The sequence below is a fragment of the Rhizobium sp. LARHSG275 genome (assembly GCF_052871115.1).
The window spans coordinates 1-57,671 of the sequence record NZ_JBIXJN010000011.1; the positions used below are offsets into that span (position 1 = coordinate 1).

The 57,671-nt window shown below is 58.3% G+C and carries 46 protein-coding genes and 1 pseudogene (1 of these 47 running past the window's edge); 21 read left to right on the top strand and 26 right to left on the bottom strand.

What is annotated here, in order from left to right; genetic code table 11:
• On the bottom strand, positions 1-3,445 hold a 3,445-nt coding region (locus ACIPSK_RS16160), incomplete at its 3' end, for a N,N-dimethylformamidase beta subunit family domain-containing protein (protein ID WP_446532948.1).
• Between the two features lie 637 nt (positions 3,446-4,082).
• On the opposite strand from ACIPSK_RS16160, the gene ACIPSK_RS16165 reads away from it, so the two are divergent.
• Entirely contained in the window at positions 4,083-5,390 is a 1,308-nt protein-coding gene (locus ACIPSK_RS16165; protein ID WP_017969285.1) for an exopolysaccharide biosynthesis protein, read from the top strand.
• Positions 5,391-5,469: 79 nt separating this feature from the next.
• Positions 5,470-6,978 carry an O-antigen translocase gene (locus ACIPSK_RS16170; RefSeq protein ID WP_162116580.1) on the top strand — a complete coding sequence of 503 codons (1,509 nt, stop codon included), beginning with the start codon at positions 5,470-5,472 and terminating at the stop codon, positions 6,976-6,978.
• Positions 6,979-7,051: 73 nt separating this feature from the next.
• On the opposite strand, the gene ACIPSK_RS16175 is transcribed toward ACIPSK_RS16170, so the two are convergent.
• Genes ACIPSK_RS16175 through ACIPSK_RS16200 form a run of 6 tightly spaced genes read right to left on the bottom strand, consistent with a single transcriptional unit; the run spans position 7,052 to position 12,583 of the window.
• Positions 7,052-8,269, bottom strand: coding sequence for a DegT/DnrJ/EryC1/StrS family aminotransferase (locus ACIPSK_RS16175; RefSeq protein ID WP_017969287.1), 1,218 nt, complete (start codon positions 8,267-8,269; stop codon positions 7,052-7,054).
• The gene (locus tag ACIPSK_RS16180) at positions 8,266-9,237 is read right to left on the bottom strand and encodes an NAD-dependent epimerase/dehydratase family protein (RefSeq protein ID WP_162116581.1); all 972 of its coding nucleotides are present in this window, start codon (positions 9,235-9,237) and stop codon (positions 8,266-8,268) included. Before ACIPSK_RS16180 ends, ACIPSK_RS16175 begins: the two co-directional genes overlap by 4 nt.
• On the bottom strand, positions 9,234-9,953 hold the full coding sequence (locus ACIPSK_RS16185) for an acyltransferase (RefSeq protein WP_162116582.1): 720 nt from the start codon (positions 9,951-9,953) through the stop codon (positions 9,234-9,236). The genes ACIPSK_RS16180 and ACIPSK_RS16185 overlap by 4 nt, the downstream gene beginning before the upstream one ends.
• A complete protein-coding gene (locus ACIPSK_RS16190; protein WP_162116583.1) occupies positions 9,943-11,046 on the bottom strand; it encodes a DegT/DnrJ/EryC1/StrS family aminotransferase in 1,104 nt (367 codons plus the stop codon). The genes ACIPSK_RS16185 and ACIPSK_RS16190 overlap by 11 nt, the downstream gene beginning before the upstream one ends.
• The gene (locus tag ACIPSK_RS16195) at positions 11,043-12,080 is read right to left on the bottom strand and encodes a Gfo/Idh/MocA family protein (RefSeq protein WP_162116584.1); all 1,038 of its coding nucleotides are present in this window, start codon (positions 12,078-12,080) and stop codon (positions 11,043-11,045) included. The genes ACIPSK_RS16190 and ACIPSK_RS16195 overlap by 4 nt, the downstream gene beginning before the upstream one ends.
• Complete coding sequence (locus tag ACIPSK_RS16200) at positions 12,077-12,583, bottom strand: acyltransferase (RefSeq protein WP_162116585.1); 507 nt, start codon at positions 12,581-12,583, stop codon at positions 12,077-12,079. Before ACIPSK_RS16200 ends, ACIPSK_RS16195 begins: the two co-directional genes overlap by 4 nt.
• Positions 12,584-13,119: 536 nt before the next feature.
• On the opposite strand from ACIPSK_RS16200, the gene ACIPSK_RS16205 reads away from it, so the two are divergent.
• Positions 13,120-13,875, top strand: coding sequence for a LuxR C-terminal-related transcriptional regulator (locus tag ACIPSK_RS16205; protein WP_017969293.1), 756 nt, complete (start codon positions 13,120-13,122; stop codon positions 13,873-13,875).
• A gap of 240 nt (positions 13,876-14,115) precedes the next feature.
• Here ACIPSK_RS16205 and ACIPSK_RS16210 read toward each other — a convergent pair whose 3' ends face one another.
• From ACIPSK_RS16210 to ACIPSK_RS16240, 7 genes are all read right to left on the bottom strand, one after another.
• Positions 14,116-15,105 carry a glycosyltransferase family 2 protein gene (locus ACIPSK_RS16210; RefSeq protein WP_162116586.1) on the bottom strand — a complete coding sequence of 330 codons (990 nt, stop codon included), beginning with the start codon at positions 15,103-15,105 and terminating at the stop codon, positions 14,116-14,118.
• A gap of 94 nt (positions 15,106-15,199) precedes the next feature.
• Positions 15,200-16,210: a glycosyltransferase family 8 protein gene (locus ACIPSK_RS16215; RefSeq protein ID WP_312858844.1), complete on the bottom strand. Its 1,011-nt coding sequence runs from the start codon at positions 16,208-16,210 to the stop codon at positions 15,200-15,202.
• A gap of 32 nt (positions 16,211-16,242) precedes the next feature.
• On the bottom strand, positions 16,243-17,295 hold the full coding sequence (locus tag ACIPSK_RS16220) for a UDP-glucuronic acid decarboxylase family protein (protein WP_162116588.1): 1,053 nt from the start codon (positions 17,293-17,295) through the stop codon (positions 16,243-16,245).
• A 45-nt stretch (positions 17,296-17,340) separates the two neighbouring features.
• Complete coding sequence (locus ACIPSK_RS16225) at positions 17,341-18,834, bottom strand: sugar transferase (protein WP_162116753.1); 1,494 nt, start codon at positions 18,832-18,834, stop codon at positions 17,341-17,343.
• A 7-nt stretch (positions 18,835-18,841) separates the two neighbouring features.
• A complete protein-coding gene (locus ACIPSK_RS16230) occupies positions 18,842-19,708 on the bottom strand; it encodes a WecB/TagA/CpsF family glycosyltransferase (RefSeq protein ID WP_162116589.1) in 867 nt (288 codons plus the stop codon).
• Between the two features lie 730 nt (positions 19,709-20,438).
• The gene (locus tag ACIPSK_RS16235) at positions 20,439-22,565 is read right to left on the bottom strand and encodes a right-handed parallel beta-helix repeat-containing protein (RefSeq protein ID WP_446532949.1); all 2,127 of its coding nucleotides are present in this window, start codon (positions 22,563-22,565) and stop codon (positions 20,439-20,441) included.
• On the bottom strand, positions 22,562-23,881 hold the full coding sequence (locus ACIPSK_RS16240; RefSeq protein WP_162116591.1) for an O-antigen ligase family protein: 1,320 nt from the start codon (positions 23,879-23,881) through the stop codon (positions 22,562-22,564). Before ACIPSK_RS16240 ends, ACIPSK_RS16235 begins: the two co-directional genes overlap by 4 nt.
• Positions 23,882-24,275: 394 nt before the next feature.
• Here ACIPSK_RS16240 and ACIPSK_RS16245 point away from each other — a divergent pair, with 394 nt between their 5' ends.
• From ACIPSK_RS16245 to fcl, 7 genes are all read left to right on the top strand, one after another.
• Positions 24,276-24,491, top strand: a complete 216-nt coding sequence (locus ACIPSK_RS16245; RefSeq protein ID WP_162116592.1) for a hypothetical protein — start codon at positions 24,276-24,278, stop codon at positions 24,489-24,491.
• Between the two features lie 9 nt (positions 24,492-24,500).
• Positions 24,501-25,451, top strand: a complete 951-nt coding sequence (locus tag ACIPSK_RS16250; RefSeq protein WP_162116593.1) for a glycosyltransferase family 2 protein — start codon at positions 24,501-24,503, stop codon at positions 25,449-25,451.
• Positions 25,448-26,548: a glycosyltransferase family 4 protein gene (locus ACIPSK_RS16255; RefSeq protein ID WP_162116594.1), complete on the top strand. Its 1,101-nt coding sequence runs from the start codon at positions 25,448-25,450 to the stop codon at positions 26,546-26,548. Before ACIPSK_RS16250 ends, ACIPSK_RS16255 begins: the two co-directional genes overlap by 4 nt.
• Positions 26,542-27,684 (top strand): glycosyltransferase family 4 protein, encoded by a 1,143-nt coding sequence (locus tag ACIPSK_RS16260; RefSeq protein ID WP_162116595.1) that lies wholly within the window; start codon positions 26,542-26,544, stop codon positions 27,682-27,684. The genes ACIPSK_RS16255 and ACIPSK_RS16260 overlap by 7 nt, the downstream gene beginning before the upstream one ends.
• Positions 27,681-29,882, top strand: coding sequence for a GumC family protein (locus tag ACIPSK_RS16265; protein ID WP_162116596.1), 2,202 nt, complete (start codon positions 27,681-27,683; stop codon positions 29,880-29,882). Before ACIPSK_RS16260 ends, ACIPSK_RS16265 begins: the two co-directional genes overlap by 4 nt.
• A 99-nt stretch (positions 29,883-29,981) precedes the next feature.
• Entirely contained in the window at positions 29,982-31,085 is a 1,104-nt protein-coding gene (gene gmd / locus ACIPSK_RS16270; protein WP_162116597.1) for a GDP-mannose 4,6-dehydratase, read from the top strand.
• Positions 31,078-32,169 (top strand): GDP-L-fucose synthase, encoded by a 1,092-nt coding sequence (gene fcl / locus ACIPSK_RS16275; protein WP_162116598.1) that lies wholly within the window; start codon positions 31,078-31,080, stop codon positions 32,167-32,169. The genes gmd and fcl overlap by 8 nt, the downstream gene beginning before the upstream one ends.
• 585 nt (positions 32,170-32,754) lie before the next feature.
• Here the strand turns inward: fcl and ACIPSK_RS16280 are convergent.
• The 6 genes from ACIPSK_RS16280 to ACIPSK_RS16305 all read right to left on the bottom strand — a co-directional run bounded on the left by ACIPSK_RS16280 (position 32,755) and on the right by ACIPSK_RS16305 (position 38,783).
• Positions 32,755-33,021 carry a DUF2277 domain-containing protein gene (locus ACIPSK_RS16280; protein WP_162116599.1) on the bottom strand — a complete coding sequence of 89 codons (267 nt, stop codon included), beginning with the start codon at positions 33,019-33,021 and terminating at the stop codon, positions 32,755-32,757.
• 208 nt (positions 33,022-33,229) lie between these two features.
• The gene (locus ACIPSK_RS16285) at positions 33,230-33,463 is read right to left on the bottom strand and encodes a hypothetical protein (protein WP_162116600.1); all 234 of its coding nucleotides are present in this window, start codon (positions 33,461-33,463) and stop codon (positions 33,230-33,232) included.
• A complete protein-coding gene (gene repC / locus ACIPSK_RS16290) occupies positions 33,460-34,677 on the bottom strand; it encodes a plasmid replication protein RepC (RefSeq protein WP_162116601.1) in 1,218 nt (405 codons plus the stop codon). Before repC ends, ACIPSK_RS16285 begins: the two co-directional genes overlap by 4 nt.
• Positions 34,678-34,884: 207 nt before the next feature.
• Positions 34,885-35,877 carry a plasmid partitioning protein RepB gene (gene repB / locus ACIPSK_RS16295; protein WP_162116602.1) on the bottom strand — a complete coding sequence of 331 codons (993 nt, stop codon included), beginning with the start codon at positions 35,875-35,877 and terminating at the stop codon, positions 34,885-34,887.
• A 355-nt stretch (positions 35,878-36,232) separates the two neighbouring features.
• Complete coding sequence (gene repA / locus ACIPSK_RS16300; protein ID WP_170278346.1) at positions 36,233-37,462, bottom strand: plasmid partitioning protein RepA; 1,230 nt, start codon at positions 37,460-37,462, stop codon at positions 36,233-36,235.
• Between the two features lie 880 nt (positions 37,463-38,342).
• The gene (locus ACIPSK_RS16305) at positions 38,343-38,783 is read right to left on the bottom strand and encodes an RbsD/FucU family protein (RefSeq protein ID WP_162116603.1); all 441 of its coding nucleotides are present in this window, start codon (positions 38,781-38,783) and stop codon (positions 38,343-38,345) included.
• Between the two features lie 198 nt (positions 38,784-38,981).
• On the opposite strand from ACIPSK_RS16305, the gene ACIPSK_RS16310 reads away from it, so the two are divergent.
• From ACIPSK_RS16310 to ACIPSK_RS16325, 4 genes are read left to right on the top strand one after another with little or no spacing between them, the layout of a single operon-like run.
• Positions 38,982-39,980: a LacI family DNA-binding transcriptional regulator gene (locus tag ACIPSK_RS16310; protein ID WP_162116604.1), complete on the top strand. Its 999-nt coding sequence runs from the start codon at positions 38,982-38,984 to the stop codon at positions 39,978-39,980.
• On the top strand, positions 39,977-41,494 hold the full coding sequence (locus tag ACIPSK_RS16315; protein WP_162116605.1) for a sugar ABC transporter ATP-binding protein: 1,518 nt from the start codon (positions 39,977-39,979) through the stop codon (positions 41,492-41,494). The genes ACIPSK_RS16310 and ACIPSK_RS16315 overlap by 4 nt, the downstream gene beginning before the upstream one ends.
• Positions 41,494-42,537 carry an ABC transporter permease gene (locus ACIPSK_RS16320; protein ID WP_130774252.1) on the top strand — a complete coding sequence of 348 codons (1,044 nt, stop codon included), beginning with the start codon at positions 41,494-41,496 and terminating at the stop codon, positions 42,535-42,537. Before ACIPSK_RS16315 ends, ACIPSK_RS16320 begins: the two co-directional genes overlap by 1 nt.
• A gap of 53 nt (positions 42,538-42,590) precedes the next feature.
• Positions 42,591-43,580 carry a substrate-binding domain-containing protein gene (locus tag ACIPSK_RS16325; RefSeq protein ID WP_162116755.1) on the top strand — a complete coding sequence of 330 codons (990 nt, stop codon included), beginning with the start codon at positions 42,591-42,593 and terminating at the stop codon, positions 43,578-43,580.
• A gap of 248 nt (positions 43,581-43,828) precedes the next feature.
• Here the strand turns inward: ACIPSK_RS16325 and ACIPSK_RS16330 are convergent, their stop codons facing one another.
• A complete protein-coding gene (locus tag ACIPSK_RS16330) occupies positions 43,829-45,298 on the bottom strand; it encodes a DHA2 family efflux MFS transporter permease subunit (RefSeq protein WP_162116606.1) in 1,470 nt (489 codons plus the stop codon).
• A gap of 382 nt (positions 45,299-45,680) precedes the next feature.
• On the opposite strand from ACIPSK_RS16330, the pseudogene ACIPSK_RS16335 reads away from it, so the two are divergent.
• The 3 genes and pseudogenes from ACIPSK_RS16335 to ACIPSK_RS16345 form a co-directional block, all read left to right on the top strand.
• Positions 45,681-46,034: pseudogene (locus ACIPSK_RS16335) on the top strand (LysR substrate-binding domain-containing protein); the annotation flags it as partial.
• 236 nt (positions 46,035-46,270) lie between these two features.
• Positions 46,271-46,837 carry a sugar transferase gene (locus tag ACIPSK_RS16340; RefSeq protein ID WP_162116607.1) on the top strand — a complete coding sequence of 189 codons (567 nt, stop codon included), beginning with the start codon at positions 46,271-46,273 and terminating at the stop codon, positions 46,835-46,837.
• Between the two features lie 121 nt (positions 46,838-46,958).
• Entirely contained in the window at positions 46,959-48,974 is a 2,016-nt protein-coding gene (locus ACIPSK_RS16345; RefSeq protein WP_162116608.1) for a polysaccharide biosynthesis protein, read from the top strand.
• 28 nt (positions 48,975-49,002) lie between these two features.
• Here ACIPSK_RS16345 and ACIPSK_RS16350 read toward each other — a convergent pair whose 3' ends face one another.
• The 3 genes from ACIPSK_RS16350 to ACIPSK_RS16360 all read right to left on the bottom strand — a co-directional run bounded on the left by ACIPSK_RS16350 (position 49,003) and on the right by ACIPSK_RS16360 (position 51,375).
• Positions 49,003-50,301 carry an O-antigen ligase family protein gene (locus tag ACIPSK_RS16350; protein ID WP_162116609.1) on the bottom strand — a complete coding sequence of 433 codons (1,299 nt, stop codon included), beginning with the start codon at positions 50,299-50,301 and terminating at the stop codon, positions 49,003-49,005.
• 367 nt (positions 50,302-50,668) lie between these two features.
• A complete protein-coding gene (locus ACIPSK_RS16355; RefSeq protein WP_026154694.1) occupies positions 50,669-50,920 on the bottom strand; it encodes a hypothetical protein in 252 nt (83 codons plus the stop codon).
• Between the two features lie 53 nt (positions 50,921-50,973).
• Positions 50,974-51,375 (bottom strand): DUF2934 domain-containing protein, encoded by a 402-nt coding sequence (locus ACIPSK_RS16360; RefSeq protein WP_162116610.1) that lies wholly within the window; start codon positions 51,373-51,375, stop codon positions 50,974-50,976.
• A 225-nt stretch (positions 51,376-51,600) separates the two neighbouring features.
• Between ACIPSK_RS16360 and ACIPSK_RS16365 the strand changes: the two genes are divergently transcribed.
• Positions 51,601-52,323 carry a GntR family transcriptional regulator gene (locus tag ACIPSK_RS16365; protein WP_162116611.1) on the top strand — a complete coding sequence of 241 codons (723 nt, stop codon included), beginning with the start codon at positions 51,601-51,603 and terminating at the stop codon, positions 52,321-52,323.
• 41 nt (positions 52,324-52,364) lie between these two features.
• Positions 52,365-53,552 carry a mannonate dehydratase gene (gene uxuA / locus ACIPSK_RS16370; protein ID WP_162116612.1) on the top strand — a complete coding sequence of 396 codons (1,188 nt, stop codon included), beginning with the start codon at positions 52,365-52,367 and terminating at the stop codon, positions 53,550-53,552.
• 68 nt (positions 53,553-53,620) lie between these two features.
• On the opposite strand, the gene ACIPSK_RS16375 is transcribed toward uxuA, so the two are convergent.
• Positions 53,621-54,268 carry a TetR/AcrR family transcriptional regulator gene (locus ACIPSK_RS16375; protein WP_162116613.1) on the bottom strand — a complete coding sequence of 216 codons (648 nt, stop codon included), beginning with the start codon at positions 54,266-54,268 and terminating at the stop codon, positions 53,621-53,623.
• A gap of 134 nt (positions 54,269-54,402) precedes the next feature.
• On the opposite strand from ACIPSK_RS16375, the gene ACIPSK_RS16380 reads away from it, so the two are divergent.
• Both ACIPSK_RS16380 and ACIPSK_RS16385 read left to right on the top strand, forming a co-directional pair.
• On the top strand, positions 54,403-55,587 hold the full coding sequence (locus ACIPSK_RS16380; RefSeq protein WP_162116614.1) for an HlyD family secretion protein: 1,185 nt from the start codon (positions 54,403-54,405) through the stop codon (positions 55,585-55,587).
• A gap of 24 nt (positions 55,588-55,611) precedes the next feature.
• Positions 55,612-57,201, top strand: a complete 1,590-nt coding sequence (locus ACIPSK_RS16385) for a DHA2 family efflux MFS transporter permease subunit (RefSeq protein WP_162116615.1) — start codon at positions 55,612-55,614, stop codon at positions 57,199-57,201.
• Between the two features lie 39 nt (positions 57,202-57,240).
• Here ACIPSK_RS16385 and ACIPSK_RS16390 read toward each other — a convergent pair whose 3' ends face one another.
• On the bottom strand, positions 57,241-57,671 hold the 3' portion of the coding sequence (locus ACIPSK_RS16390; protein WP_162116616.1) for an aldose 1-epimerase family protein. The gene runs 439 nt beyond the window's last position; only the last 431 of its 870 coding nucleotides appear in the window; its start codon lies off the right edge, out of view — the gene reads right to left on this strand; its stop codon occupies positions 57,241-57,243.

The window sequence follows — 57,671 nt, forward strand, 5'->3', positions numbered from 1 at the left end:
CACCGGCATCCGGATCGGTGTCGTTGGTCAGCACATTGCCGCTGGCAACCACGCCGCCCGAACCATTGGCAACCCCGCCCTTCTCCGTCGCATCCCCCGTATCGGCAACTGCCGTCGGCGTCGTGTTCGAGCTCGGCGTGGTAAACATCACATCGACCCAATAATTCGTCGACTGGTAGGTGCTTGTGGGGTACAGGCTGGCGCTCCCATAAGTGTACACGCCGTTGCCGCTGGCCGGCGCCGTGAGCGGGCCGCTCGTCACGTTCGAGGTGAAGTAGCTAGTGGTCGTGGAATAATGACCGCTACTCGTGTGATAAGACGCGGTGTAGGTTTGTCCAACGGTCAGCGATACCGGGCTGGTAAAATAGGCAGTCTGCCAGCCGCTGGCAGTCTCGTTCGTGAAGGTGAGGGTCGCAAGCTTCGTGCCGGTGCTCGACCATAAAGAACCCGTATGTGTACCCGTATCGAGGTCGCCCTTGTAGAAACGAATGCCGGTGATCGTGCCGGCCACGGAAGTCTGGAATTTGACGCCGAGTTCAACGGCTGAGGTATCGTTGGTGTTGACGACCGCTGGCGTCGCCGAACCGAAGAGAGAGGTGTAACTCGGCCCGCTGACGGTGACAGTGCGTCCCGCGGAGGGTGTTTCCAGATTGACGTTATCGTCGACTGCGCGTGACCGGATGGTGTATGTGCCCGCGGTCTGCGGCGACCAGGTATAAGTCCAGTTCTCATCGCCCGTCGCCGGATGCCAGCTCGCCCCGTTGTCGGTCGAGACTTCGACCGCGGCGATGACCCCGCCTCCCGTATCGGTAGCGGTGCCGGTAATCGTCACGGCGGATCCAACGGTCGCCGTGGCGGGTACCGTGATGACCGAGGTCGGTGCAGTATGGTCTGACGAAGCAGTCCCGGCAGTAAGCCCGGATTGCAATGTCCCCGGCTGAATGCCCATGTCGGCAAGCAGATTGACCATTGCCTGCTGCACGCGAGGATCGGTCGGAGTCGCCTGGTTGTCATGATTGTCGCTCAGGCCCCATGTCCAATAGACCGTACCGGCGCCGAACACCAGCGCACCGCTCGGCGCACGATAGAGCGTCAGATTGTGGGTCGCGGTCGCATCGCCGGTCGTATTTCCATAATCGAGCAAATAGGTGCTGACCGGAAGCGTCGTCGATGACAGCTTGACGAGACCAGCCGGATCGAAGCCATTATCGGACGCTTCGTCCCATTCGTAACCAAGATAGTTCTTGGTGAGCGTTGCCGTCTGGCCAGGCTGAAGATTGGCGACGCTCGTATTGCGCCAGAAGCGCAGATTGGCGTCGTCATATCCGACCGTGATCGCGCCGAGATTGCTGCCGACATCGTCGACCTTGAACAGCTGTCCGGTCAGTGAGTTTTCGGGGTTGCCGCCGCCGATAGCGGGTGGGCTGAAGCGTGGATCGCGGAAGGTGCCGGTCCATTCACTGGAAGGATCGATGCCGCTGTTGGCCCAGGTCTCCTTGTAGGTGATCAGGGTGCGATAGGGCGTGCCATCGGCGCTATACGCATTGCCCCAACGGGTACGCCAATAGACCTCGTTGCCGCTCCAGAACATGAGGTTGACGCCGGCATCGCGCGCGGCTTCCACATTGGTCCGCTGTTGACCGGACCAGTATTCGTCGTGCCCCGCATCGATATAGGTCTTGTGATTGAGCAACAGGCTGCCATAGCGGTCGGCGTCGACACCCGACATGTAGGAAACATCATAGCCGTTCTGTTCCAGCCAGGAGATGCCTGCATATTCGGCGCCGAACAGATAGTCCTGTGGGCCGGCATAGGTGCCGACCCCGCCGCGGGTCGCGATCGGTCTGTTGTAACTGACCGCATAGGCGCGACCGGCACCCTGCCCCGTCGCCGGGCCGTTGCCGCCATAGAGGTTTGCGCCACCCCAGCCGTTGTAAGCCTGCCAGGTCTCGTCTGCCGTCTGGAAAACGATGTCGCTATGGCTGGTGTCGTCGCGCACGATGAAGGGGATATGGTTTTCGCCGGAAGTGCCATCCTGGCGCACGAGCTTGGCGATATAGACGCCTGAGACGGCATCATCGGGTACGGTCCACGATGCGGAGACGGCCCAGTTGCCGGCATCGACCGTGCCGGTCGTGGCATTACGCAGCGGACTGGGCTGCGTCTGCAACCCAGTATGCTGCATGGTCGCGACCTTGCGGGCGCCCATGCCGCCATAATAGCCGAGCCGATAGATGTCGATCCGGTAGTTGGTGGAATTCGTGTTTATCTTGAAGCTGACCGTCTTGCCGTTGTCGACGCTGATGTCGGTCGCAAACCCTTCGATGTTGGTGCTGCCCGCACCGTCGATACCCCACTCGCTCTCCGGATTGCCCTGCTTCTGGTTTTCCAGCACGATCGCGTTGCTGGCCGTCACCGCGGCCGCCGCCAGATTTTGCGTTGTCAGCGAGCGCTGCGCGGAAGGTTGAGGCGGCGTCGTCACCGAGCCGGAAAGGATGCCGACACCCTTCGTGGTGGTGCCCTTTCCGGTCTCTCCGCCACCGGGCAACGATCCGTTCAAGATCGTCGAATCCGTCCACGTTGCGGTCCCGCGCCAGCCCGAGAGCGGGGACAAGTTCCGATCGAGAAGCGGATCGCTGACCGAGGCGCCGATGGCCTTCTTGATCGTCGCCACGTAGTCCGGCCCTTCGGTCAGCCTGGTTCCCGGCAACTGGCCATCTTGCTGAAGCAAGGCGCCACCATGGGCCCAATCGAGAATCCGCGTGGGGGACGTATAGTAGCCGCACCCGCACACACCAAAGGGCATGCCAAACGCCAGCGCATTTGCCCCAGCATGCTGCCCGGTCGACTGCGCCGACGGCGTCGACTCGAGAATGACGACCTTGCCGGAGTGCGCACGCTCGCCCGTCACCGCAGCAGAACTTTGCCCCGAACCTGTTGGTGCAGGGCTTTGCGGAATATACGGAGCCAAAGGATCATCGCCTATGAGGCTCATTCCAGCGTAGGTGCGATAAAGAGATGATTGGGCCCCGAATGCAACTCCGTTCGCGTTCCGCCCGAAACCTGCAAAACTAGGCGTGTGGGCGGGCAACACAGACGCGGCAGTATCACCGCTTCGCACGCCCATCTCGCGATTTGTTGCGACAGCGTCGGGCAAGGGCGGCGATTCGCGGGTGATATTGGCCCGACCGTCCGGGTCGTCGATCACGTTCACTCTATGTTGCGAGTCATGCTCGTTGAGCGCCGCGTTGTTGTGGGAATTGTCGACAAGGCTACCATTTTTGTTGCCATCCGCAGTTTGCACGGATGCCGCAAGTTGAGCACTGTCCTCGTGCCTTTCGGCAGGCTTGCGCGGCTTTCCCTTGCCGCCGACGGTCAGCCATGCGGGAATCAACGAATCAACCAGGAGTGAGCGCGAGGTCCACCGACGAGCGTTGCGATACATGGCAGGCACCTCCCGCGAGATTATCAAGATCGAATCTATGAGGACCGCTCGATAGGCGGCCCTGAAGTGTAGTCGAAAAATGAGAGAGTATATGCTACGCCTTTCGCTCTACAGGCGGCATCCTTTGGGCAACCGGCCGTGTTTGCGCTCACGTGATCGATGAAACACGCGAAGATTTGCCGCTTGCTGTGCAAGGCTTGAAGCCGCATAGTCCGTTGAGATGGCGGCGTCTTCGGTCGTCAATATCTGGCACGAGAACGCCCTTGTGCCGCACCGCTGGCGCTGCTTCGAGTTGTCGAACGGAAGGCGGCGACGCCGGTCAATATCGTCGTTCGGCAAAATTGGCGATGCGAGCCTAAAGGCTCTGCCGCGGGGGATTGCGGTACTTCGAGGCTAGCGCGCCCGAGGCGATGCCTCTGTGTCGCGCCGAAGATATGTGTTTCTGCTCGATTTAGGCTTAAGCATCCTCCCCACCTCATCAATTGTGATTAGGCAAAGTAAACGACCTCCACCTTCCTCAAGGCTTCTCCAGACTGCACACTAGCGATCTGGTTTCGGGCTTGGCGTCCGGCGTTCGAACAGCGCCTAAGGCATTGGACCAGCGTCCGTTGAAGGATGTTTGAAGGCGAGACATGTAATGAATCTATCGCATCGTGCCCCTCACCCGTACTTTCGCGCCACGCTTGCCATCAGCGCACTCGTCTTTCTTGCCGGAGCCGTGTCGCCGGCTCTTGCCGATAGCGCCCCTTTGGCTCCGCAAACGAAAATCCGCCTGACGGTCGTCCAATGGATGCCGTCCAAGGGCCAGTTTGAGCGATGGGATGCGATTGGCGGCGAATATACGGTTTCAGATGCAGGTGAAGTCTCCCTGCCCTTTCTGGGGCCGCAGCCGGTTGGACTGGACAATACGAGCCTCACCAACGAGATTGCCAAGCGCCTTCAGGCAAAGATGGGTTTGGCCCAGGCACCTGCTGTGACGATCGACGTTCTCGACTATCCGTCCATTTACGTCGTCGGAGACGTGACAGCGCCCGGACAATATAAATTTCACTCCGGCCTCAGCGTCCTGCAATCCCTGGCCATGAGCGGCGGCCCGTTGCGGGCTGCGGCACAGCAGCAATCGGAGACGATCAAGCTTGCCGGCGACCTGCGAGAAATCGACCATTCGCTGCTACGCAGTTCGGCAAAGCTCGCGCGGCTGCAAGCGGAGATGGCCGGCTCGAAGGAGATCGTCTTCGATCAGCCGCCCGCTACCGATCAGCAATATGCCGAGAGTATCTACCAGGAGGAGCGGGTCATTTTTCAGGCGCGTGCAAACGCGCTGGACAAGCAGTCGGTGGCCCTCGTCGAATTGCGCAATCTCTTGACGGCAGAAATCGACACGCTGGAAGAAAAGCTAAAAGGCTCGGATGACAATATCCAATCGGTCGAAGAGCAACTGACGAGCGTGAAGACGCTGGTCCAGAAGGGCCTCACGATCACCTCACGCCAGATGGATCTGGAACGATTGCTCACCACCTATCGCTCCGACCGGCTCGACCTGGTCACCGCCATCATGCGGGGCCGCCAGGCGATCAACGAGACGACGCGAAATCTCGAGGGACTTTCCGACACTCGCCGCAGCGAGGTGGCTTCAGAGGTGCAGGCGGAAAAGGCCACTCTCGATCAGCTCAAGTTGAAGCGCGACACCACGCAACAACTGCTTCTCGAAGAACTGTCGAACGGCGCTAGGGCGAATAACCGTGGTGAGGACCTGCCGCTGACGTTCATTGTGAGCCGGCGGGACAAGGGACAGGTCAATCAATTCCAGGCCGCCGAAACGACCGAGTTGGTGCCGGGCGACGTGGTCAGGGTAACGCGGGCTCGCAGCGCCGATGCGCTGTCCGAGGACGCCGCTGCGCTGCCTGTTCAGACAGAGGCGCATGTCAGTCAGGTAAGCCGGTGATCCGCAAAATGCATGTGCTGCAATCGAGCCCGCGGCGGGAGATTGAACGCTGGCCCGGGATAAACGGCCAGGGTTTCCGATGACTTTGAGGATGACCCCACCCAGCAGTTCGACCTACACCCAGATCCTCAAATCGACGATGTTGATGGGCGGGTCTTCGCTCGTCAACGTCGCACTCAGCATTGTCAGAAACAAAGCCATGGCTGTTCTGCTTGGGCCGGAAGGCGTGGGGCTGATGGGCCTTTACGGGTCGATCCTCGATATCGCGCAGGCGATTGCCGGGCTTGGTGTGGGCAGCAGTGGCGTGCGCCAGATTGCCGAAGCTGCTGGCACCGAGGACGCAGAAACGATCGCACGATCAGCAACAGTGCTGCGACGCATATCGGTGGTGCTCGGGTTGTTTGGTGCGCTCCTTCTCGCCGCGTTGGCATTCCCGGTCTCAAATTTCACTTTCGGCGGCTACCAGCATGCCGGTGCCATTGCATTGCTGTCGCTGGCAATCTTCTTTCGACTGGTCTCTGCAGGGCAGACTGCATTGATCCAGGGCCTGCGCGGCATTGCCGATCTTGCCCGTATCAACGTGCTTGCCGGGCTTATCGGCACGGCTGTCAGCATCCCGCTGATCTATCTGTTCGGCCTGCAGGCGATCGCACCGTCCCTCGTGGTGATTGCGGCTGCTTCAATCCTTCCGACCTGGTGGTACAGCCGGCGGATCTGCCCGCATCCCTCGCCAATGCCCACGCGCCAGTTCGGTCGGGAAGTGTCGGCACTGCTCAGGCTCGGCTTCGTCTTCATGGCAAGCGGGCTTCTGACCTTCGGCGCAGCTTATGCCATCCGCCTCATCGTGCTGAAGGAGGGCGGCGTCATGGCGGCTGGATTATACCAGGCGGCCTGGGGCCTTGGCGGTCTCTATGCCAGCTTCATCCTGCAGGCGATGGGGACGGATTTTTATCCGCGCCTGACTGCGGCAGCCGAGAACAATGCCGAATGCAATCGGCTGGTCAATGAACAGGCGGAAATCAGCATGCTGCTCGCTGGCCCCGGCCTGCTCGGCACCTTGACGCTTGCGCCGCTGATGATGAGCCTGTTCTATTCGGCGGAATTTCAAGGGGCAGTCGATCTTCTGCGCTGGATCTGCCTTGGAATGATGCTGCGGATTATTTCCTGGCCGATGGGTTTCATCGTCGTGGCGAAGCGTACCCAGGCGATTTTCTTCTGGACGGAGGTTGCGGCGGCAATCGTGCACGTGGGGCTTGCCTGGCTCTTCGTATCGCTGCTCGGTACGCAAGGAGCCGGCATGGCGTTTTTTGGCCTCTATGTCTGGCACAGCATCCTGATCTATGTGATCGTGCGGAAGCTGACCGGTTTTCGCTGGTCCGCCGCCAATCGCAGACACGCGCTGCTTTTCTTGCCCGCATCGGGACTGGTATTCCTGATGTTCTCGATTTTGCCGCTATGGCCGGCGACGGTGATTGGCTTCGTCGCCGTCGCTCTCTGCGGGCTCTATTCGCTGCGCATGCTGATCGACCTGCTTCCGCCAGACTCCGTGCCAGCAACCATCCGCGGATGGATCACCAAATCAGCATAACGAAACAATGCGCGCATCCCGCGATACGCGCATTGTTTTGCTATGCAAATTGCTACGTCAGGCAAATGCGGGTTCAGGCGACAGCTTCATCCATGGCACGTTGCACGCTGGCGGCTCCGACGGTCGCTTCCGCAAGGGCTGCGCGAAGGGCCTCCACGACCCGGTCCAGGTCAGACACGGTCATCTGGGCATAAAGCGGCAGGATTATCGTTTGCTGCTGCGCAGATACGCTTCGCATCAGGCTCGTGGCAGCGCGGTGGGAGCTCTCACCAGAATAGGCTTTCTCCAGATGAATGTTCATCACCCCGCGCCTGGTCGAGATCCCCTGATCGAGCAGGGCCTGCATGACGGCCCGCTGGTCGATCGTATCGGACAATCTCACACAGAAGCTCTGCCAGTTGCTGCGGGCCCAGCGCGGCTCAGCCGGCAGAGAAAGCCCGGCAATCGTCGACAGACGTTCGCAATATTGCTCGGCAAGCAGCCGGCGCTGGGCAACCAACTCCGGCAGCCGCCGCAACTGCTCGCGTCCGACGGCCGCCTGAAGATCGGTCATCCGGTAATTGTAACCCAACTCGTCATAGTCTTCGAAGATGACCTGTTTCGAGCCGTGACGAACGGCATCGGTGACGCTCATGCCATGCTGGCGCCAAAGCCGGAATTTCCGATCATATTCGGGATTGGCCGTCGTCAACATGCCGCCATCGCCTGTCGTGACGACCTTCCTGGGGTGGAAGGAGAAGCAGGCAATATCGCCATGCGCTTTGCCGATCTTTTCCCAACGGCCGTCCCAGAGGATTTCGCTTCCCGTCGCACAGGCTGCATCCTCGATGACCGGTATCTGGTGGCGCTTGCCGATCTCAACGATGGCGCGGAGATCGCAAGGCATGCCGAGTTGATGCACGCAAAGAATTGCCTTGGTGCGAGGCGTGATTGCCCTTTCGATCAGACTGGCTTCGATGTTGTAACCATCTTCTTCAATATCGACGAAAACAGGCACCGCATCGCAGTAGCGAACCGCGTTTGCGGTCGCGATGAAAGAATGGCTGACCGTGACGACTTCATCACCGGCGGATATGCCGACCGCCTTCAGGGCCAGATGCAACGCGGTCGTGCAATTGGACATGGCGCAAGCATGCGCGGCGCCCACAAAGGCGGCGAATTCACGCTCGAAAGCCGCGACTTCCGGCCCTTGCGTCACCCATCCCGACAGAATAACGCGGCGCGCAGCCTCCGCCTCCTCCTCCCCAAGGACGGGTTTGGCGACCGGAATTGTGGATTGAGATGAGCTCATGCAGCCGCCCCCCCTGCCTTGGTCTGCATTTGCCACCAGGCGACGAGATCACGAAGCCCTTGCTCCATGGAGATCTCCGCCTTGAAGCCGAGGAGCCGTTCGGCCTTGCTGATATCGGCAAGGCGACGGGTCACACCGTTGACCGTGCGGGCCTCTTTGTGCTGCGGTTCGAGTGAGGAACCCATAATGTCGCTCAGCATCTTCGCGAGTTCCAGCAGGCTTATTTCCTTGCCGCTCGCGACGTTGAACACTTCGTCCGTGACATCGCTTTTGGCCGCCAGAATGTTTGCGCGGGCGATGTCGCGTGCATCGACGAAGTCCATCGTCTGGCTACCGTCCCCATAGATGAGGGGCGGCATCCCGGCCATCAGGCGTTCCATCCAACGGATCAGAACTTCCGTATAGGCACCGTAAACGTCCATGCGCGGCCCATAGACGTTGAAATAACGCAGCGCGACGTAGCGCAGGCCGTACATCTCCGCAAAGCTACGCATCAGCCCCTCGTTGAATGTTTTCGCCGCGCCGTAGATCGTCCGGTTATTGTACGGATGATGCTCTTCGGTCGTTGGAAAATTCTCGGCAAGCCCCAGAACGGAGGCGGAAGAGGCAGCAACGACCTTCGATACGCCCGCCGTGACGGCGGCTTCGAGAACGTTGAACGTGCCCTCCGCAAGGACATCGAAAGCCAGCCGTGGCTCTTCGGCGCATTGCGTGATGCGGATCGCGGCCTGATGAAAGACGATGTCGACGCCTTCGAAGACTTTTGCCAGAAGCGCTCTGTCGCGGATATCTCCGTCGATGATCTTTAGAGGCGCGCTTGATATCGCCGAGCTGAGATTGTCCCGGCGCCCGCGCACGAAATTGTCGAGGACAATGATCTCGCGAGGTTTTTCCAATGCGACAAGATCGGCAATATGCGAGCCGATCAGACCGGCACCGCCGGTAATGAGCACCCGTTTGTCTCTCATGATCTTCCCTCACGCGACATGTTCGTCATCGGATCATTATCCGAACGCCAACGTATGAATTTCGCAGGGACACCTGCGGCGACCGAGAACGGCTCGACATCGGAAACGACAACTGCCCCCGCTCCAACGATCGCCCCCTTCCCGATGGTCACGCCGGGAAGAATGGTCGCATTCGTTCCGATATCGGCCTCTGCACAGATTCGTACCGGCTTGATTTCAAGATCCGTGCGAATGATCGGCACATCCAAGGGCAGTGCCGTGTGGGCCGAGCCAAGCAGCTTGGCGCCGGGTCCCCACCCGACAGAATCCTCGATCACCAGATCGCGAGCGTCGAAATAGGCCATTGGCCCGATCCAGACATTATCGCCGATCTTGCATCGGCCGTCGAAGCGACCCTGGATATAGGCCTGAGCCCCGATGAACACCCCATTGCCGATGTCGAACGTCTCGGGATGTTTGAAACCGGCACCGCCTGCAACCTGCAATCCTGTGCCACAACTCCGCGTGATGGCTTGCCAGATGGCTTTTCGCATCAGAGTATCGATGACACCGTCACCGGTCGCGAAACGACCGTAGAGCTCGATCAGGCCAGCGCGCCCGTATGACTGCCTGAGTTCTTCAGCCAGCCCGGCCTGGTAGGCAGGGTCCGCCGGCCTTTCATGACGGCCATGGACCGCTTGCACGATCCGGGCCTCGCCCGCACGATTAGCTGACATAGGTGTTCTCCAGCGCGGCGGCCACCTGGTCGACGTGCCACGCCGGCATCTCGGGATAGATCGGCAGCGAGAGGACCTCCCTTGCGGCAGCTTCCGATATTGGGAAATCGCCGGCCTTGTAACCAAGGTCGGCATGGGCCTTCTGCAGATGAACTGGGATCGGATAGTGCAGCCCGGACTGAATGCCCTCTTCGCTCAGTGCGCGCTGAAGCTGGTCGCGATCGCGGCTTCTGACGGCATAGACGTGATAGACGTGGCGGCGGTCGGCGATTTCGACAGGCGTCCTGAGATTCGCCGAACCGCCAAGCAGCAACGAGTAGCGGCGTCCATGGGCGCGCCGCGCTTCGGTCCAGGCTTCGAGATGCCGGAGCTTGATGCGCAGGATCGCACCCTGAATGGCATCCATGCGGTAGTTGAAGCCCTTCAGCAGATGGTGATAGCGCTGTTCCTGACCCCAGTCGCGCAGCATGCGCATCGTCTTGGCCTGATCGTCGCTGTTCGTGACCACGATACCCCCCTCGCCGCAGGCGCCGAGATTTTTGCCGGGGTAGAAGCTGAAGCAGCCGGATGTGCCGATGCTGCCGGCGCGCGCGCCTTTGTATTGCGCTCCGTGCGCCTGGCAGGCGTCCTCGATGACCGGTATCCTGTGGTGGTCAGCAATCGCTTTGATCGCGTCCATATCGGCCATCTGACCGTAGAGATGGACGGGAACAATGGCCTTGGTTCGCGGTGTAATCTTTGCCTCGAGCTGAGCCGGATCCATCGTGAGCGTCACGGGCTCGACATCGACGAATACCGGTCGTGCACCTGCGTAGCAGATCGCCGATACGGTCGCGACGAAGGTAAATGGCACGGTGATGACTTCATCGCCGGGGCCGACGCCTGCCGCGAGAAGCGACAGATGCAGGGCACTCGTCCCGGTGTTGACGGCTATCGCATGTTTGACGTTGCAATAGTCCGCGAATTCCTGCTCGAGGCGAGCGACTTCCTCGCCGAGTATGTATTGCCCCGAGGAGAGCACGCCAAGCACGGCGGCGTCGATTTCGCTCTTGATGGATTGATATTGTGCCTTGAGGTCCAGGAACGGGATCATGCAATGCGCCTCGCCTCTTCGAGCTCGATGATACGACCGCGCTGGGCGAGCGATCGGCTTGCGGCTTCAAGGATGCGAACGACCCGCAGCCCGGCTTGGCCATCCGTAATCGGCCGCAAGTTTTGCTCGATGCAATCGACGAACTGATCCAGTTCGCGTTTCAACGCCTCGGTCATATCGAGCTTGGGCGCCCACATGTCGCCGCTGCGGTAGCCCACCAGCATCTGATGCACCTTCTCGCCGTAGGCTTGAGAATTGGGGTTCATCGTGATGCCCTTGTCGTAGACCTTGATCTTTTCGCTGGGCTCCAGATCGTCATAGACGATCATCTTGTTGCTGCCGCCGATCAGCGTTCGGCGCACCTTGACCGGCGCCAGCCAATTGACGTGGATGTGGGCAATGAGCTTGCTCTCGAAGAAGAGCGTCAGATAGGCGATGTTCTCCGGCTCGCCGAGTACATGGCTCATGCCCGTCGCAGAAACAGCCACCGGCCTTTCCTGCAGGACATGGTCCAGGATGGAGAGGTCGTGCACGGCGAGATCCCAAATGACGCTGACATCGTGCTGGAAGAGCCCCAGATTGACCCGCACAGAGTCGTAATAATACATGTCGCCCAGGCCGCTTTCGACCAGTTCGCGCATCTTGCGGACGGCGCCGGTATGGACGAACGTATGATCCACGGCCAGCACGAGGCGTCGGCGCGCGGCTTCCTCGACCATCCGCGCGGCCTCCTCCGTCGTCGATGCCATCGGCTTTTCGACGAAGACATGCTTTCCGGCCATCATCGCCTGCATTGCGAGCTTGAAATGGGCCGAGACCGGCGTTGCGATGGCGATTGCATCTACTCTAGGATCGCGCAGGACTTCCTCGAATTTGTCGGTGATCGTTACCGCGGGATACCGGCTTTTAACAGCCGCCAACCGTTCGACATTCAGATCACAAACTGAAACGAGGTGCGCGCCGGCCGCTTCCGAGATGTTGCGAACCAGATTCGGACCCCAATACCCATACCCGACAACAGCGATTCCGATCATTTCATTCCTCCCAACGCATACATGTCGACTGGCCCGTCATTGACGCGACCGATCACCCTGGCTGGAACGCCCGCGACAATGGCGCCATCAGGCACGTCCTTTGTTACGACCGCTCCGGCGCCGACCTGGGCAGCCTCTCCGATGGTCACGCCAGGCAGAATGGTGGCGTTGCTGCCGATCGATGCGTGGCGCTTGACCAGTGTAGGGATGAGGATCCAGTCGGCTTCCGTCTGCAGGCTGCCATCCGGATTGACGGCGCGCGGGTACGTGTCGTTCGTAAACATGACCCCGTGGCCTATGAACACGCCATCTTCCAGCGTCACGCCCTCGCAGAGGAAGGAATGGCTGGAGATTTTACAGTCTTTTCCGACGATGACGTTCTTCTGAATCTCGACGAAGGTGCCGATGCGGGTTCCTGCTCCGATCGTGCAGCCGTAGAGATTCACAAGATCTCGATGGTGAATGACGCTGCCGTCACCCAGCTCGACGTTTGATGCAATCATCCCTGCAAACCCCTACTCATAACAGCCCGATTTTCAGTTAAACAAAGGTCGATTGCGTCCAAGGTTATCCAGGACAAATACTTCTCTCCGTTCCAAAGAGAATTGTTTTCTTCATCTGAGTAAAGAAACAAATCGTTTAAGCTTATCCGCCGAAAGGCGTATCTACTTATGACGACTTACGTCCTGGTTTATCGCCCTGTCCAACATTGGTGGCGGGGTACCTCTCGCACTCGTCGGCTGGCCTACGCCGGAGACAGCGATTGTTTCCATGCATTTAGGGGTTCATTGCCAAACGGCGGCGTAACAAGCGAGACTATCCCGCAATCGGCCCAGTAAGACCTAAGTCTATACTCAGGCTTATCTTCAATTTCTTATCCAATTATAGAAGTTGTGTAGTACTTAACCTATATTAGCTACTGCAACGCCCGTCGAATTGTGGTAATCGATTCCTACTTTAGAGTTTCATAAACCCCCGTATTGAGAGGGGTTGGTACTCGGGCCGTAGTGGCGTAACGTGTTAGAGGGAGGGTGAAGCTGTGAATTCAGCACTTATACCGAATCTAGACCGCAGGCAGGAAAACATCTCTCTTCCCCTTAAGATAGAAAATAACGCGCACCTGTCGGCAAGGCACACGCATTCGCTTGTCATTCTCGATAATCGTGAACTTGATAGGCAATGCTTGGCGCAATGCATGGCTGCTGAAAAGGCGGATTTGGAGATTCTGGCATTTGGATCAATTGAGGAGTGGAAGCAGAAGCGCGACGAACATCCTCCGCTTTCGGCAATCCTCTTGAACGTCGGCGGCAAAAAGATCGATGAACCGGCCGTTTCGGAGCAAATCCGCAAGCTTGCGTCAGAATTTACATCGACGCCACTCATCGTATTGGCTGATAGCGACGATTTCGGCCAAATCGTCAGAGCGCTTGAGTACGGAGCCAAAGGGTTCATACCCGCCTCAGTCAGCGTCAGTGTCTGTATGGAGCTGATCGCGCTGTCAGTGGCAGGAGGAATTTTTGTGCCTGCAAGCGCCCTGTTCGCCATGCGTCACTTGCTGGACTCGAGCAATTCGACCGCCCGCCCGCTCTCCGGCATATTCACGGATCGTCAGGTCGAAGTCGTGGAGGCGCTCCGACGCGGAAAGGCGAACAAAATTATCGCTTATGAGCTCAATCTGCGAGAAAGCACGGTAAAGGTGCATGTTCGCAATATCATGAAGAAGGTCAAAGCGACGAATAGGACGGAAGTCGTGTTCAAGCTCAACGACCTGTTCCAGACCAGTATTCCGGCATGAGCGTGAGTAAGGTGTTGTACTGATCGTTGTTGGGGTAAATCTTTTCGTATCTTGTAACCATGTCTTGCTCAAATCACCCGGTGGCGCGAATGCGTCACCGGGTCTTTTGATACCGGGGCCCCTCCATCGCGTCCCCCGCGATCTTGGCGCGATCTTGGCATGAGTAGCGATCGAGCGCTCAACCACCCGACTGTCGTTTGCGTACTTGCGGATGAACTAACCTGGGTCGGACCTACCTATTCATCCTGCAACTCGTCGCCCGATAGAATTCAAGGCGCACCAGTACTTTGGGCCGATTGTTTGCTTGCAGACCAACTTGATCCAGGGCAATGAATTTCGCACTTCGGGAGAAACCTCGAGAGCAAAACGCTGAATAGCCGCGGCTGTGGGAACATCGAAATTATTAAATGCCATGCCCGCCAGCCGAAGCGCCTCTTTGCCGAGATCCCTGGTAAGAAAACGTCTTAATTTCTCATCTTTCCTGAGGCTTTCAGCGCCTTGGCGAAATAGAATATCGAAAGCCTGTTTTCGTTGCCGGAGGTCGGGAAGGATACTTTGCCCATAGTATTGTAGCGACATGTTCGAAGCATGTCTGCGGTATACTGCCTGGTCTTCGTTGATGTAGCCCACTCCGGCATGTGATGCGAGCCGCAGCCACATCTCCATATCGCCGGCATGCGGCAGTTCCATATGATAGCCGCCGACCTGTTTTTGCAGTGTCGTTCTCACGACGGCCGTCGGTGTCGGAACCAGGTTGTTTGCTCCACTCAACCGTATGAATTGCGGACCGGACAAGACCTGCATAGGAGGCACACAATTGTCGCCGAGAGGATCGACGCGCTTACTGACGCCACCCGGTTCAGCTATGAGCGCGTTCCCGAACGTAAACCCCACATGCGGATGATTGCGCATCAGCTCGGAAGCGCGCCCCAGCGCGCCAGGCAAGAGATAATCATCCGCAGAGAGAAGCAGGAATAGGTCGCCGCCCGCCCACTCGATTCCCCCATTATAGGTGGCGATGTGGCCCTTGTTTGCCGCGTGCCGCCGATAGGTGACCCGTTTGTCCCTGGAGGCCAGGGCCATTCCGACTTCCGGCGTATTGTCTGGCGAGCAGTCATCCAGAATAAGCACGCGCACATCGACGCCTGCTTGTGAAAGAACACTAACGACGCATTCCTCAAGGAAATGAGCGTAGTTGTAGCAGGGAATGACGACATCAACGCGTTGCAACCTTGTTCCTCCGCAGGCAATCGTTTCGTTCGGAGCATTTCATGGAACCCGAACTCGGCTTCGTTTCGCTCTTAAGCGTTCTTCGCTCCGCGATTCACTGGCGCGGCGTCGATGCATGCGCATGCATAGCCGATTTCGCGCAGGACCATGCCGCTCTCAACAAGGCGGATCTGGCAAGCAGCCGCGAGCCTGCACGCTTCAGGCCACTCTGAACGCGCCCCCAACGGGTAAGCGCAAAACGGGTCCGGGACCGAAACGTATCGTAAAAGGCGACGTTCGGGCTCACGCTTCCTGATTTCCAGGGCTTCACGTTGGTCACGAAATGAACGATCGCGAGCTTCTGGTCGAGCGCGATGCGGGCGATCGCCTGCGTTGGTTCGAACTGAAAATTCCAGGCACGGTCCAGGATCTTCCACTTTCCGTCGCAGGCAAAGTTAAGAGCGTCCTGATCCGAATATTCCGTCGTCGGAAAGCGGTCGAGATAGTCCAGAGATCGTTCCGATACTCGCTCGTTTCGCCATTTTTCAAGGTCGATAAGAAGAATGCCGGCGTTGAAATAACGTTCGACCCGAGGGCCGCCGGTTGCACCTGGTCCGTTGCGCACGACATTGTCCAGCCAGTAATCCGGCACGGCGCCGATCACTGCCTCGCCGAGATCGATATTCCACAGCTGTTCAAGCGCGGTCAGGACCAGAATGTCGCCATCCAGATACAGAGCCCGATTGCAGGTCTGCGGAAGGAACTGCGGCAAAAGGAGTCTCGCGAAGGTCATCCTCGAAACGCCGGGGCGAGTGGAAAATCCGCTTGCGAAGGACAATGTGGCGATGGGATGCCACTGGATGACTGCAGAATTTGCGGGCAGAGAATCAAAGATCAGTCGCTTTGTTTCTTCGCCTATTCCCTCGTGAACGACATGGATGTTCAAGGGCCATGCGCTTCGGTTATTCTCGGCGACCGATCTAAGAGCGGTCGCCAAGGGAACGGCGTAGGCCGCATCGACCGCAAAGACGATAGGCCCCAACCGCTGTGTTGCACCCGCAAGGGCGGCTCCTGTTCGTATGCTATGCACATTCATGTTTCCCGGCACCATCCCATCGAAAGACATCAGCTTCGACTTGCAATGATCGACGTTGCAGTTCACGGCCCGATTGATACGGCTTCCTGAACGGGAAGGCCGACGGCCGGGCTAGGCAGATAGGTGTAGGCCGTTCGCGAGGACTGGACACCAAGCGTGCTCTTGACTCCGCCAGAAAGCTTCCACTCGAAATACGCGATCGTTTTCTCGAGCCCCTGTCGCAGGTTCACTGTCGGCTGCCAGCCCAGGTCCTGCTTCGCGCGGCTGATGTCGGGCTTGCGCTGCGTCGGATCGTCAATCGGCAGAGGCTTGTAAACGATGCTTGATTTCGATCCCGTCATCTCGATGACCATTTCGGCCAGTTCCCGGACCTGGAATTCTCCCGGGTTACCGAGATTGATCGGACCCGTAACGCCAGCCGGCGCCCCCATCAGGCGGATGAAGCCCTCAATCAGATCGTCTACATAGCAGAAGGAGCGCGTTTGGGTGCCGTTGCCGAAGATGGTGATCGGCTCGTTTTGAAGCGCCTGAACGATGAAATTGGAGACGACGCGGCCGTCATTGGTCTGCATGCGCGGCCCGTAAGTATTGAAGATGCGGGCTACGCGGATTTCCACGCCATATTGACGATGGTAATCGAAGAACAATGTTTCGGCACACCGCTTGCCTTCGTCATAACATGCCCGCGGCCCTATGGGATTGACGCTGCCTCGATATTCCTCGGGCTGAGGGTGGACTGCCGGATCGCCATAAACTTCGCTCGTGGATGCCTGGAAGATCTTCGCCCTGGTGCGTTTTGCCAAGCCGAGCATATTGATGGCCCCGTGCACATTGGTCTTCACGGTCTGTACGGGGTCGTGCTGATAGTGGACCGGAGACGCCGGACAGGCGAGGTTGTAGATCTCGTCGACCTCCACATAGAGCGGGAAGGTAATGTCATGGCGGAGCACCTCAAAGCGAGGATCGTCAAGAAGATGCAGCACATTGTCGCGCGAACCGGTGTAGTAATTGTCCACGCAGAGGACGTCATTGCCCTCTCGCAAAAGCCTTTCGCATAGGAATGATCCTAGAAAGCCGGTACCGCCGGTTACCATAATTCGCTTTTGTCCGTGCATTGGTGTGCTCCGTTGTTGACGGTTGCCTCGCGAAAGCGAGGATGGTCAGTAGGCTCCCCTGCGCTTGAAGACCGCAGGGATTGTGCTGAGGAGAATCTGGCAGTCAAACCACAGCGACCGGTTGTCGATGTAGAACTCGTCGAGTTGCTGCTGCAGCTCGATATCCGCATTGCTTCGTTCGGATATTTGCCAAAGGCCCGTGAGCCCCGGCGTGACGGAACGGCGCTTGTTTCGAAATTCGCCGTCCATAGCCAGGAGGTGATATTCCGGGAACGGACGCGGCCCGACGATGGCCATCTGGCCGGCAATGATGTTTGCCAATTGCGGGAGCTCGTCGATGCTCGAAGAGCGCAGCATATGTCCTATAACCGGAAGGATGCGCGGATCGTCCTTGAGCTTGAAGTGGCTCAACCACTCGGCGCGCATCGTAGGATTGTCTCGGAACAGTGCTTCAAGGCGCTGTTCTGCATCTTGGTACATCGTCCTCAATTTCAGGACGTGCACCGGCTTGCCGGATCGCCCTTCCCTAGTATGCCGGAAAAAGACGGGACCTGGATCGATGGCATAGATTGCGGCCGCTGCAAACGCGATAAATGGCGCGACCACGATCATTGCAGGGATGGCGATTGCGAGATCGAGGATTCGGCGAACCGGATCCGAATTGACCCAACTCCCACCGGTGGTGAGGCGAATACCGATCTCTCCGCCGACGTCCGCAGGTCGCAATCCGCTTACCTTGAGGCTCGGCGTGTCGGACAGCAAAATGACTTCGGCAAACTTCCGACGCAGCGCCGCCAAGTCGGGTACAAGCGAGCCTGTGTCACCCGCAATCACGGCAATGGATGGCACGCAATCGGGCAATGCCTCCAAAGTATCGGGGGAAAAGGGCTCCGGCCTGATGCCATACTGCCAGTGGTTCTTGAAATGGGCCACGAGAGCGGGAGTAAGGTGGCACCCCCCTATGACAACCGCACGCTCGCCCCACATTCCAAGTTTCCAGCACAGGCCTCGCGCCAACCAATGCACAAATGGCTGAACAATCAGCCCGAGAGCGAGGAACCCAATAACGGCAAGTAGCAGTCGTTCCCCCTCGGGCAGGATAATTGCTCCGAATGCCGCCAGGACAGCCACCTTGGCGGCAGCTATGGTGCGCCGCCGTAGGTGTTCGTGGTCATGTAACCGATATCCAGGATAGAGGCCGGCCGATGCGTAGAGAACGATCGCAGCAAGCGCTGCGATCGAGAAGGTGCGCTCCACTATCGCGCCGTCCGAACCATTGGGGAGAAAGGACAGGAGAGCAAAATAGGCAATCAAATAGCTTGCGATGTCGCCGCCGATCAGGAAGGACGAGGTTGCAAACCGAGGAAGCCCACGCCGTAGTGCGACGGGCATGTTCGGTCCTGCCCACACAAAGGGATCGGTGGGCTTAGCTGCTATGGGTGGCACGGAACCTGCCGGAATCGCCCGCGCCGCCATGTCATTCGATGTGGCTGCCTTCGACGGACCCGGTGTCATTGCTGGCGACGCAAATAAGGACATGATGGCTTTACACCTTTGCAGCTGCTGCTTTTGGCGCGCTTGATCCAAAAACCCCGTCTTCGATCGGAAACTTCCGAAGCCCCAGTCTCTGGAATGCCGTCAGTGAGATGAAGGTCGGCACGACGAGCGCATAGCGCCGCCACAGCCGTCGCGGCTCGCATAAAAGACGAAACGCCCATTCGAAGCCGCTTCTTTGAATGAACCTTGGAGCCTGCCGCTTGAGGCCGGCGTGGAAATCGAATGCGGCTCCGACTCCGATGAGCATCGATGCGTCCAGACTATCGCGCATGCGCGCCATCCAGAGTTCCTGCTTGGGACTGCTTAGCCCGACCCAGATGACATCGGCGCCCGACCGATTAAGCCGGTCAGCAATGTCCGTTTCCTCCTGCGTCGACAGTTTGCGAAAGGGCGGCGCATAGGAGCCGACGATCCGTGCTTGCGGAAATTTTGCCAGAAGGCGCGCCTGCAGTTGTTCGAGCGTTTCGGCCGTTGCGCCATAAAGGAAGTGGCATAAGCCCTTAGAACTGCCGGCATCGAAAACGGATAGCATGAGATCCGGTCCGTAGACCCTGTCGCTTTCGGCATGACCAGCACGCTTCAATGCCCAAACGAGCGGCATGCCGTCGGGAGTTACGAGGAAAGCCCGGTTATGTATCGACCGAAGCTCGGGATCATCTTGACAGCGGACGATGCCGTGTGCGTCGCGAACGCAAACATATTCCTTCCTGCCGTCTTCGATCGCCTTTTGAATAAATCCAGTCGCGCTTTTGAGATTGACTGCCGAAACGCGAACACCCAGGACATTCGTCCATTCAAAGGAACCCTTTGGATGAAGAACTGAAGTTTGGCTGCTGCCTGCTGGTTGCTTTCCCATGACCTACGCTTTCGCGATCGAAACTATCATCAGAATATCCCGGCAGGCCGATTGCCTCCATACTTGCAGCTCCAGCTATTGGACGTAGAAGAGATTTCATATTTACGTCTTATGCCATGATGACGTACAATATTCGAAGTAAGTCTATGTACCCTACAGCTTACCCTGTTGCTCTTTTTGATGACCGTTGCCGCGAAATGGCGCTTCGACCCGCGCAGGAGCCGCAGAAGCTATTCACTCTAGTGCGATCAAAGCTGATGAGGTTTGAGCGCGAACAAAGCCGGGGAGAGAGACATGGTCAACCCAATAAGCGAGATGAAGGCCCCGGCTGGCGAGCGTTCAGAGATGTCCGACAGAACCAACCAGCTGCGGAAAGATCTAAGTTCCAACGGCTATGTGTCGTATGGTCATCAGGGAATTCCTGACAGCTGAGCAAATGAAACGCTTGAGCTTGGCAGGATCTTCGAACGGATCTGGCCGCGACTTCGCCTGGCTCAAAGGGCCTTCACCTTGACGCAATCGATCATCCGACGGCTCGGCAGAAGCCTCGCGCAGGATGCGAGTTGGGCAAGGGTTGGAATTTCGCTTTGAAATCGGCGCCACTCAGATGTGGTCACCGTTCCTGCCTGCGGCAGTTAGCAACAGCGTGTGCACGCCATGATTGAAGGGATAAGTCGCCATAGCTGAGGACTTTATCGCAGCAGAACACCCGTCGTCGCCGCGCCTTTTGTTACTCGGGCGGCGTGACCACGCTTCCGGTGTCCTCCCCAGCCTGCTGAAGATCTCCTAGACTGCCAAATTCTCCCGGACGCATGATCTCCGGATGTACCCTGAAGCTCTTGTCGTTCAAGTTGCCGCTGTAGCGGTTGCGGGCGAATTGCACAAATCCAAGCCCAAGGTCGGGAGCGTTGACATACGCTACAACGCCGCTGTCACTGTCAACCGATACAACATTCTCCTCAATACGATTAGGGCGTGCCCATGGCGGACGCCAACCCCTGCCGGTACCGTCATCAACGCGAAAAGCCGCGCCCGATCCGTGTGTGATGACGTTTCCTGCCACCAGGTTGCTCCAACCGCCGTTGATACCGATCGCCGCGACATTGCCCGAGAGCGTATTTCCCTCGATACTCAGCCCGCTCGCCTTCCCATCCGTATAGATCGCCCAGCTGATAGGCGACGGCCATTCGCTGGTATTCTCATATCCGGGAGGCCAGAACGTCCCATCGACCCTGTTCATAAGATGACCGGTCCCGGTCACCAGATTGGAGCGGATGGTGCTGTTGAGAGGATCGGCCTGCTCGCCCATCATCTTGATGGCGCCGCCGTCTGCGGTCTGCCGATTGGCGTTACGGATCTCGTTATGCTCGATGACAGCGTTATAGACGGCGTCGTTAGAACCCCATAGCGAACCGCCGGCGATTCCGAACTGCGCCGTGTTTTCGATCAGGTTGTCGGCGATCCTGACATTGTCAGCCGCCTGGAACCATATTCCTGCGGTTTCGATGTAAACCTTTCCGATGTCATGGATATGGTTTGAAAGGATCCTGGAGCCGTTCGACTTGCCGAACGTGCCATAATTTGTGCCGACATAAATCCCATTGCCAGCCACATAAGCAATCACATTGCCGGCAATCAGCGCATCCTTGCTTTCCGTCACATGGACCCCGACGCCGACATTTTCGATGCTGTTGCCGAGAATCTTGACGCCATCAGCGTGTTCGATCCGTATGGCACCAAAGCCTCTGGTTTCCGTATAGAACTTGCCGCTGCCTTCAGGAGCTCCGTCTCTAAACTCGAGCCCTGATATGACCATCCCATCGGCCCCATCCAATTTGAAGAATGTCGGCAGAATGCCAGCAACGACGACGGAATTGGGCAACGACTGATCGACAGGGATATACTGAAGCTGGCCCGCGACAAGGTCATACCACCACTCTCCGGGAGCATCGAGCAAGGCCTTGGCTCCGGTTAGGAAATAGCGGCTGCCTTCTGCGGTAAAGAAATAGCCTGTGCCTTTCGTATGCACAGTCCGGCCTGCGCCATCGATGGATACAACTGGGAGCGTGTCATTGCCCCACTGGCTTCCCGGTTGAAACCCCCCGACGATGTCCACGACCAGCCCACTTGTATCAGCCATTGCCGGAAGATCGCCGGCATGGAAACAAAAGCGCGTGTTTCCTTCCCACAGGTCGATGGCAGGCTCGCACTTTGCGGCAAACAACCATCCCTTGCGTGGATCGCCATCAGCGGGAGCATTGGGATATCGTGCCCGAGTTTGGCGTTTCCCATTGACGAAAAGGTCACCGACCCCTTCATCCGGTGGCAATTTCAGCGGCGCCGTCCAGCGACCATCGGCCTGCTGCGCCCAGTTACGCACGCGCAGCCCCCCATGCAAAATCGGCGCTTCATTGCACCTTGCCGTGAGCATCAAGCCCGTATCGCGGGAGTCAAAGACGATCGGCTGAGTAAGGTAGTAATCGCCTTTACCCAGCGCGATTGTGTTGGTGCCGCCCTTCTCACGGGCAGCATCACGGGCTCTTTCAATGCTGGCGAAAGGGCCATCGCCGCCCTGCTGATTTGCTGTCGGAAGGAGGCCACTCCAGGTGTCTTTGCCATCGGGAGAAACGTAGAATATCGTCCGCGCCCCAGCGCTGCTGCTCAATATGTCGCTTAAAGAAGTCCCATTCAACTTGGCTGAGAAAGTCGCGGGAGCTTCCGCACAAGTCGCCTCCCTGACGAGCATCTGCAAGCGCTCAGGCGCATCTATCTCTGTCCCGACTGGAGCCGGATTGCCGGACTGCGGATAGAGCATGACAGGCAAAATGCTCAGGATCAGTCCAAAATGCCGCCTCATGATATCTGCAACCCGCTCGCAAGGCCACGCGAGGGCGCCTGCCAAGGTGGCGAACGGCTGAGCGAAACGACGGGCGTGTACAGCGAAAACATGATGATGGCTGCTGTAAACAGGATGAAGATGGCGTCATTCTGAACGAAAAAAATACTCTCGGTCAGATTCATCACCAGAATCATGATTGTAAGGACGTTAAGCCAGAGCCACCCGTACTGCGTATCGTGACAGTGAAGGACCGCACCCCGGCGGATTGCCTGGGGAAGCATCAGAACAAACGGAATCATTCCCATTATTCCAAAGCTTAACAAGATATCGCGATATCCATTATGCGCATGGGGCGCCGGCCATCCGAGCTTTAACCACATGTGCGTCGCTTCTGGGTTCGCGGTTGTCCAGAAAGCCTGGTAGCCATAACCAAGAAACCAACGATCGGATATTTCGCGATCGACCAGTTCCCACAATGGCACCCGACCGGTCAGAGTCGCGTCCTTGCCGAGCGCTTCAAGGGCCGGAACCAGGAATTCGTGAAGCGAAATCAGAATGCCGAGAGCTAGCTGAATAAAAAACAGGACGATGACGACGCGTCCAATGCTGCTGCTTCTTTGCAGGAGGGAATAAAAGCCGATCAGGCAATACGCCACTGACGTTGCAATGATCGCGGTCATTGATCCAGAGCTTGCAAGACAGACCATACCCGCGGCCAATACGATGAACGCGGTTCGCCGCAGGCCAAGCCTCCCGTCTATCAGCACGGCCGTCGCGACCAGGATCGTCAGAGCCGCATACCAGCCCAGGACGTTCTTGTGAATGAAGACGCCCCGCATAGCACCATCCGGCATACTGGCGAGGGCTGGTGACACCAAGGAGATAACCACACTGAGGACGCTGCAGGTTCCCAGAGTCACGAATAACAGGAACAGCAGCTGCCTTGGCGTGAACCGTATCGCCAGAACGTAGGAAAGAAGTACGCAAAACAAGAGGCCGATTGCGCGCCTCAAGGTCGTTTGAGGTGCTATTGACCACAGGGTAGACAAAAACGGCAAAACAAGGATCAGGGGAACAAGCAGATTTCGCCTGAGCGCCGTTAGAAATTGCGGAAAATTGCGTATCAGGATCACGATTGTAAATGCATACACAGGAAAGCAAGGAAGACGCAGTATGGATTTGGCAGATTCGCTGAGCGTTCCGTCCGCATCTGACAGGATGAGGGGCAGAAAGGCGCCTGCCTGAAAGAATAGGGATATGCCGGCGCCCCAGCATTCTATGGCCCGCCAACTGATAGTAGGTCCGCTGGCAGTTCCGAGGCTATATACTCTCATTATCCGTCCCGACTGACTTGAAAAGACGAGCGATTGTTGATCGCCGCAGATCAAAAAAACAGGTGTCGGCCTTCGTGCTGCACTGCTCTCAAGCAATCATCTAGCCACATCCGCAGTCAACCTGTCCTAGCGAAGGGCGGGCTACGCCTAATGCACCTTCGCTTCACCCAAAGACGGTGTTGTGCGTAAGCTTTCAGCCGGCATTTACCCAAAAGGCGGGTCTTCATGTCTGCCGATTGCCCATAAGAGCAGATGTTGCGCATGTCCGTTCACCGCTACCGTGGCGATGAGTGTCTTGTAAGCGTGGTGGGTAAGCCGCGGTTCCACTGGAATGAGGCAACAATTCTGACAGAGGCTCTCTCTGCAGTCGAAGCCTGGAAGGTTTAGGATTACTATGTTTCTGCGTCACGATCCTAGTTCTCTATGCAAGACGACGGGCGCTCTCCTCGTCGTGGCGATCTTATCGGCTCTGCGCGAGATGCTGTTCGGCCGACAAGGTCTTTTGGATATCACCGTCACCGAGGCTCCGAACCTCGATGGCTGCGTAGAGGTCGACGTCCTAAGCAACTTTGCGCTGCTGTACAGCGGTGCATCGCCGCAACTCGCCTGAGAGCGCGTCATGGAGCGGCCGGCCCTCAGTGTCCTCATCAATAATTACAACTACGCTCGCTTCGTTGGGCGGGCGATAGACAGCGTGTTGAGCCAAGACGCGCGCAACGTCGAGATAATCGTCGTCGATGACGGCTCCACCGACCAATCGCGGTCCGTTCTGGAAGCGTATGACAGCCGAGTGAAGGTGATCTTTCAGGAGAACGCAGGACAGGCGGCTGCGATCAATACCGCTGTGGGATCAAGCATGGGCGAGATCCTCTGTTTTCTGGATGCCGACGACTGGTGGGCGCCGGGCAAGCTGTCGGCGACGGCTGCAGCGTTCCGCGCAAACCCTCAAGCATCGCTCGTCTATCACCGACTGCAGCCGACGCTTGTCGATGGCACGCCGACGTCCAAGCCGATCCCTCGAAGCCTGTGTTCGGGCGCTTTGTCGCCGCTACTCACCAGATCGGCTGGTTGGTGGCCTTTTCCGATGACGTCAGCCATCGCGGTACGACGAAGCGCGTGGAATGCTGCGGGCAGCATTCCCGAACAATTCCGCATATCAGCCGACGCCTGGCTCGTGGGGATCTATCCGTTTCTGGGAGACGTCATTGCCATGCCGGATCCGCTTGGATTCTACCGCATCCACAATAACAACTGGTATCGCTCGACCGAGGATGCGACCACGCTAAGGAGGCGGATGACGCACTGGCAGCATACAGTTGAAGCAACGAACCTGTTTCTCTCAGCCCATGAACTGCCGGCAAGACTACATCTAACGGATCACTATCCCTATCGCATCGCGTCGGCAAAGCTGCAGGGAGCCGATGCACGCACCCGGTTCAAGCTTGCCCTCGAAGGCCTCTTCTTTGCCGGCGAACCGAACCTGCTCAGGCGGACGCGCGATAGTTTGCGCTCGGCGCGCGGCCTGTCACGGCTCGGTCTGGACGTCGGCTTGTCGGAGGTAGCGAAATGAAGGCGCTGCTGCTGGTTTCCGAACTGGAAGACTATACCATCTCATTTGCCAGCGGCGTTGCCCAACACCTGAACGTTGTGCTTGCCGTACCGCGCCGGCGTTATGCTCATCTTGCCTCTTCCATCGATCCGGCTGTCGATCTGCACCTTCTGGACTGGCCGAGACACCGTTCTCTCTCCAATCCCTGGTTTCTGTACCAGCTTACGCGCCTGATCCGGCGGGAACGGCCGAACCTCATTCATCTCCTCAGCAATTCTACACTTTGGCTGAACCTCGCCGTGCCGTTCTGGCGCCCGATCCCGCTTGTGACCACCATTCATGACGTGGAAATCCATCCCGGCGATTCCGATACGCGTACGCTGCCCGGCTGGGCTCCCGAATTGATGGTGAAGCAATCCGGACATCTTGTCGTCCATGGCGAGGGACTGAAGCGGCTGGTCCTTAATCGATATGCAAAATCGGCGGACTGTGTCCATGTCCTGCCGCATCCCTCCATCCTTCGCTATGCGGAGCTCGCCCGGCGACAGAAGATGACGCCGCGCGAAGCGGATGGAACTATACGCGTCCTGCTCTTCGGACGGATTTTTGCCTATAAGGGCCTCGAACATCTGGTCCGGGCCGAGGCGATGCTCAAGGACGTACTTCCCAACCTGCGCATCACGGTCGCAGGCCGTGGCGACGATCCGCTGATCTTCCAGCCGCTCATGGGGGATGCCGGCCGCTACGACATTCGCAATCGTTTTATCGAGGATGCAGAGGTCGCCCAGCTTTTCCTGGACACCGACATCGTCGTGCTTCCCTATACGGAAGCATCCCAAAGCGGTGTGCTCAACCTTGCCGCCGCATTTGGCAAACCGCTCATCGTTACGGATGTCGGCGAGTTGCGGGGCACCGTTCAGCCCAACGGGTTGGGAATGGTGGTCCCTCCCGGAGATGCCAACGAGCTCGCGGCAGCCATCAGGACGTTGGCAGACAACGGAGAGCTTAGAAACAATTTCGGTGCCAATGCGCTCGAATGGGCCAAAGGACCGAATTCGCCTGAACGGGTCGGCGCCCAGGCCGCGGCCGTTTATCGGGAGGTGGTCGGGTCATGCTGACGGAGGCCCTCACGGACAGAAGTCGAATGGCAGCACGGAGCGCGGCTAGCGTCCGCCACTATGTTCCGGGCGGCTGCGAGAACGGCGGCGGCATTGGCAGGCTGGTCGGCTATATAACAGAGACAGCGAAAGAGACCGGCACGAAACACTACGTCACCGATACCAGAGGGGCTCGATGGTCTAAGGTGACGTCACCCGCACGCCTGCTCGGCGCCATCCTGACGATGGCAAAGGACCGGATTGTCGCACCAGCCCGCATTCACCATTTCCATATCGCTGGCCGCGGCAGCACCTACCGAAAACTGATCCTGAGCGAGGCTGCCCGTTTGTTCGGGTGCTGCCACATATTGCACCTGCACGACTACGACTACGCCGGCGACTTTGCGAAACGCTCGCCGCGCCAACAACGGCTCATACGTCGGATGTTTCAGAATGCCGATCGCGTTGTGGCGCTCGGCCGGCGTGATTGCATGACGCTGACGACACTTTTGGGCGTAGACGAGCGCCGCACGGTCGTTGCCCATAATTGCGTCCCCGATCCTGGGGCGCACAATATTCGCGTCGGTCAGGCCCCGTTGATCGTATTCCTTGGCCGGTTGAGCGAACGCAAGGGGGTCACGGAGCTTCTGTTGGCCCTGAGCCACCCAGTCATGAAAGAACTCCGGTGGCGGGCCGTACTGGCAGGCGACGGACCTGTCGAGGATTATCGCCGTCAGGCTGACGCCATGGCGCTTTCAAATCTGGTAGAGATGCCCGGCTGGCTTGACGCCGGTGAGGCGCGAGCCCTGTGTGCGCGTGCAGATATCCTGGTCTTGCCTTCGCACGCCGAAGGTCTGGCAATGGCCGTGCTCGAAGGGCTGTCCCACGGCCTCGCCGTCGTCACCACGCGTGTCGGGGCCCATGACGAAGTCATTACCGATGGCGAAACCGGGCTCTTCGTCCCAGTCGGAGATCAGGATGCCTTGGCTGCAGCCCTGGCGAAGCTGGTGTCCGATCCAGAGATCTGCATCCGCCTTTCGGTCCAGGGGCGCGCACATTATCTAAACCACTTCAGCATGACGGCCTATATGCGGTCGCTCGAGAAACTTTACGAAGCCGTTTCCGCGAAACCTCAAGCAATGGTTGGCGCACGATGACGATTTCCACTGTTCCGCCGGACCGCAACCTTCCGATCTCACAGATGCGCTACGATCCTCGCTTTCAGGTGGAGACCAAGGCGGACAACTTCGATCTGGCAGCCGCCTTCCGTCTCATCCGGCGAAGAGCGATCATGATCATCGCGATAACCGCGCTTCTGATGGCGCCCACGGTGATTATTATCTCTGGGTTGAAGCCCGCCTATCAGGCCTGGGCCCGATTAATTATCCACCAGCCTCTCGCAACATCACTTGGTGCCGACGATAGCCACAGTGATCTACTTGACGCGAAATCGGAGACTGAGCGGCTTCTATCCAGAAGCATCGCAGAGCGGGTCGTCCACGAACTGCGGTTCAACCTGCGGCCGGAATTCAATCCAGCGCTGCGCGACATCTCGTTCATTGACAGGATCCGGGCAAAATTGCGCGGCCTGTTCGACACGGAAAAACCCACCTCGCCTGTACGCGACAACATCGACGCCATCATCCCGGAATATTTTAGGGCGCTCGGCGTCTGGCACGAAGAGAAGAGTGACGTGATCCAGATCAGCTTCACGTCGAATGATCCTGAACTCGCAGCCGCGGTCCCGAACCGGATCATCAGCATCTACCTTGATGAACGGAAGGGCAATCTCGGTGGCCGTCTGGATTCAGCGCAAAAATGGATCCGACAGCGCATCACCGAACAGCAGGCTCGCGCGGATATTGCTCGCGACGCTGCTCGCAACTACCAAGAATCGATGGACGTCGTCTCGAAAGAGGATGCTCAGGATGAACGGATCAAGTCAATCATAGAAGTCACTGGCCGTGAAGGGAAAATCGAAGAAAGTCGGCTCGAGGTCAAGGCGACGATATCCACGTTGGAAGCAACGGATAACGCTTCGGTCGCTGCGGAGAATATTGCCGTCCCCGACAACATTGCCACAAAGCAACGCGATCTTCGTGCACAGGAGCAAGATCTCGGCCGCCTTCTTCAGACATATGACGGCAATGCCGAGGCCGTGGTGGACTTACGTGGGAAGATCAAGGAATCCCGTGCCGATCTCAACCTTGCGACCAAGCAATATCTCCAAACGATGCGCGCCAAGCTCGCCGCACTTGATCACGAAGCTCAGTCAATACAATCCATCTTGGCTGAAGCTCATGAAAAACGCACACGCGATGCGGTGGTGCAGACGGAATTGACGCGACTGCAACATATCGCCGACAAGGAACAGACGGCACTCGACAAACTTGAGGATCAGCGCCGTGACCTTGCCGCGAAGGCCATGCTGCCGGGGGCGGAATTGGAAGTTTTATCGCCGGCTTCAGTACCGATCGCGTCGCAGGGACGTGGACGGCTTTTCTATCTGGTGGGTGCGCTCCTGGCTGCAATCTCGGGAGCCGTAACGGCTGCTTTCGTGATCGAAATGTCGGACCGGACGGTCCGGAGTTTCGACCAAATGGCTGCAATGGCGCGCACGATCCCGGCTGGACTTATCCCGCGTCTGGCGCGGTGGGAAAATTCGAAAACGATGTTCGAACATATGCCGGTCCCGATGTTTGACGAAGCAATCCGTACCGTGGTGCTTTCACTCAAACAGTCCAATGGCGGCAAATTACCGAACAGTATCGTCGTTACCTCGGCCCACAGCGGGGAAGGCAAGTCGCTTGTCGCGAGATCGCTGGCTATCGAACTTGCCGCCGCCGCAATTCCGGTGCTGCTGGTCGATGGCGATCTTCGGCGGGGAAGACTCAATTCGTTTTTCAGGTCGGGGTTAATATACGGACTGAACGAATTCCTGAATGGTCACGCCGATCTCCGCGACATCGTCTACCGCCATCCAAGCGGTATCGACTTCATTCCATCTGGAAAATTCAGTCTCCAGCGGCGCACCCGTTCGAACGGCCTGGCAGAAATCATTGAGATGGCGAGCGCGGGCGGCCAGATTGTCATCTTCGACAGCGCGCCGGTGCTCGCCTCGACGGATACCGTACATTTGACCGCCCTGGCGGAAAGAACACTGGCAGTTGTCAGGTGGGGAAAGACGAGCCGCCGCGCGGTCGAGTTCAGCCTGCAGCAAATGAAAAGCTCGCGAAATTCGGAGATTGTTGTCGCGATCAACAATGTAAATCCGGAAAGGCATGCGTTGTATAATTTCAGTGACTCGGAGCTGTTTTCGAAATCCCTGATGAAATACTACAAGTTAAAATCATAAATACTTCCTATATAAACCATAATAGCTCACATTTACGAAAATATACGCAATAAACATGAAAATATGCTTCTGCATTGGTATTCGAGTTAGAGGGCAATCATGGATGCGGGAATGACAAAGAACCGAAAAGTCGCGCTAATTACGGGTATAACTGGTCAGGACGGTGCGTATTTGGCCGAATTGCTCCTGGAGAAAGGCTATATTGTTCACGGCCTCAAGCGACGCTCATCATCCTTCAACACCAGCCGCATCGAACATCTATACGAGGATCCCCATGTCGAGAATCCTCGCTTTATTTTGCATTTCGGGGACATGACAGATTCGACGAATCTCATCCGTGTCGTTCAAGAAACGCAGCCGGACGAGATCTACAATCTCGCCGCACAGAGCCACGTTCAAGTCTCTTTCGAAACGCCGGAATATACAGCCAACGCAGATGGAACCGGCACCCTTCGGCTGCTTGAAGCAATTCGCCTGCTGGGGCTGACCAAGAAGACCCGCTTCTATCAAGCGTCCACCTCAGAACTCTACGGCAAAGTCCAGGAAGTCCCGCAGAGCGAGACGACGCCGTTCTACCCTCGATCACCCTACGCGGTGGCCAAGCTCTATGCCTACTGGATAGTGGTCAATTATCGCGAGGCATATGGCATGCACGCCTCGAACGGCATTTTGTTCAATCATGAAAGCCCGATCCGCGGCGAAACATTCGTTACGCGCAAAATCACCCGAGCGGCGGCTGCGATCCATCTTGGGCTGCAGGAAAGGCTCTATCTCGGCAATTTGGATGCCAAGCGCGACTGGGGACATGCACGAGAATATGTCCGCGGCATGTGGCTGATGCTGCAACAGGACCAACCGGAGGACTATGTGCTTGCGACCGGCGAAACGCACTCGGTTCGTTCCTTTGTTGACAAGGCCTTCGCCAAGGTGGGCATGCCGATTGATTGGCGCGGGAACGGGGTTGAGGAAAAGGGATACGATAAGACATCCGGTCAGTGTGTGGTGGAAATCGATCCAGCTTACTTCCGTCCGACTGAAGTTGATCTCCTGATTGGCGATCCGGCGAAGGCGCACACGAAGCTTGGCTGGAAACATGAGACCAGTCTTGATCAGCTGGTTACGGAGATGGTTCGCGAGGATCTGAAAGTCATGGCACGAAATGTTCCGTCGGTCGGTGTAACCAAAGGTTTTGCTCATGCCTGAGGTGATCTACAGCCTTGCCGGAAAAAGGGTCTATGTCGCGGGCCACCGCGGCATGGTGGGCTCTGCGATTGTGCGGCGTCTCGCTTCCGAGGGCTGCGAGATTTTGACGGCCACTCGCGCCGAGGTTGATCTCAGACGGCAGGACCAGGTTGAGGCCTGGATGAGTAAGAATCGTCCCGACGCTGTCTTCCTAGCTGCTGCGAGGGTCGGCGGTATTCTCGCGAACGCTACCTATCCGGCCGACTTCCTTTACGACAACTTGATTCTGCAAGCGAACGTCATCCACGCAGCCGATAGAGCTCACGTCGAAAAACTGATGTTTCTGGGCTCGTCCTGCATCTATCCGAAATTGGCCGATCAGCCGATCGTCGAGGACTCACTTCTGACTGGATCGCTTGAACCCACGAATGAATGGTATGCGATTGCCAAAATTGCCGGATTAAAGCTCTGCCATGCCTATCGCAAACAGCACGGTAGAGATTTCATCTCGGCCATGCCTACCAATCTTTATGGTCCAGGGGATAATTTTGACCTCGGGTCGAGCCATGTCATGCCGGCGCTCATACGCAAGGCGCATGAGGCCAAGATCAACCAGCAGCAAGAGATATGCATCTGGGGAACTGGCACGCCGCGGCGCGAATTCCTGCATGTTGACGACTGCGCCGACGCCTGCCTCCATCTCATGAAGACCTATTCCGCCGAAAGTCATGTGAACGTAGGTTCAGGCGAAGACATTACCATCCTGGATTTGGGATACCTCGTCTCCAAGGTCGTAGGTTTCGAAGGCAAGATCACGCGTGACCTCACCAAGCCAGATGGCACGCCACGTAAACTCTTGAGCGTCGACAAGCTTCGCACTCTCGGCTGGTCGCCTAAGATAGGTCTGAAGGACGGTATCGCGGACGCCTACCGCTCCTTCCTTGATGGGCATTATCTCGAACGCAGCAACAGGGCTTTGCCGGGCGACTTGATCGGTCAAAGCGATATCGGTTTTGAGAGAGCCAAAACTTCGGCGCTGCAGACGCCCACACTCTCTACGGTCGCACATCATCCCTTGCGCACAGCGAATTTGCACGAGGGATAATGAGGTTTTGTCTCGGGGGGGACGCATATGCTGGGGGAGCAAATAAGGCAACCAGTAGAAATCAGGATTGCAGCATTAATTTTCCTGATAACCGTGTGGATGATGATTATTAGAGCGGTAATGGATTTTTTCGCAGTTCAGATGCCGATATCGCTTGTCGCGTTCTTACACGGATAGTCCATGTCGGATGGCTCCGAGAGATTAGCTTCGAACCGCGGTGGGCACCCTTTCCTGAAGCGGGCGCTCAGTTTCTCCTCGCCGATCTGTCGGGCGGTAAAGCCGCAAGAACGCGGTATCACCGAATTGACGGTAAGCGCGGAAAGCAAGATGCCTGTGCTCAAGCCAATCTTGCCGACGGTCGAGGGGTTACGTCTCCTTGAGACGCCTCAGCGCTACACCCCGTCTAAAGCGGCCAAAAGGTGACACCAGGCAGTGGTCTTCCGCAGATCATAACTCTTTGAATCTATGGTAAACGCCTCGTTAATCAGAAGTGATATCCCTCATAGCTTCCGCCATTCGTAGCGTTTTGGGGAGTCTCTTCTCACTTTCGCTAAGCCAGCACCGTTTCAGTGACGCCCTACGGAATCATGCGAACCTGCTCAGGTTTTTCGCGCATGCTTTTGCAGCTTCTTCCTCGCGGCTGTGCGGCGGATGTGAAGTCTCGAGCGAATTGAGCAGTTCGCGCGCGCATGCCGCGATCGAAACGATTGCGTGTTCGAACGCTGTCTCATTGCGTTTCGAGGGTTTGGTCGTTCCACTCAGCTTTCGTACGAACTGCAATGCGGCATCATGGATTTCCTGATCGGCCGCCGGCGGATCGAAATTGAACAGCGTCTTTACGTTTCGGCACATGACTTGTTCCTAGTCATCTTCATCTCCTTTCGGCCTTAAGACGGCCTGCCCACTCACCGGGCAGCGCAGGTGCTGCGGTCCTTTGCCCGTTCGCAAGGATCTTCTGGCCATCCATCAGACCGTGCATCCTAGGCCGCTCCACCGCGGTTGTGAACAAAGATACCGTCACCGCCGTCGTCGGATCGGACGAAGCCAACCCTTTGTTGCATTAAACCACGTCACGGTACCCGTCGCCATAGCGACTAACCTTGATCATTTCATTCTGCCGCACCATGATCGGGTGGATCACATTTGACGACAAGAAAGATAGATCCTTCTGAATATCAAGCCGAAGCAATCCCACGGGCACCGTCACGCTTCCGCTGCCCGTTGCGAGCGTGCAGAGGCCAGGAATTTGGCTGCGTCTGCCGACCGCGCCTCTTCCCTCCACGATCGTGCTCATGACGCCGTTTTCCTCCCGACACCGCCATTAAGGCGCATCAACGCCATCAACATCGGGCCCAGAGAAAACTCCCCTTGTCGCGCTTTTGCCGTCAGGTCCCGCAAATAGCCGCCGGCCGAATTGATATGCCCTGCCCTTTCGAGGATGCAGGCCATAGCGACCGCGGCATTTTCAGGGCCCATGACTTCGCAGGCATCCTGATAGGCCGATGGGCTGACGCCGAGCGTCGATCGAACGACGACCGCCGCCGACATCAGGTCCCGCCAACCAGTGACAGCGCCTCCCGGCCCGTAGTCTACGATATCCGGGCACGCTTGCAGCACCATGCCCAAGGGAAACGCCTTTATCGGCTCCCTCGCCGGCCGACCGGCTTGGCTCGTTTTCGCCCCCTGCTCTTGTTCAGAGCATGGTTCAAGTTCATTGCTGGAATCGGTATTTGAATTCTGTATGTGGCGTTCAAAACCGACATCATTGGTGTCTGTTTTTTCAGATTTCATCTGCGTTTCCAGCACGCTGACGATCTCGTCTCGCAGCATCTCCATCTCTGTAAGAACGTGCTCCAGGTCTGCTCTCGTCGGTGAACGCGGGATCTGAGCCACCACGCTCAGGAAATGGTTCTCGATTGCCGCCCAGTCTCCAGCTGCGCCCTCCTCTACGGCGGCGGAGATCAGCTTGCGGACATCCCGCCGGCAGATCGAGAGCGCCTCCTTCGTCAGAAGAAACCGCTTACGCTCGGCTGCGACCTGCTGTGCCATCTGCGCGAGTTCTTCCGCGCGGGCAAGCATCGGCGCCAGGCTGAAACCGAAAGCTTGCTCGATGTCTCCGGCGCTGCCCTTGTGGGCATACCGCTTACCATTGGGGCTGTCCTTGCGCACGATGAGCCCGGCATCGACGAGCGCAGCCAGGTGCCGGCGAAGGGTCGTGCCCGTGATGCCATGGGCACGGATCGACAATTGTGCATTTGACGGGAACACGACCAGCCCGCGTTGCTCCGACAACTCTGCATGCGGATAGAATGTCAGCAGCGCATCTAGCACTGCCAGAGCCCGGTCCTGGACCCCGAGGGTCGCGCGCGCCGCGCACGCGTCGCGAAAGATTCTCCATTTGTCGGCCGTCTTTCCAGCCTTGATTTCTGCGGTCTCGAGCTGCCTCTTCACCAAGGCAAGCGTCATCGGCCGCCGCCCGACGGGCGTCGTTACACTTCCTGACTGCATGTCATTTCACCTTTCAAAAAGGCAAAGCTCATCGTCCCGCCGAATTGGCGTCCAACAACTCTTGACAGTGATTCCGGGAAGTGCGATTCTCTGGGTGCTAAACGAGAGAAATGGGCTTCCGGATGGACATTCGGGGGCCTTTTTCTTTACCTGATTTCTTCTTCCTTCTCAGTTTCTGTCATTACGACGTCCGCCTATCGGACGCCGTTACCTGTCTCGGCGAAGTTCTTCGAACTCCGCGTGCAGTGCTTCCAGCTTGTCGGTCAAAAAAGCTGCGAACTCGGGAACCACTCGCTCATCAAAGCTGATGCGCGTCGTTTTGCCGATCCGCTCGATGCGCGCTGCCTTCTGCCCTTTTGCATTTCGCCAATGCTCGCCGCCGCTCGCCTTCTTCTTTGGTGTCGCTGCTACCGCCAACGCCTTTGCGAAGCGCTCATCCGATGGAAGTTGCAGAAACGCCGGCTCGGCGATCAAGGCTTCGATCTTCTTGCCTGAGGCCGACATGGTCTCCGCAAGTGCCATCCATCTCGAACGACCGGCCTTCGGGGCAGGTCCGATCGCTTGAACGATCGACTGTGGCAAAATGCGAGCGATCGAGATGTAGCGGCTGAGATCGGCCTTGTCGGTCGAAAGCGCCGAAAGGATCGTTTCCCGCTTGTAGCCAGCCTCTTCCAAGCGCAAGGCAAAGAGCGCCTTCTCGATAAACGACAGGTCCTGTCGATCGAGGTTCTCCTTGCCCTGCGCGATGACCAGCTCGTCGTCACTCAGGTTCCGGACGATCGCCCTCACCTTCGCGCCTAGCCTTGATGCCGCCCGCAACCGCCTGCGGCCGTATGCGATCTGATACCAGTCTGCACGGCCGGTCACCGGCCGAACTAGGATCGGCACCTGCTGCCCGTGTCGCCCAATGCTGGATACCAGTTCTTCGAACCCAGGATCGACCTCGATGGAAATCCGGTCTCCGACGGAGGAGTCAGAGACCATGGCAGGATCAATTTCGATGACCGCATGCCCCGCAGAGAGCTGTTCTTGAAGCCGCGCGGCCGCGCGTGCGCCTTCGCTCATTTCCTGGAGGGATGTACCCATCGCCGATATCGCGCCGGAGCGAACGCGCTCGGAGGTCTTGCTGGCGGAGGCGCCGGCGGCTGGCGGTTCGGTTTTTCGCATAAAGAGCGAGTTGACAGTGTCTTTCCTGCTCATTTACCATCTCCCAAGTCTACCGCTGCGCTGACCAGATGCCGGCCGGATGCACTGGGCGCACCGGTTAGCGCAGCAAAGTTGCAAGCTCGCGGCGACGGGGAGGTGTAATTCCTCCGCTGGAATAGGCGGGGATGATACCGACGCTCGCGATCGATTCCGTTGCCTGAAGAGGGCAGGGGCCTTTTTGTGAAAGTTGGGAGCTCCCAACTTCTTCCTGACAACACTTCGAACGACTGTCCCAGACGAGTGAGAATTGCCCCGCGTCCAGCGCGACTTTTGCGCCTCGATTGAAAGTTGGGAGCTCCCAACTTTAGGCAACCTGTCGGCCCGAAGTGGATCTGGTCTGCTCCGCAGATCATCGTTTACTCCGTCCCCAGCCGGCGCGGATCAGGTTCTCGATCTCGCAATTGACAGCGTCGAGCGACTCCATGGCGCGATCGTAGGTCGAGCGCGTCAGGTTCTCGCGGCCGATTTCATAGAGCGTCTGTTTTGTCAGACCCGCGTCGGAAACAGCCGCCGACTTCACCATCGGGTTCGTCAGCACGCTATCGTCGAAGAGGTTTCGCAAAAGAGCCGCGACCTTCGTCTGCGGCGCATCCTGAGGTTCGAACCGCGTCAAAAGGTACTTGATGAAGTCGTAGCGAAGCTCGCCTCCGGCATCCCGGACGACTCCAAGAAGATCGTGGGTCATCAGCAGGAACTGGCTCATCGACGCGATGTCGAGCATCTGAGGGTGCACGGTCACGACCATCGAGGTCGCGGCGCAAAGTCCGCTGAGCGTCAGATAGCCAAGCTGTGGCGGGCAATCGAAGACGACCACATCATAATTGTCGGCGACATCATCGAGTGCGCGTGCAATGCGCAAGAAGAAAATCTCGTCGGCGCCTTTCGCGCCGTTCGTCAGCGCTCTTGGCGTCGTATGCTCGAACTCCATGAGCTCCAGGTTGCCTGGCACGAGGTCGAGCCCGTCGAAGTAGGTTTGGCGGACAACGTCGCTCAACGGACGCCGCTCTTCGTCATAGCGGATTGCCGCATAAAGTGTTTCATTGCTGCCGACGTGGGTTTCGGGCAATATGCCGAGAAGGGCGGACAGGCTGGCTTGCGGGTCAAGGTCGAGCGCAAGCACACGGTAGCCCTGAAGCGCCAGGTATTGTGCGAGGTGGACGGACGTCGTGGTCTTGCCCGATCCGCCCTTGAAGTTCGTGACCGCGATGACTTGGAGATGATCGTCGGGTCCACGGCGGGGGAGAAAATCGTAAGCGTCGCGTCCACGTGACGTCGAGGCGAGCCTTGCGCGGAGCTCATTGAGCTGAGCCAGGGAGTAAAGGCGCCGGCCGTTTGTCGTCAACTCCGGCTGCGGACCATCGCCGGCGAGGCTCATCTTGCGCAATGTGGAATCGGATATGCCGATGAGCTTGGCTGCTTCACCCGAGGTGAAACGCCGCAGTGTCTTGCTTGCAGTCGGCGGGAAAATCGCCTCGCTGATCGATTGGAGCTGTGAACTGAGCAGCGACGCATGCTCACCAATGGTCTCATCCACGGTTTTCTGCGATGCCAATCGAGTAGAACGAAGCGGCTTGCTCACGGTCAAAACTTTCGTCACGGAAAAAGTTCAATTACGGCGTTTATTCCGTGACGATACGGAAACAAGCGATTCTTGCAAGGAGTTAATGGTTAACAGCCACTTAACGGCAGGCCCGGAACAAGGAATGAAGCCAGACCGGCATGAGATATTTCCTTAACGATTCCAGCAGGTTCCTGAATTGCACCAGCGACCGAAAGGAATCTGTGGGACTCGCAGATCTGCTGGTCAGCAAACCCGCCGGAAGGGCCGATTCTGAAGACCATTGGCCTTCAGCCGCCCGCTCCCCAGAGAATCACAGATCAAGAGATCTCGCAGATTTGCGACTGGAATCAACGCGCAGCTTTCCCAAACCAGTATACACAGACCAGCCTAATTGCGGAGCGGTACAATGAGGCTGACAGCAATCAGGAGGCCGAAATCAACCAAGGACGCAACGCTTCGCGATCAAAAGTACCGCCTGCCATCGCTCGTCTTTGCAGACCAGCCCGCCTGGAAGGCCTCCAGATCCAAACAGCCGCGAGCTCGATGAACTCGACGGGTAACCAACGTATATTCTCGCCTATCGGATGCTGGTGAGGCGATCGGCTGCGCGCGGCGCGCCGCCGGCCGTCAGCGCTACCATGCAAGAACGCGTCTTCCCGCAACTTCTTTCGACGGGACGGCTCAACGCACATCCGTCCATGATCGAAACTTCGCGCCTCTGCGTCGATGCGGCGTGTCCCAGTGAAGCAGGGGAGGGCGCTTTGTACGACGTGACGTTCGGTATTTTGCAGTGCACCGGCTGGCGTTACCGCGCCTTGGCCACCGATCATGATCAACTAAACGGTAAGAGTGGCGGGTATACCACGGAAAGGCGCTCGGCAAGAAGAAGACCTGACCATCAGACCACGCCCTTCTTAAGGATGAAGTTCCCATAGGGGCGCGATTCAGCCGTCTGGATGACTGCAAACGATCGCATCGCGATGGGATAGTATGCAAACCTCTCGACAGGTTGGCTCGCTATCGAACGCCCCTCTACCTCACTGCAAACTGCGAGGACGTCTTTGTGTACGTCCAGCAACTCGCCTGGCGCATCGACGGCCTCCATGTGCATCAGAGGCGTTTCAATGAACGTGTCCAAGGGCATCATCTGAAGGATCCCGCGGACTGCAGTCGGTGCATCGACACCCTCCAAGATAAGAAGCTTTCCGCTCGTGGTTTGGGTCGCCACACGAAAACCGGAAAAGTTTCGATCCACGATTGCCAGTTCGTCGCCGTGACCCATGGCGGCCATGACCCACAACACGTCGGCCGTAATAAACGGCGGCACACCCTTCAGCATGGCATCTCCCTCCCAAGAGATTTCACCGACAAGCACGATGAATGATTAGCAGAAAAAAACGATTGCGCAAACGTTTCGATGGCGCTAGCGTGACGACATAGCGGATCCTGGGAGAGCCTCTGGAGGTTGGAATTCCGCTCGGGAGGATAGTTTGAAAAACGTGTTTGTTGAGCTGCTGGCGAGAGCTGGAGTGCGCTCATGACGACTATTTCCGAGGTGGCAAAGGCGGCTGGGGTCTCAGTCTCCACGGTTTCGCACGTCCTCAATAAGACGCGCTACGTCTCACCCGAGAAGGTCAAGCTCGTCATCGAGTCCGTGGAGGCAATCGGATACATCCCCAATACAGTCGCTCGCTCGCTCAAACTGTCATCGACGGGCACTGTCGGCCTCGCGATTTCCGCGATTTCGAACCCTTACTTCAGTGACATCATCTGCGCGATTGAGGCCGAGTGTTCCAAACGAGGCTTGATCGCGTTCCTCTGTGACACGCAGGATGATCCGGTCCGGGAGCTGGAACTGATCCAGCATCTGCATCAGCGTCGCGTCGATGGGATTATACTTGCCCCTTCGGGCGATCCTAAAAAAGCGCTGGACTATCTCATCCGGTCCGACCTTCCCTGTGTGCTTGTTGATAGGCTGTCGGACAACCGTTTCGATCAGGTCGGGACGGATAACGTCGCCGCAATACGGACGCTCGTCGATCATCTCGTCACGCTGCATCATCGACGGGTTGGGATCATTCTCGGTCAGCCTGGCTTTGCGACGACTGTGGAGCGCGCAAAGGCCTTCCGCGCAGCGATGACGGAGAAGGGAATAGAGGTAGAGGACAATTTAATCAGCGACGGCAATCGCAGCACCGCCGACGCCACTGCTTCGACGCACCGTTTGCTGGGGCTGAAGGAGCCGCCGACAGCGATTCTTGCTTCGAACAATCTGGCGATGATCGGAGCTATGAGGGCTATCCGAGAGCGGAAGCTGCGTGTTCCCAAGGACATTTCTGTCCTTGGGATCGATGATTTCGAATGGGCAGATTATTTCGAACCGCGCCTGACGCTGATGGCCCAGCCTTGCGATGAGATTGGCAGGAAGGCGGCGGACTTGCTGATCGAGCGGATCGGCAACAAGCGCCGCCCCCACGAGACCATTCGACTGTCGCCGGTTTTGCGAGTGCGTGAATCGTGTGGAGAAGCAGCATGAGCCACGTCGTTCTTTCAGCGAAAGGTGTCGTCAAGCGCTTCGGCGGCGTTCAGGCGCTTCGCGGCGTGGATTTCGACCTAAAGGTTGGCGAAATCCATGCGCTGCTTGGTGAAAATGGTGCAGGAAAATCCACGCTGATAAACCTGCTGTCCGGTGTGAATACGCCGGACGAGGGAGAGATCTTCATCGACGGCAAACCCGCGCGTTTTCACAGCCCGCGTGATGCACAAGCAGCCGGGATCGCAACGATCTTCCAGGAGCTGGACCTGGTTCCGAGCCTGACCGTGGCTGCCAATCTCTTCCTCGGGCGCGAGCTTGTCCATCGGCACGGCATGCTCGATGGGAAGGCGATGCTGCAAGAGGCGCGTATAAGACTAGAAGCGATCGACCGATCTATCGATCCCGCCCAGTTCGTGAGTGAACTTTCGATCGGCCAGCGCCAGGTCGTCGCCATCGTCAAGGCGCTTTCCTACGCATCGCGAGCCCTCATCATGGATGAGCCGACGGCTGCCTTGACCGTTGGCGAAGTGGATCGACTGTTCGACATCATGCGTGGCCTGGCAGCGTCGGGCGTTGGCATCGTCTATATCTCGCACCGCCTTGAGGAAGTGCCGCAGATCGCTCATCGCGTGACGGTCATGCGCGACGGCAAGGTGGCTGGCGTCACCAAACCAGATGCGCCGCAGGCCGAACTGGTGCAGCTTCTCGTCGGACGTCCTTTGAACGAGCTTTATCCCCGCCGGGCACACAGTGTTGGTGACGTGCTCCTGCGGATGCGACAGGCTTCCTTCCGCCCGTACCGCGTGTCACCCGGGTGGCAGGCGCCAATCAAAGTCGATCTGGATGTTCGGCGTGGCGAAATCGTCGGGCTCGCCGGCGTTATGGGGGCGGGTCGAACCGAGCTTTTGAGCGCTCTATACGGAACAGGCGTGCCCGGCCAATGGCACGGGGACATTACGATTGGTGGCAGGCCGACCAGGCTTAAATCGATCGCGGCTGCTCGCAGGGCAGGACTGGCATTTGTAACCGATGACCGGCGTGGGGCCGGTCTCATGCTGCGTATGTCTGTAGGTCTCAATCTGGTGATGTCGATCATCCGCTGGATATCACCAAAGGGCTTGCTGTCGGCGCGGCGCCAAGAGGATGCGATCAAGAGCTCTTTCGGCCAATTCGACATTCGTCCAAAGAATCCCGGCATCGCGGTCGGGGCACTCTCTGGCGGAAATCAGCAGAAGGTCGTCCTCGCAAAGGAAGTGCTGGGCAATCCGCGCTTGTTACTTCTCGACGAGCCGACACGTGGCGTCGACGTCGGCGCAAAGGGAGAAATCTACGCCCGCTTGCGCAAGCTGGCTTCAGAGGGATTGGGCATTCTTGTCGCGTCCAGCGAGATGCCCGAACTGATCGGCCTATGCGATCGCATAGTGGTTTTGCGCAACGGCAGCAGCGTTGCTGAGTTTTCTGGCGGCGTCGACGAACACGAAGTCCTGGCGGCCGCCAACGGGAGGGAGGCCTGATGTCCGAACAGCAAATCGCATCCAATCCAGCGGTTCAGCCCGCCAAGCGGATTGATCCGCTCGCGGTGTTGGTCCGCTTCCAGAGCTTGATCGGCCTTATACTCGTTTTCGCCGGGGGCATCATTTTCTCACCGCGTCGGCACGGTGTCATTCTGTTCATTCAACCCGACAACATCGCCAACATCGTCCGCGCGGTGTCCGAAACTGGCATCATTGCGATCGGAATGACGTTCGTGATCATCACCGCCGGGATTGATCTCTCGGTTGGGGCGACGCTTGGCCTTGCGAGCGTCGTAACGGCAACATTGATGGTCTCAGGCGGTTTTGGGCTGGTCACGACGGTGCTGGCAGTGCTGCTGATGGGCACTTGTTTCGGGTTGGTCCAGGGCGCGATCTCAAGCAAGTTTCGACTTGAAGCGTTTATCGTCACTCTTGCCGGCTTGCAGGCGGCCCGCGGGCTTGCACTCGTTGTGTCGGACAATCAGTACATCAATATTTCCTATGGTGATGGTCCTGGGCTCGCTCCACCCATCTTTGCCATTCTGGGCGGTCGGCTATTCGGTAACGTCGTTCCCGTTGCCACGATCGTCTTCTTGATCTTTGCCTGCATCGCCACGCTCGTGCTGAACACGACGAGGTTCGGCCGTTACGTCTATGCCGTCGGCGGCAATGATCGCGCCGCCCGCATCTCAGGTGTTCCGGTCTCGGCAATCAAGATCGCCGTTTACGCCATTACCGGCTTTGCATCGGCGCTTGCTGGCATCGTCCATGCCGGACAATTCAATTTTGGGAGTGCCAATGATGGGACCGGATATGAATTGACGGCCATCGCGGCTGTCGTCATCGGAGGAACCAGCCTGTTTGGCGGGTCGGGTTCAATGGTCGGAACAATCGCCGGTACGATCATGCTCGGCGCTTTGGCCAATATATTGCAGCTGAACAACATCACGCCAGCCATGCAGTTGCTTGCCACAGCGGCAATTATCGTTCTGGCGGCAGTCCTTCAATCCCTCGTTCGTCGCCGCGAAGGATTGGGCAGGTAGTGTGGCGGCATCACCCGGAGGGTGGATCCGGGATCAATGTGGAGGAGAAAGTAATGACACAGAATGCACTTCGAATGTCGCATGCCGGGCGCATGGCACTCCTGGCCGGCTCATGCCTTGCTATTGCCAGCGTGGCTCACGCTGCCGATCCGCTCGTGAAGGCTTGTGCCAAGGATGGCGAGTTCGTCATCGGCTTCTCGCAGGCCAACAATGCGGAGCCCTATCGCCAGCACGTCAACGATGAATTAGAGGCAGCCGCCAAGGCAGTCCCGCAGTTCACGCTGCAGATCGCTGACGGCGCGGGCAACGTCAACACTCAGACATCGCAGGTCGACAATTTCATCACCCAAAAGGTTGACCTTCTATTGATCTCGCCTTTCGAGGCGGCTCCGCTTACGCCCGCCGTCAAGCGGGCAATGGACGCGGGTATCCCGGTCGTCGAACTTGACCGCAAAACGAACGGTGAGGCGGGCAAGGACTACACAGCTTTCATCGGAGGAGACAACTATAAAATCGCGTTGGCCGCCGGCGAATATACGAGCAAGACGCTTCTGCCGGACGGCGGCGAGGCGGCCGTACTGCAGGGCCTGCCGAGTTCCACACCGGCCGTCGAACGGCTGAATGGCTTCAAGGATGGCGTGAAATCCAATTCCAAGATCCAGATCGTGGCAGAACAAGCGGCAGACTGGTTGCCGGATAAAGCACAGACCGCGTTCGCCGCGATGCTGCAGGCTCATCCCGATATCAAGATGGTCTATGCCAGCAACGACATGATGGCGGCGGGTGCGCTGCTAGCTGCGAAAGGTGCCGGCAAGAGCGTGAAGATCATCGGCACTGATGGCTTGCCAGGTCCGGCAGGCGGGATCGAGGCAGTCGCAAAGGGCGACTGGTCCGCGACCTTCACATATCCGACAGGAGCCAAGGAGGCGGTCGATATGGCTAAGTCGATATTGCTGGACTGCGCCTCGTCGGTGCCAGCAACAGTAACGGTCGATACCACCGCCATTACGCCCGATAACGCGAAGCAGATGATGGGTAAGTAAAACTCAAGACTCAACCCGGCCAGACGCGACCGTCCAGCCGGGTTGAACCATAGCAGTTGGCTGGCGTGCTCGATCTTTCGTCCAGCCGACATCTTACGCTTTTACGGCCATCGTCCGAATCCAAATGAGTTTGCGGCCTGGAGGTCCTATTGGTTCACCAGTTTGTAGCCGGGGGGTCGCCAGCTTTGTGATCATCAAGACATCTCGCCCGCGGCTCAGATAGCGTCCATCCTTGTTCAAGCCACTGTTCAATAGGTCGCAGCGTGCCCGCCAGCTGGCTTTCTGACGAAGAAGGCTATGATAACCGATGCCACGGAGATGATTGCACCGCAAAGGAACGCGGCGCGAATTCCGTCAGTCGTCGCAGCAGCGGCATCGGCGCCAGCCAAAGAAGCATTTGAACCCGTCATTGTCATGATCGCGACGAAGAGTGCCGTGCCAGCCGCACCGGCGACCTGCTGGGTGGTGCCTATCATCGCGCTGCCATGCGAATAGAGGTTGGGTGGCAAGGAGCCAAGGCTCGCGGTGAACAGCGGTGTGAACATCAGTGCAAGGCCGATGCTGAGGATAATATGGGCCACGAGCAGCAGCCAGAATGATGTGTCCTGCTGAATGAATGTCAGAGCCCACATCAGTGCACTGAACAGAATGGCACCAGGAACGACGAGCAGCACCGGTCCATATCGATCAAACAGGCTGCCAACCGTGGGGGCGCAGAGACCCATGATCAGCCCTCCCGGCAGCAGGAGCAGACCGGTTTGCAGTGTGGTCAAACCCAACACGTTCTGAAGGTAGATCGGAAGCAGAATGAACACGCCGAACATCGACATCATCAGCACTGCCATCATCACCGCCGGGATGGTGAAGGCCTTGATCATCAGGGTGCGCATGTCGAGCAAAGCCCGGCCTTGCCGCTGGAGCTGCAATTGCCTGGCGACGAAGGCCGCAATCACGACCGCACCAACGGCCAGCGGGAGCCATGGCGAGATGATAGGCGGTTGGAGGGCTGCTTCGCCCAGCCCACTGAGGCCGTAGACAAAGCTGCCGAAGCCGATGGCGGAAAGTGGAATGGAAAGAATGTCGATCGGTGCTTTCGTCGGCTCCGTGACGTTTCGCATTTTCCAAGCGCCGAGTGCAAGGGCGGCCAGAGCGATCGGCAAGACGAGGAGGAACAGCCATCGCCAATCGAGCGCGCTGAGGATGAGGCCCGATATTGTGGGGCCTATGGCGGGGGCAACGGAGATGACGATCGATATATTGCCCATCGTCTTGCCACGCGACTGAGGTGGCACGAGGTGCATGATCGTGGTCATCAGCAGAGGCATCATGATCGCCGTACCGGATGCCTGCACGATGCGTCCCAAGACCAGCACCACGAAACCCGGCGAGAGCGCGGAAATCAGCGTGCCGACGCTGAAAAGCGACATGGCCAGGATGAACACGTGCCGCGTGTTGAGACGCTGTAGGAGATAGCCGGTGACGGGGATAACGACCGCCATGGTAAGCATGAAAGCCGTGGTCAGCCATTGTGCCAAGCTTGCGGAGATCTTGAGATCTGCCATCAGGTGGGGCAAGGCTACGCCCATGATCGTTTCATTGAGAATGACGACAAAGGCCGAAACCAGAAGAAGGCCAATAACGAGCTTGTTGCGGGCGCTGTGCTCTTCCGCGATGGGAGAATCGTCAACAGCATTTATGATCTGGGAATCGATGCTCATACGGATACCTTAAATGAGGAAGACAGGGACATCTTCAGCACGACGTATTGCGGCGATGAGATCCGGCAATGTCCATTACATTTTTTCGCGAAATGCGTTGCAAGGGTTCGGCGTGTCTGGGCGCTCTTGCGATCTGCGTGACCAACTTGAGCAGAAGTCGCCTTGATCAGTTGGTTTTGGGCTCTTCTGCGTAGGGACGTTCTTGGCAGAGCTCTCTCATATTCAACCTTGTCCCTTCCCCAACGAGCCAGCCACCCGATTCACTCCCCAGTCGGAAGGCTACGTCGATTATCGCCTGACATCGGTGCTTGCCTCAACGTAACATCCCGATCGCCAGGGTCACAGGTTGCGACGCCAACTGCCCGGTGCAATGCCGACAATCGTCTGGCGGAAGATCAGCGTCGTGCGCCGTATCCTGATAGCCGCTCCAGGAAGCCGATTCGCAAAAGATGAAGCATCCCAGCGAACTGACCCCTGACGACTGCCTTGCATACAGCAGCGAGAGCAAGCGGGAGAGCTGGGCATTATCGGACGGCAGTGGCAGTGCCGACATCTCGGCAGGGCGCGCGTTTAGCGCCAACAGCGGCGAAGTTCTGGCGAGCATGACTGCCGATGGTATGGGTTCGCCATGCTGCCGAAGTTCTACGTAGGAGAATATCTGCGTACCGGAAGGCCCGTCCACGTCCTGCCGAACTGGTCGCCGCCGGAGTTATCGGCAAGGCTCCAGCGGCAGCCCGACGCCTTGTGATGCGTGCCTCGACGATTCGAGGCCCATCAACAAGCAAAGCAATGGCCGCCCAACACTGCAGAAGGAAGCCCGCCTGATCTAGACACGAAGTTCACGTTTCTGACGATCCTCGTTTAGATAAAACACCATGTCCTCCAGTTGACGCGAAACGCTTTTTGACGATACGGCAAGCGCTAGCGGCGAATGCCGGATGGTCGGTCGACGGGGCGGAAGAACTTCGGAATATGGATTTGAAACGGGCGATGGATTTCTTCTTGGCTTTGATTGCGTCGGTGATCCTGCTTGTGCCGATCCTTATCGTCGCTCTTTGTGTTCGCCTTACCTCGCCGGGACCGATCCTCTACTGGTCAAAACGTGTCGGCCGTTTCAATCAGATCTTCCTGATGCCGAAATTTCGCAGCATGCGCGTCGACACACCAACAGTTGCCACACATCTGCTCGAAAACCCGGATCGGTTTCTGACACCTATCGGCTCGTTTCTGCGCAAATCCAGCCTCGACGAACTGCCGCAGCTCTGGTGCATTCTCGAGGGGAAGATGAGTTTCGTCGGCCCACGGCCGGCACTCTACAATCAATACGACCTTATTGAATTGCGGGCGGCCCACGGCGTCGACAAGCTCCTGCCGGGATTGACGGGATGGGCGCAGATCAATGGCCGGGACGAATTGCCGATTCCGGAGAAGGTAAAATTCGATATCGAATATCTCGAACGTCGCTCGTTCGGCCTCGACATAAGCATTCTGTTTATGACCGCCGGGAAGGTAATCCGCCGTAAGGGAATAAAGCATTAACTTACCTACTTCTGATAGATAAGGAGCGCGGAAGACCTTGGTTTCCGATTATTTCAGTTGCGCTCGTTGCAGAAAATGACAAGAAGGTGGTGTCGATCGATCTGCGAAACGCTGGTAAACAATGCCTGGAAATACGCCCACTGAGACATCGCGCTCAGGATGGTTCTTAATGCCGATGCAAGCGCTCGTCGCCCCTCTGCTGGCGATGCCGCGGGTTGCCAAACGCGCTCTGGCTTTGCTGGTGGATTCCAGCTTTTGTGTTCTGACGCTGTGGCTGGCCTATTGTTTCCGCCTGAACGAATGGACGGTGCTGACCGGTGTGCAGTGGTTGCCGGTCTTCGTTTCGCTCTGCATGGCACTTCCCATCTTCATCGTCATGGGCATGTATCGGGCGATCTTCCGTTATGCCAACATGGCTGCTTTCATTACTGTCCTAAAGGCGATTGCGATCTACGGCGTCGCCTTCATGACGATATTTACCGCCCTCAGCGTTCCGGGCGTTCCCAGAACCGTCGGCATCCTCCAGCCCTTCCTGCTGTTGATTGCGATCGGCCTGTCGCGGTTGGGTATCCGTTATTGGCTCGGGGATACCTACCAGCGCATCCTGCACAAGAATATGCTCGCCAAGGTGCTGATCTATGGGGCAGGGACGGCCGGGCGGCAACTGGCCGGTGCCTTGATCAACAGCGCCGAACTCAATGTCGTCGGCTATCTGGATGATGACCCGCGTCTCAAGGGCGGCGTCATGGGTGGTTTGCCGATCTATGACCCCTCGGATCTTCCCGTGCTCGCGGGAACCCTTGGCGTGCACAATGTGCTCCTTGCTCTTCCATCAGCAACGCGGCAGCGTCGCAACGAAATCCTGGAGCATATCCGCAAAGCCAGGGTCAATGTACGCACGTTGCCGGATCTCACGGCTCTGGCTCAGGGACGCATCGCCGTCTCCGACATCCGTGAGCTCGAGATCGAAGATCTGCTGGGCAGGGAAGCGGTCGCGCCGCGGCAGGAGCTGCTCGACACGGCGATGCGCAACAAGGTGGTGATGGTCACCGGTGCTGGTGGCTCGATCGGCGGAGAGTTATGCCGCCAGATTCTCCGCAATGAGCCTTCCAGCCTGATCCTCCTCGATCAGAACGAGTTTGCGCTTTATAATATCCATGCCGAATTGCGGAAGCTGGCAGAACTGTACAGATACGAAAATCTGCAGATCGTCCCAATCCTCTGTTCCGTCCGCGACCAGGATCGCATGGAACATATCATGCAGAGCTGGCGACCGCAGACGCTCTATCATGCTGCCGCTTACAAGCATGTGCCGCTTGTCGAACACAATGCCGTAGAAGGCATCAAGAACAATGTCATGGGTACGCTGATCACGGCACGCGCAGCGATTAAATGCGGCGTTTCGAATTTCGTGCTGATCAGCACAGACAAGGCCGTGCGGCCGACAAATGTGATGGGCGCCAGCAAGAGGTTGGCGGAGATGGTTCTGCAGGCGCTCGCAGCAGAACCGGCTACCGACAGAATGCGAACAAATTTTTCCATGGTCCGCTTCGGAAACGTCCTCGGCTCCTCCGGATCCGTCGTGCCGCTTTTCCGGCAGCAGATCAAGGACGGCGGCCCCGTTACGCTGACACATCCTGATATAACCCGCTATTTCATGACCATTTCGGAAGCCTCGCAGCTCGTCATCCAGGCTGGCGCCATGGCCGACGGCGGCGATGTTTTCCTGCTCGACATGGGGGAGCCCGTTCGCATCGCAGATCTCGCCCGCAAGATGGTCGAGCTTTCCGGGTTGACCGTCCGCGACGAGAACAATTCCGAAGGCGATATCGAGCTTTCCGTTACCGGCCTTAGACCCGGCGAGAAGCTCTACGAAGAACTGTTAATCGGGGATAATCCTGAAACAACCGAACATCCTCGGATTATGAAGGCGCGTGAGGATTTCTTATCCTGGCCGGAGCTGTCGAAAAGGCTGAACTCGCTCAACGCGGCATTGGACCGGAACGACATGATCGCTGCACGCGCGACGTTGGCCGAGCTTGTTTCCGGCTATTCGTCAACAGGTGAGGTCTCGGATATGGCTTTTACCGGCGCCGAGCCAATACGGCAGCCTGAGATAATTCAAAGCACGTCGTAGGGTCTGCAGGCTCAAGGGGTGCCGGACGTCAGCTCCGAACGACGGGCGCAAAGCACGTGCTGCCGCGATCCGCACAAATAAGGGCGACCATGTAAGCGAAGATCGGATCCAAGGCTTTCTGATTGAACATGATGCCAAAGCTGCCCGTTATGACGTAGCTGCTGACGAGCAGAAGAGCGAGCGCAATGGCTAAGTCCCGGCCCGGTCCCGCTTCCTTTCTCCATGCGGCTATCACAGGCGTCAGCAGCATCAGCGAAAGCGCCGCAATGCCGAAAACGCCGGCGTCGATTCCGGCGGTCAGAAAACCGTTGTGGACATGCGAGTAGGGCAACTGCGGCCGTATGTTATCGGGCAGCTCTGCCAAAACCGAAGCCATCCGGTTTTGCGGACCATAACCCGTCAACGGGTCCTTACTGATTGCCGATAGTGCGCCTTTGTACAATGCGAACCGCGCACTGAGCGACGTGATCTCGCCGTCGGTGCGTTCGAGCGTCGTCAGATTTTCCTGCAGCGCCTGGATGCGATGGAGGATCTGGCCGCTGCCCAGGGCGATAAGTCCCGCCAACAGCAAGGAGCTGGTAATAGCAAGGCTGCGCAAACTCAGATGGAAGCTGTGTTTGCGGAAATACCAGAGAAAGATGACGATATGGACGGGAATGACCAGCCAGGCCGAGCGCGTTCCCGAAAGCAGAACACAACCTAGCCCGGCGGCATATCCCAATATCGCAATTCTTTGCTCCACGCTTCTGGAAGATTGAACGTTGAGAAGCGCGATGCCGCCGAAGAGAACGCCTATCACGCCCAGGAGTGCAGCGTTCGAAGTTCCAGCCTCTGCCCTCTCCATCAGAAACATGATCTGCAGGAGACTGAAAAGAAAGGTGACGATCATGCCAATGCCTGCGCCGAGGATAAACAGCGGCACGAGACGGCCATCGGGAGATTGGCGCATCCGCGGCAATATCAGCCAGACCGAAAAGAAAGGCAGGAGCCGGAATATCCAGTCCAGTTCTTCGGAATAAGGCGGATTGATGAAGATACTGGCGATCATCACCAGCGGGTAGATCGACATGCCAATGGCAACCAGCCGGTCGGATCTCGACAGGTTCAAGTTGAGGCTGCCCGTGGCCAGACAGTAGGCGCCCCATGCCATCGACGCGAGGAGGATGAAGGAGTTAAAGTTCGGCGAAAGCCCTGGAAGGATTGCAAAGGCAAAGACCGCAATGCGGTTGTTTCGGTCGAGGGCGCTTCCGGTGTCATTCCCGGGATAAAGCACCGCCATCTTGAGTTGTCTGAAATAATTCACTTTGCCGGTCCTGACCGTGGCCATGCTGCCTCGCTAAGGATCGTGACCACGGCTGTCAAGCGGTGATGAGGATGCAATCTATAGCTTTATTCGACGTGGTATTCCAGCAACAGGCGTCCGGACAGATGTGGTTCTCGGCGATGATGAGCGGCAAATGGAAAAGACGGTATGGCTGGCTTCAACGGAAAACACGTCTAAGGTTCGGGCTGGATTTGAAGATTTTCTCGTCCAGCGGCCGACGAAAGCGTATCGCGGGGAGAGAAGACAGCAACATTCGGATCGTCAGAGCCGCAGCGCCGCATGTCTTTTCGAACGCGCAAAGGACGATGTAGCACCTTGAATTATGCAGTAATCGAAGAACCGACGCAGTTTTTCATCGAAGCGGCCGCCGTTATCGCCAATATGGGCGGGTCGAACCTTCCGCCGATGATCGACCAAGGAGATAGCCAAGCCCGAATGCCATGATGCCGGTGATAAGCAGCAATGCGCTTGCGGTGTGTGGGTGCTCTCTTGCGCCGGAGACGACCGCATAAGCCTCACGCTTCACCTCGTTGGCGGCCGACTTCGCGACCTTGGTCAACCCCTCCGGCTGCTCAGCGGGCGTGCCGGTGAATCCGGCGTTCAAGTTCTGTTTGTCGGCCATGTCGGGGACCTTTCTGAAATTGGCGCGCGGTCTGAAATTGGCGCGCGGAAAGTTCAATCCTGCTCGCGCGTGCCGGGGGAGGCTTCGCGTTGATCGGCGTCCTCGAGATCCGTCTTGACGAGGAATGCATCGGTATGTTCGCGCGAGGCCTCTCGCAGTGCTGCGAGGTTTGGAGGATTGCCGGCTTCACCCTGCTGTGCATCGAGTTCATGCTCGGCGAGAGTCCAGTGATGCCTGTGCTTGCCTTCCGGTCTCCCTTCTTTCTCCCACAGGGAGTACGCCATTTTTCGGATCTCCTCATCCCGGCTGGCTGCTGGCGACGCGCTCTGCCTATCGATTTGGTTTGCGGCTCGCCGAGCCATTTTCCGTCCGCCTGCGTCCGCGGCGGGTGGGGCTTCCGGCCGGCCGCCGTCGGTCGTACCTTTGCTTGTCTTGCGTCGTGTCGAGTTTTTCATAAGGGTCTCCTTCGAATTTCAACCAACTCGGCCGATCTAAGTTCCAAACAAAGAATGCTTCGGCGCAAAAGATCGGGCTTCGAGGCTCGTGCCGTTCGCCCGCGCTTTCGCGAAGTGCCGCCCCCTCCAGATCCAGTCATACCGCCACAGTCTGCCGGAACGTCTTGGCAAGGTGATAAAACTGATATACTAGTATGCCACGAAGTTTTAACGCGCCGATATGTCATGCGTCAGGCATTAGAAACCAAAGTTTCGGCAGTCGCGACGTCGCAGGAAGTCGGGAGCAGGCTGCGCCGCATCACCACAGCCGGCGTCATCTACGATCGCCTCTATGCCGACATCGTGTCGCTGCGGATGCCGCCTGGCATGCTGCTGCAGGAAAAGCGGATCGCCGATGAATTCGGTGTCAGCCGCACGCCGGTGCGCGAGGCACTGCTCCGGCTTTCCGAAGGCGGACTGGTCGATATCTACCCTCAGTCGGGCACCGTTGTATCGCGGGTGCCGGTCTCGGCGATCCCCGAGGCGGTCGTCGTGCGCAAGGCGCTCGAAGGCACGACCGTCGAGACCGCGGCTCTGACTGCGACTGCCGTCGATATCGCCCGTCTCGATATTATCATTGCCCGCCAGCGGGGGCATGCTGCGACCGGCAATGCCTCGAGCTTCCATGAGGAGGATGAGGCTTTTCATGAGGCGATCGCACAGATCTCAGGTTATCCCGGCATCTGGGCGATCCTGAAAACGGTCAAGGTGCAGATCGACCGGGCACGGCGGCTGACGCTGCCGGTGCTCGGGCGCATGGACACCGTGGTGCACGAACACATGATGATCCGCGATGCGCTCGCCGCTCATGATGCGGCGGCAGCACGTAGTGCGATGATCCATCACTTAAGCGCCGTCATTCCCGATGTCGACGAACTGCGCGCGCGTTTCCCCGATTATTTCTGCTGACGGCAGGCCAACACGAAACGAAAAACGAGGGAGGAAGAAGGATGCGACAGGGTTGGAGATGGTTCGGACCGGAAGCGCCGGTGACGCTGGATGATGTCCGCCAGGCGGGCGCCACGAATATCGTCTCTTCGCTGCATCAGGTGCCGATCGGCAGGGCTTGGACAGAGAAGGAAGTGCGCGAACGCCAGGCTCTGATCGAGACGACGCCCGGCGACCGTTCCCCGCTCGTCTGGTCGGTGGTTGAGAGCATCCCGATCCCCGACGCCGTTAAGCGCAAGGGCGGCGAGGCGAAGGCCGAGATCGAGGCGTGGATCGCCAGTCTCGAAGCGGTCGCCGCCTGCGGCATTCCGATCGTCTGCTATAATTTTATGCCTGTCGTGGACTGGACACGCACCGAGCTCGATTACGTGACGCCGACGGGCGCTACCGCCATGCGCTTCGATCACGAACGCTTTGCAGCCTTCGATCTCTTCATTCTGGAGCGGCCGGATGCGGCGCAGCACTATTCCCAGGAGGACCGCGAACGGGCGCGTGTCGTCTTCGAGGCTATGTCGGACGAGGAGATCGCCGACATCACCCGTATCATCACCTCGGCTCTGCCGGGGTCGACCACCGAACCGCTGACCATTCCGGCCTTCCGGGAAAAGCTGGTCGCCTATAGCGGCATCGATGCCGCAAGATTGCGTCGGCACCTGATCGAATTCCTGGAGGCGGTGACGCCGGCGGCCGAAGCGCGCGGTGTCAAGCTGACATTGCATCCCGATGATCCGCCGCGCTCGCTGTTCGGCTTGCCGCGCATCGCCTCGACGGCCGATGATTATGCCGCGCTCTTCGATGCCGTGCCATCGGCGGCGAACGGCATGTGTTATTGCACCGGCAGCCTCGGCGTGCGTGCCGAGAACGACCTGCCGGCGATCGCCCGGCGTTTTGCTTCGCGCATCCACTTCGCCCATCTGCGCGCCACGACGCGCGAGGCTGACGGCCGGACGTTCCATGAAAGCGCGCATCTGGAAGGCGACGTCGACATGGTCGCCGTTCTCCGCGAACTGGTTGCGGAGGATCGCCGCCGCGGCGCGCAAGACACCATCGTCTTTCGCTCGGATCATGGCCACCGCATGCTCGACGATCTCGACAAGGTCGTCACGCCAGGTTACCCCGCCATCGGCCGCATGCGCGGCCTCGCCGAACTGCGCGGCATCCTGCATGCGCTCGGCGCGCCGCCGAACTGAGTGCCTCCCCGGTTCGCGGCGATCGCCCTTCAGCGGAAATCATCGCGCTCTGAAACCCGAGCGGCGCTTCAGAGCGCGCAACCTTTCAAGAAAAGATCGGCGCACATCTTCGCCCGAGCCGCAATCGTCTCGATCTTCGGCGGAGGCTCCTGGCGCAGCATCGCGGCACGCTGCGGCTCCATGATCATCATGCCGCGCAGCATGCCGCAGGCCGCATGCGGATCATCAAGCGCAATCAGTCCGCGATCGATCTGCTTGTGAAGCCAGTTCTCCATCAGCGTATTGGTTCTGACGACCGCCTTTTCATAGAAAGCGTTGGCGATCTCGGGGAATCGATCAGATTCGCTGATGACAAGCCGGGTCACGGTGATCGTATCGACCGACAGCGTCAGCATGCCATAGGCCATCAGCATGCGTTCCAACCCCTGCCTGAGATCGGCCACGGCGAGTGTGCCGGGGTCAAGTGCCAACAAAAAACGCTCTGTGCGCTCCGTGATCATCTCCGAAAAGAGATCTGCTTTCGTCGGAAACAGGCGGTAGAGCGTCTTGGTCGAAATCCCGGCCTCCTGCGCGATCGCAGCGATGCTAGCCGCAGCATAGCCGTTCTGGTGGAACTGCCTGTTCGCCGCCTCGATGATCACGCTTCTCGTATCCTCGTCGCAGCGGACTTGCGGGCGTCCTCGCGGCTTCTTCTCGATTTCGTGATTTTGGACCATAGCGATTTTCCAAATTCTCGTTGACATCTATTTTCTAATACATATTTTGGAAAATATCAAGTTTCCTAAAATGCATTTCGCTCGATTCAAAGGCCGCAGCCCAAGTGACGGCGACCGTCATCAGGAGAAAGACAATGACCATCAAGACGCTGCGTGCCTTGAACAACAATGCTGCCGTCGAAAACACTGCCGAAGCCGCCCCGGCAAACCTGGACGCCGGCCAGCCGCCGCGCATCGCCGAAGTCGCCATCCCCGTTGCAGAGGAAAAGCCTGCCCGCAAGCGCGGCGGCCGCTCCCTGCTTTTCGGTGCCACCGCTCTCGTGCTGATCGCCGCCGGCGCCTATTACGGCCACGATTACTGGACGGTCGGCCGCTTCCATATCTCGACCGACGACGCCTATGTAAAGGCCGACAGCAGCACCATCGCCCCGAAGGTAACAGGCTATCTCGCCGAGGTCCTCGTCATGGACAACGAGACCGTCAAGGCCGGCCAGCCGCTCGCCCGCATCGACGACCGCGATTTCAGAGCAGCCCTCGATCAGGCCAAGGCCGACGTCGCCGCAGCCGAGGCCACCTTCAACGCCAAGCAGGCTTCGCTCGATATCCAGCAATCGACGATCGCCGCCGCCCGCGCGACCGTCGAGGTCGACCGCGCCAACGAGACCTTTGCCGAGCAGAACAACAAGCGTTATTCGAACCTTGCCACCAGCGGCTATGCCCCGGTCCAGACGGCGCAGCAGGCCGCCTCGCAGATCGCTGCCGCCCAGGCCACCATTGTCCGCGACACCGCCTCACTCGACGCCGCCGTCAAGCAGGTCGATCTTCTCAACGCCGAGCTGGCCCAGGCAAAGGCGGCCCTTGCGCGCAGCGAGGCCGTCCAGCACCAAGCCGAACTCAACCTCTCTTATGCGACGATATCAGCGCCCGTCGACGGCACCGTCGGCAACCGGACGCTGCGCGTCGGCCAATATGTCCAGGCCGGCACCCAGCTGATGTCGGTCGTGCCGACGACGGCTGCCTATGTCATCGCCAACTACAAGGAAACCCAGCTCACTGACGTCAAGCCCGGCCAGCCTGTCGATATCGAGGTCGATATGTTCCCGGGCCGCACCTATCACGGCCATGTCGACAGCCTCGCTCCGGCAAGCGGCCAGGAATTCGCCCTGCTGCCGCCGGATAACGCCACCGGCAACTTCACCAAGGTCGTCCAGCGCATTCCGGTCAGGATCGTGCTCGACGGCGATTATGCCGCCAATGGCGACCTGCGCCCCGGCATGTCGGTCCAGCCGAGCATCGACACCAAGGACGACCGCAGCTAGGCCGGGAGACGAGGAGTTCGTGCCATGTCCACCATCGCAGCAACAACCATCGCTTTCCCGCAGCCGAAAACCGGCGCCAGCACCAGGGAATGGATCGCCGTTCTCGCCGGGATGATCGGCGCCTTCATGGCGATCCTCAACATCCAGATCACCAATGCCTCGCTGCTCGACATCGAGGGCGGCATCGGAACGGGCGTCGACAACGGCGCCTGGATCTCGACCTCCTACCTGATCGGCGAGATCGTCGTCATTCCGCTGACGGCCTATTTCAGCAGCGTCTTCTCGTTCCGCCGCTATATCCTCGTCAACTCAGTCCTCTTCCCGCTGTTTTCGATTGGCTGTGCCTTCGCCCATGATCTCGGCACGATGATCGTGCTGCGCGGCCTGCAGGGTTTTGCCGGCGGCGTACTGATCCCCATGGCCTTCACCATGGTGCTGACCAAACTGCCGAAACACCAGCAGCCGCTCGGCCTTGCGGCCTTCGCGCTCTCGGTCACGTTCGCACCGGCGATCGGCCCGACCATCGGCGGTTATCTCACCGAAAATTACGGCTGGCAGACGATATTCTTCATCAACGCCATCCCGAGCGCCATCATGGCGGTCGCCCTTGCCCTGACGCTCGACAAGCAGCCGATGCAGCTCGGCCTGCTGAGGGAAGGTGACTGGGCGGGGATCATCAGCATGGCGATCGGCCTCTCGGCGCTTCAGACCGTGCTCGAAGAAGGCAACAAGGAGGACTGGTTCTCCTCGCCCTTCATCGTCAAGCTCAGTGTCCTCGCCTTGGTCTTCCTCGTCGCCTTCATCTGGATCGAGCTGACGGTGGAAAAGCCGCTGGTCAAGCTGCGCCTGTTGAAGCAGCGCAACTTCGGCATCGGCGTTGCCGTCAACGTGCTGGTCGGCGTCGCCCTCTTCGGTACCGTCTATATACTGCCGCAATATCTTGGCCAGGTGCAGCGCTACAATGCCGAGCAGATCGGCAACGTGCTGGCCTGGACCGGCCTGCCGCAGCTTCTTTTGATCCCGCTCGTCCCGATGATGATGAAGCGCTTCGATGTGCGTTACATCGGCTTCCTCGGCATCTCGATCTTTGCGATCAGCTGCTTCATGAACATCACGTTGTCGGCCGATACGGCGGGCGACCAGTTCTGGATTCCGAACATTGTCCGCGCCATCGGCCAGGCCCTGGTGCTGACGCCGATCACCGCCATCACCACCGCCGGCATCGCCCCTTCGGATGCGGCCGCCGCCTCGGGCCTGACCAACATGCTGCGCAATCTCGGCGGCGCCGTCGGCACGGCAACGCTCGGCACGGTGCTGACTAAACGTGAGCAGTTCCACTCGAACATCATTGGCCAGTCGGTGACGCTCGGTCGTGACGAAGTTCGCACTCGTCTCGACCAATTGACAGGCTACTTCCTGCAGCATGGCGTTTCCGATCATGCCGTCGCAGCCCAGAAAGCCGTCGTGGCGCTTGGTCAACTCGTCAAACGCCAGGCCCTCATCCTCGGCTTTGCCGATACGTTCGCCGTCATCGGAGTGGTTCTTGCCGTTGCAGCCGTCGCCCTGCTGCTCACCCAAAAACCGCGGGCCGGCGGTGGCGCCGGCGCCCACTGAGATATCAGCGCGCTCGCCCGGCTTGCCGCCGAGCGCTCTCTATCGCGGAATTTCGACCGTAAAGGCAAAGCGGGCCACAGCACCCGGTGCCAGGATCGTGGTCGACGGTCTCTTCGATAGCTCGCTCGAAGCCCCCGCTTCCGCAGCCGTTCCATGCCAGGGCTCGACGCAGAGGAAGGGCGCCCCCGGCTTGGTCCATAGCGCAAGATTGGGCAGGTTATCGAAATGGAAGTGCATGGCCGGCCCGCCTTCGGCGCCATAAGTCAGGCCTTCGCCCGCACCATCAGGGAAAATCATCGCGTCCTGCTCGAACATCGAATGATCGAGCACCAGCCGGCCGGTATCGAACGGCGAGGGCAGGGGCGCGGGATTGATGAGACCGCCTCCCAGCCGCACCAGCGCCGGCTCGCCTTTATTGTCGAGCACGACGATATGGTCGCGGCCGGCAGCATCGGGCAATGGCCAGGCGA

Coding starts and splice junctions, on each gene's coding strand:
- ACIPSK_RS16165 (WP_017969285.1), top strand. CDS start 4,083: ATGAATCTATCGCATCGTGCCCCTCACCCGTACTTTCGCGCCACGCTT.
- ACIPSK_RS16170 (WP_162116580.1), top strand. CDS start 5,470: ATGACTTTGAGGATGACCCCACCCAGCAGTTCGACCTACACCCAGATC.
- ACIPSK_RS16175 (WP_017969287.1), bottom strand. CDS start 8,269: ATGAGCTCATCTCAATCCACAATTCCGGTCGCCAAACCCGTCCTTGGG.
- ACIPSK_RS16180 (WP_162116581.1), bottom strand. CDS start 9,237: ATGAGAGACAAACGGGTGCTCATTACCGGCGGTGCCGGTCTGATCGGC.
- ACIPSK_RS16185 (WP_162116582.1), bottom strand. CDS start 9,953: ATGTCAGCTAATCGTGCGGGCGAGGCCCGGATCGTGCAAGCGGTCCAT.
- ACIPSK_RS16190 (WP_162116583.1), bottom strand. CDS start 11,046: ATGATCCCGTTCCTGGACCTCAAGGCACAATATCAATCCATCAAGAGC.
- ACIPSK_RS16195 (WP_162116584.1), bottom strand. CDS start 12,080: ATGATCGGAATCGCTGTTGTCGGGTATGGGTATTGGGGTCCGAATCTG.
- ACIPSK_RS16200 (WP_162116585.1), bottom strand. CDS start 12,583: ATGATTGCATCAAACGTCGAGCTGGGTGACGGCAGCGTCATTCACCAT.
- ACIPSK_RS16215 (WP_312858844.1), bottom strand. CDS start 16,210: ATGTCTTTCGATGGGATGGTGCCGGGAAACATGAATGTGCATAGCATA.
- ACIPSK_RS16220 (WP_162116588.1), bottom strand. CDS start 17,295: ATGCACGGACAAAAGCGAATTATGGTAACCGGCGGTACCGGCTTTCTA.
- ACIPSK_RS16225 (WP_162116753.1), bottom strand. CDS start 18,834: ATGTCCTTATTTGCGTCGCCAGCAATGACACCGGGTCCGTCGAAGGCA.
- ACIPSK_RS16230 (WP_162116589.1), bottom strand. CDS start 19,708: ATGGGAAAGCAACCAGCAGGCAGCAGCCAAACTTCAGTTCTTCATCCA.
- ACIPSK_RS16235 (WP_446532949.1), bottom strand. CDS start 22,565: ATGAGGCGGCATTTTGGACTGATCCTGAGCATTTTGCCTGTCATGCTC.
- ACIPSK_RS16240 (WP_162116591.1), bottom strand. CDS start 23,881: ATGAGAGTATATAGCCTCGGAACTGCCAGCGGACCTACTATCAGTTGG.
- ACIPSK_RS16245 (WP_162116592.1), top strand. CDS start 24,276: ATGTTTCTGCGTCACGATCCTAGTTCTCTATGCAAGACGACGGGCGCT.
- ACIPSK_RS16250 (WP_162116593.1), top strand. CDS start 24,501: ATGGAGCGGCCGGCCCTCAGTGTCCTCATCAATAATTACAACTACGCT.
- ACIPSK_RS16255 (WP_162116594.1), top strand. CDS start 25,448: ATGAAGGCGCTGCTGCTGGTTTCCGAACTGGAAGACTATACCATCTCA.
- ACIPSK_RS16260 (WP_162116595.1), top strand. CDS start 26,542: ATGCTGACGGAGGCCCTCACGGACAGAAGTCGAATGGCAGCACGGAGC.
- ACIPSK_RS16265 (WP_162116596.1), top strand. CDS start 27,681: ATGACGATTTCCACTGTTCCGCCGGACCGCAACCTTCCGATCTCACAG.
- gmd (WP_162116597.1), top strand. CDS start 29,982: ATGGATGCGGGAATGACAAAGAACCGAAAAGTCGCGCTAATTACGGGT.
- fcl (WP_162116598.1), top strand. CDS start 31,078: ATGCCTGAGGTGATCTACAGCCTTGCCGGAAAAAGGGTCTATGTCGCG.
- ACIPSK_RS16280 (WP_162116599.1), bottom strand. CDS start 33,021: ATGTGCCGAAACGTAAAGACGCTGTTCAATTTCGATCCGCCGGCGGCC.
- ACIPSK_RS16285 (WP_162116600.1), bottom strand. CDS start 33,463: ATGAGCACGATCGTGGAGGGAAGAGGCGCGGTCGGCAGACGCAGCCAA.
- repC (WP_162116601.1), bottom strand. CDS start 34,677: ATGCAGTCAGGAAGTGTAACGACGCCCGTCGGGCGGCGGCCGATGACG.
- repB (WP_162116602.1), bottom strand. CDS start 35,877: ATGAGCAGGAAAGACACTGTCAACTCGCTCTTTATGCGAAAAACCGAA.
- ACIPSK_RS16305 (WP_162116603.1), bottom strand. CDS start 38,783: ATGCTGAAGGGTGTGCCGCCGTTTATTACGGCCGACGTGTTGTGGGTC.
- ACIPSK_RS16310 (WP_162116604.1), top strand. CDS start 38,982: ATGACGACTATTTCCGAGGTGGCAAAGGCGGCTGGGGTCTCAGTCTCC.
- ACIPSK_RS16315 (WP_162116605.1), top strand. CDS start 39,977: ATGAGCCACGTCGTTCTTTCAGCGAAAGGTGTCGTCAAGCGCTTCGGC.
- ACIPSK_RS16320 (WP_130774252.1), top strand. CDS start 41,494: ATGTCCGAACAGCAAATCGCATCCAATCCAGCGGTTCAGCCCGCCAAG.
- ACIPSK_RS16325 (WP_162116755.1), top strand. CDS start 42,591: ATGACACAGAATGCACTTCGAATGTCGCATGCCGGGCGCATGGCACTC.
- ACIPSK_RS16330 (WP_162116606.1), bottom strand. CDS start 45,298: ATGAGCATCGATTCCCAGATCATAAATGCTGTTGACGATTCTCCCATC.
- ACIPSK_RS16340 (WP_162116607.1), top strand. CDS start 46,271: ATGGATTTGAAACGGGCGATGGATTTCTTCTTGGCTTTGATTGCGTCG.
- ACIPSK_RS16345 (WP_162116608.1), top strand. CDS start 46,959: ATGCCTGGAAATACGCCCACTGAGACATCGCGCTCAGGATGGTTCTTA.
- ACIPSK_RS16350 (WP_162116609.1), bottom strand. CDS start 50,301: ATGGCCACGGTCAGGACCGGCAAAGTGAATTATTTCAGACAACTCAAG.
- ACIPSK_RS16355 (WP_026154694.1), bottom strand. CDS start 50,920: ATGGCCGACAAACAGAACTTGAACGCCGGATTCACCGGCACGCCCGCT.
- ACIPSK_RS16360 (WP_162116610.1), bottom strand. CDS start 51,375: ATGAAAAACTCGACACGACGCAAGACAAGCAAAGGTACGACCGACGGC.
- ACIPSK_RS16365 (WP_162116611.1), top strand. CDS start 51,601: ATGCGTCAGGCATTAGAAACCAAAGTTTCGGCAGTCGCGACGTCGCAG.
- uxuA (WP_162116612.1), top strand. CDS start 52,365: ATGCGACAGGGTTGGAGATGGTTCGGACCGGAAGCGCCGGTGACGCTG.
- ACIPSK_RS16375 (WP_162116613.1), bottom strand. CDS start 54,268: ATGGTCCAAAATCACGAAATCGAGAAGAAGCCGCGAGGACGCCCGCAA.
- ACIPSK_RS16380 (WP_162116614.1), top strand. CDS start 54,403: ATGACCATCAAGACGCTGCGTGCCTTGAACAACAATGCTGCCGTCGAA.
- ACIPSK_RS16385 (WP_162116615.1), top strand. CDS start 55,612: ATGTCCACCATCGCAGCAACAACCATCGCTTTCCCGCAGCCGAAAACC.